This is a genomic window from Streptomyces sp. NPDC107522 (assembly GCF_055657525.1).
The window spans coordinates 112,083-158,743 of the sequence record NZ_JBVKAU010000020.1 but is presented as its reverse complement, the minus strand read 5'-3'; the positions used below and the strand labels follow the sequence as shown (position 1 = coordinate 158,743).

Here is a 46,661-nt window from a genome sequence, read left to right as displayed (position 1 = left end):
GGGGTATCAACATATCTGGCGTTGACTTTTGGCACGCTGTTGAGTTCTCAAGGAACGGTCGCTTCCTTTGTACTCACCCTCTCGGGCTTTCCTCCAGGCGCTTCCCTTCGGTCTTGCGTTTCCGACTCTATCAGATCTTTTTCGGATCCGATTCCCTGTCGGCGGGATGTCGGGAGGCTCTGGGCTTTCGCCCGTCGGCCTTTCGACATTCACTACGTTAGCCGATTCCCCCGCCCGATTCATAATCGGGATCGGCGGGCTCGAATTCAGGCATGCGAGCACACCAGAATTGACCCCGCTGAGGGGTTCTCGTAGGTAGTGGGTTCGCCGCTCCGGCTGCTGACTAGCGCAGTACCCGGTTCAGCGGCTCGGGCTACGTTACGCGCCTCGCAAGGGCGCGTCAACTTCGGCGGCGCCTCGGGACGTGGGCCCGATAGGGGCTCACCGTGGGGTCGTTGGCGATCCAGAAGCGCCAGGGGTGAATGTCCCCGTTGCCGCCGTCGCCCGCCACGCCGGTGCGGGGGCCGTTGCGTACCTGGTCGGAGGGCACTGGGGTGCCGGTGAGGATCCTCAAGGGTGTCTCGCCGGAGGCGCAGGCGTCCGTGCCGTCCAGGGCCCGGTCCACGCCCAGGGCGGTGGCCAGGCGGGCCGGGCCTTTGGCCAGTTCCTTGTCGTTCCGGGCCGAGAGTCGACGCTTGCGGGCGAGCTCGGCGCCCTCGACGATCTCGCCGGCCCGGAGGAGGACCGCGCTCGCCTGACCGTCGGGGCCGCACACCAGGTTCATGCAGTGCCACATGCCGTAGGTGAAGTAGACGTAGACATGTCCGGGGGGACCGAACATCACGTCATTGCGGGGCGTGCGGCCGCGATAGGCATGGGAGCCGGGGTCGTTCGGGCCGTCGTAGGCCTCGACCTCCGTGAGGCGGAGGGCGATCGGACCGTCCGGTGTCGTGCGTACGAGGATGCGGCCCAGGAGGTCGGGTGCGACCTCCAGGACGGGCCGGTCGAAGAAATTTCTGGGGAGGGGCGTACGGTCGGGGGTCACGATCATGCCGTCCGAGGGTAGTGCAGACGGGTGGTCGCAACGGGGTGGTCAGAGGGCCTGCGCCTTGCCAGTGTGGGGCGCGGAACCGGCCACGGCCGGATCGCGTTTGTAGGGATCAGGGATCCACTCTGAGAAGAGGAGAGTCATGGCGTTCAAGAAGCTGCTCGCGAGCCTGGGGGCCGGCGGTGCTTCGGTCGAGACGGTGCTGACTGAGGTCAACGTCGTTCCGGGCGGTGTCGTCCAGGGTGAGGTGCGGATTCAGGGCGGGTCCGTGAACCAGGACATCGAGGGACTGGCCGTCGGCCTTCAGGCACGTGTCGAGGTCGAGAGCCAGGACTCGGAGTACAAGCAGGACATCGAGTTCACGAAGGTGCAGCTCGGTGGTGCCTTCGAGCTCCAGGCCCAGGCCGTGCACGGGGTGCCCTTCACGCTGGACATTCCGTGGGAGACGCCGATCACCATGATCGACGGGCAGGCGCTGCGCGGGATGAACATCGGTGTGACGACGGAGCTGGCGATCGCTCGGGCCGTGGACTCCACCGACCTGGACCCGATCAACGTGCACCCGCTGCCCGCGCAGAAGGCGATCCTCGACGCCTTCATCCAGCTGGGCTTCCGCTTCAAGAACGCGGACATGGAGCGCGGCCACATCCGCGGTACGCGGCAGAAGCTGCCGTTCTACCAGGAGATCGAGTTCTTCCCGCCACAGCAGTACCGCGGTATCAACCAGGTCGAGTTGAGCTTCGTCGCGGATGAGCACGCGATGGACGTCGTCCTCGAAATGGACAAGAAGCCGGGGCTGTTCAGCGAGGGAAGCGACACCTTCCGGTCGTTCCAGGTGGGTCTGAACGACTTCCAGGGGACCGACTGGGCGGCGTACCTCAACCAGTGGCTGTCCGAGGTCGGCAGCAAGCGCAACTGGTTCTAGGCTCGGAACTGCTGATTCCACTGTTCGTCAGGAGGTATCGAAGTGACCGAGCTCAAGAGGCGGCCGCTGCCCCACGACTTCCATCCGCCCGTGCCGTCCTTCACGGTCGTGAGCGAGGACGTCGAGCACGGCGGGACCCTCAAGGACGCTCAGGTCTACGCGGCCGGCAACACCTCGCCGCACCTGCGCTGGGAGGGCTTCCCGCCCGAGACCAAGAGCTTCGCCGTGACCTGCTACGACCCGGACGCCCCTACGGGGAGCGGGTTCTGGCACTGGGTCGTGTTCGACATCCCCGCCTCGGTGACCGAGTTGCCGACGGGTGCGGGCAGCGGCAAGTTCGAGGGACTGCCGGAAGGTGCGGTCCAGGCTCGTAACGACTACGGGTCGAAGGACTTCGGCGGTGCCGCGCCGCCGGCCGGGGACGGGCCGCACCGCTATGTGTTCACGGTGTACGCCGTGGACCAGGAGAAGCTCGGTCCGGACGCGGACGCCAGCCCGGCCGTCGTCGGGTTCAACCTGCGGTTCCACGCCATCGCGCGTGCCCATGTGATCGGTGAGTACGAGGTGCCCGCCGAAGCCTGACGTTCATGGAACGTTTGCCCGCCCCTGGTCTTGGAAGTGATCAGGGGCGGGCATTTTTTATTTCGTTGTCCATCTCGGCGTGCCCGGCCAGAGTTGATCCCAGCCCGCCAGGGGGTGGGCAGGTGCACACGGGAGGTGGGCTGGTCATGCGGGACACGCTGGTACTGAATGCGAGCTTCGAGCCGCTGTCGACGGTGACGTTGAACCGAGCCGTCGTTCTGGTGCTTCAGGACAAGGCCGTCGTCGAGCAGGCCCACCCCGAACTGCGGATGCGTGGAGCCGCCGTCGACATACCGGCGCCCCGGGTGATTCGGCTCTGCAGGTACGTACGGGTGCCGTTCCGAAGACAAGCGCCGTGGTCGAGGCGGGGTGTTCTGGTGCGGGACCGGCACCGGTGCGCGTACTGCGGGCGCCGGGCCACGACCGTGGACCATGTGGTGCCGCGGTCGCAGGGTGGGCAGGACACGTGGCTGAATACGGTGGCCTCTTGTGCGGAGGACAACCACCGGAAGGCCGACAGGACGCCTGAGGAGGCCGGTATGCCGCTGTTGCGGGAGCCGTTCGAGCCGACGCCTGCGGATGCGATGTTGCTGGCGCTGGGGGCCGACGATCTTGCTGCGCTGCCGGATTGGCTTGCACTGGACGCGGCCTGACCAGTCGCCGTAGGGCCATGTGTGGTTCGTGGGCTGCGGGTTCGTGGTCGCCCCTGAGGCACGTCTGGGCCCGCCTTCCTGAGAAGGCGGGCCCGTTGTCGTACGGCAATCCTGTGTCAGTCGATCGACGGCTTCTCTCGGCGTTCCGTGCCCGTGCCGCCGTTGCCGGAGGCTCCGTTGCCTGAACCGCCGCCCAGGCCGCCCAGGTTGCCCATCGCGCCCGACAGGCCCTTGAGGGCGTCGCCGATTTCGCTGGGGACGATCCAGAGCTTGTTGGCGTCGCCCTCGGCGATCTTCGGGAGCATCTGGAGGTACTGGTAGGACAGGAGCTTCTGGTCGGGGTCGCCTGCGTGGATCGCTTCGAAGACCGTGCGGACCGCCTGGGCCTCGCCCTCGGCGCGCAGGGCGGCCGCCTTGGCCTCACCCTCGGCGCGGAGGATCTGGGACTGCTTCTCACCTTCTGCGGTGAGGATCGCGGCCTGGCGCGTACCTTCGGCGGTGAGGATCGCGGCGCGCTTGTCACGGTCGGCGCGCATCTGCTTCTCCATCGAGTCCTGGATGGAGGTGGGGGGTTCGATCGCCTTCAACTCGACGCGGTTGACTCGGATGCCCCACTTGCCCGTCGCCTCGTCGAGGACGCCGCGCAGGGCCGCGTTGATCTCCTCGCGGGAGGTCAGGGTCCGTTCGAGGTCCATGCCGCCGATGATGTTGCGGAGCGTGGTGACCGTGAGCTGCTCGATGGCCTGGATGTAGCTGGCGACCTCGTAGGTCGCGGCCCGGGCGTCGGTCACCTGGTAGTAGATGACCGTGTCGATGTTCACGACCAGGTTGTCCTGGGTGATCACCGGCTGGGGCGGGAAAGGCACGACCTGTTCACGCAGGTCGATGCGGTTGCGGATGGTGTCGATGAACGGCACCACGATGTTGAGGCCCGCGTTGAGTGTCCGCGTGTAGCGACCGAAGCGCTCGACGATGGCCGCGCTCGCCTGCGGGATGACCTGGATCGTCTTGATCAGGGCGATGAAGACCAACACCACCAGAATGATCAAAACGATGATGACCGGTTCCATCGTCGTTCCCCGTACCCTTCTCCGCCGCGGCGTCTTCGGCAGATCTTATGGTTGTTGAAGATCTTGCTGGTCGAGTCTGACAGACCGTCGTGTGGCTCGTGTGCTGTTCGCGCCACTTACGTCGTGCGAGGTCACATGACGATCGCCGTGGCCCCCTCGATGTCCACGACGTCCACTTCCTGGCCTACTTCGTAGGCGCGGTCGGTGTCGAGGGAGCGGGCCGACCAGACCTCTCCGGCGAGCTTGATACGGCCGCCGGAGGCGTCGACGCGCTCCAGTACGACGGCCTGTTTGCCCTTCAGTGCCTCGATGCCGGTGGCGAGTTGGGGTCGCTGCGCGCGATGCCGGTTGGCGATGGGCCGTACGACGGCGATGAGTGCGGTCGAGACGACGACGAAGGCCACGACCTGGACGACGGCGTCACCGCCGAAGATGCCGGCGATCACCGCGGCCGCGACGGCGCCCACCGCCAGCATGCCGAGTTCGGGCATCGCGGTGATCACGAGCCCGATGCCGAGCGCTGCCGCGCCGATCAACCACCAAACCCACGCGTCGATTTCCACATGGTCATGGTAGGGCTGCGGGCCCTGTCGCGGACAGGGCGCCGATCAGTTTGAAGGGCCTTCTTACCGGGGATTCGCCGAGGTTTCGCGGGGTGAAGGGCGGGGTCAGGAGAGGGGGAGGCCCTGTGCGGTCCAGCGTTCGCCGACCTGTTCGACGACGAGGGGGAGGCCGAAGCAGAGGGAGAGGTTGCGGGAGGTGAGTTCGAGCTCCAGCGGGCCTGCGGCGAGGACCTTGCCCTGACGGATCATCAGGACGTGGGTGAAGCCCGGGGGGATCTCCTCGACGTGGTGGGTGACCATGAGCATCGAGGGGGCGATCGGGTCGCGGGCGAGGCGGCCGAGGCGGCGGACGAGGTCCTCGCGGCCGCCGAGGTCGAGGCCGGCGGCGGGCTCGTCGAGGAGGAGCAGCTCGGGGTCGGCCATCAGGGCGCGGGAGATCAGGGTGCGCTTGCGCTCGCCCTCGGAGAGGGTGCCGAACTTCCGGTCGAGGTAGTCGCTCATGCCGAGGCGGTCGAGGAAGGCGCGGGCGCGCTGCTCGTCGATCTCCTCGTAGTCCTCGTGCCAGGTGGCGGTCATGCCGTACGCCGCGGTCAGCACGGTCTGCAGGACGGTCTGGCGCTTGGGCAGCTTCTCGGTCATGGCGATGCCGGCCACGCCGATGCGGGGGCGCAGCTCGAAGACGTCGGTACCGGGCTTGCCGAGGGTCTCGCCGAGGATGGTGGCGGTGCCCGTGGTCGGGTAGAGGTAGCTGGACGCGACGTTCAGGAGGGTGGTCTTGCCGGCTCCGTTGGGGCCGAGGATGACCCAGCGCTCGCCCTCCTTGACCGACCAGGAGACCTGGTCCACCAGAGCCCGGCCCTCACGGACCACGGATACGTCCTGAAGCTCCAGAACATCGCTCATGAGCGCGTTGTCTCCCCTTGCAGTGTGACCGGTCTCGGCGTCTCGGCGGCTAGGCGTCTCGGTGGTCGCGTGCGCCTGTGGGCGCAGCCCTCAACGAAATCTACGCCACCGGTCCAGCGGTTCATTCCATCGGTCCGGTCCTTAGGGTGGGGGCATGCTCTCGGAACCACGTTCAGGACGCCTTGCGGCTTGGGGAAATGCCCTTTTGGCCGGACTTGTCTCGCCGGATGACGCTGTGCTCGAGATCGTCGGGGACGACGCCGTGCACCGGGTGGAGGGGCTGCCGGGTGAGTCGGCGCCCGTCGGGCTCACGCTGGCGCTGGGGCGGTTGCGGGCGCTCGGGGTGAGCGGGCTGCGGGTCGCGCTGCCGGCGCCGGGGCATCCGCTGGGGCTGAGCGGGCCGCCGGAGTTCAACGCGCGGGCGTTGGATGCCGAGGAGGCGGTGATCTGTCACGGCGCCGCGTTCGGGCTGGTGCCGGAGGTGTACGAGGCCGGGCCCGACGGTGATGTGCATGTCGAGGTCGTGTGGCATGTGCTGGGTGTGCGGGAGGCGCCGCCTGCGGATGTGCCGTCGTTGGGTGAGGCCGAGCGGGAGCTGGCGGAGGCGCTGCGGGAGGCCACCGAGGTGTTGTCGCGGCTGGATGTGGCCGGGTCGGGGCCGGTGGCGGAGGCGGCGATCGATGCGTATCGGGCGCGGGCCGAGCGGGGGCGGGAGGTGTTGGCGCCGGGGTATCCGCCGCGGGCGGTGCGGGTGCTGGAGCTGGCGCAGCGGGTGGGGTTGTTGATCTCCCTTGCCTACGGGAACTGGCACGGCGGGGCCACGAGCGCGTCCGAGATGGCGGCACGGTCCGAGGCGTTGCGGCCGGTTGAGCGGACTGCTCGGCGGGCGCAGGTCGCTGCGTACAACGCGTATGTGGAGGAGCGGGAGAGGGGCGTGCGGTGAGCGGCGGCTGAGCTGGTGCCGGCGTGGGCGGGGTGGGTCGCGCGGCCCGGCGCTGACGGGGTGCCGCCTCTCTTTGGGACGGGAGCCGCCCAAGCGGCACGACTGCCCGCAGGCTGCGCCGACTGCCGGCACCGAGGGGCTGCGGGCGCGCAGGTCTCCGCGGAGCTACCTGAGGGGCACCCAGTAGCACCACCGGCCGCAGGCTGCGCCGGCTGCGGGCGCCGAGAGGCTGCCTAGGCTGCGCATGCCGAGAGGCCGCGGGCGCCGCGAGGTTGCAAAGGGGCGCGCAGGTCTCCGGGGTGGCCTGAGAGGCGCCGTCTCAGCGGCGCGGGCGGCTGCTGGCGGCGCGGGCTGTGGCGCCGAGAGGTTGCGCGCGGTGTGTCGCTGCTTCGTGGCCGACCGGGTGGGTGTCGCTCCAGCGGCGTGGGGCTCGCGGACCGCGTCAGCTGTGGCGGAGAGGACCCCGAGAAACTGACCGGCCTCCCGGAGGCGCCCGGGAGGCCGGAGGTCACTGCTTGCGGGGTGGTCGTCAGTGGTTGACGGCCAGGTTGTCGTGGGCCGGGTTCAGCAGGCCGATGACGTTCACGGTGTTGCCGGAGACGTTGACCGGCACGTCCACGGGGACCTGGACGAGGTTGCCCGAGGCGACGCCCGGGGAGCCCACGGCCTTGCCGTTGGCGTGCGCACCGTCGGTGGCGGAGGCCATTCCGGCACCGGCGGCCAGCAGGCCACCGGCCACCATCGTCACAGCCGCTGCCTTCTTCAGGTTCTTCACTTCTAAGCCCTCCTTGCGATTGCCGCGGCAGTCGCCGCAGCACGCACTGGAGAACGGTGGAGATCCACGGAGGATGCGCCATCCGGGGGACATTCCCACGACGGTATGAATCTCAGCCCGGAGGGGAACCCTCCGAATTGCCGTGAGTCATGTCCTGCGCAGAGCGTTTCAGCCGGTCACGCCATGGCGTACGGCCCACAGCGCGGCCTGCGTGCGGTCCGCCAGGTCGAGCTTCATCAGGATGTTCGAGACGTGGGTCTTGACGGTCTTCTCCGACAGGACCAGGGCTCTGGCTATCTCGCGGTTCGAGCGGCCGTCCGCGATCAGGCCGAGGACCTCGCGCTCCCGCTCGGTCAGCGAGCCGCCTCTCCCCTGCCCCGAGTTGGCTTCCTCCTGGGACAACAGGGCGCCCGCGACCTCGGGTTGGAGCAGGATGTGGCCGGCGTGGACCGAGCGGATGGCTCCGGCGAGCGCGTCCGGGTCCACGTCCTTGTAGACGTACCCGGCGGCGCCCGCGCGCAGGGCCGGGATCACCGTGCGCTGTTCGGTGAAGCTGGTGACGATCAGCACGCGCGCGGTGTTGTTCAGTTCGCGGAGCTTGCGCAGGGCGTCGACGCCGTCCATACCCGGCATCTTGACGTCCATGAGGACGACGTCCGGCTTCAGTTCCTCGGCGCGGGCCACTCCCTCGGCGCCGTCCGCGGCCTCGCCCACGACCTCGATGTCGTCCTGCACTTCCAGGAACGTGCGCAGGCCCCGGCGGACCACCTGGTGGTCGTCGACGAGCAGCACCTTGATTGCGTCAGCCACCGGGGACCTCCATCTCGATCGTGGTGCCCTTGCCGGGCGCCGATTCCACGGTCAGCGTGCCGCCGACCCCGCTCGTCCGGTCCCGCATGGAGACCAGGCCGAGGTGGCGTCCTGCGCGGCGTATCGCCTTCGGGTCGAAGCCGCTGCCGTCGTCCGTGACCCGCAGGACCGCTCCGCCGCCGCGCCGGTCCAGCGTCACGTCGACGTGCTCGGCTCCGGAGTGCCGCAGGGCGTTGTGCAGAGCCTCCTGGGCGACGCGCAGCACGGCCTCCTCCTGGGCGGAGGGCAGGGCCTTCACTCCGCGGCCGGCGAAGCTCACGCGCGCGGTGTGGGCGCGGTCGAGGACCTGGATCTGGGTGCGCAGGGTGGCGACGAGGCCGTCCTCGTCGAGGGCGGCGGGGCGCAACTCGACGACGGCGGCGCGCAGTTCGTCGGCGGCCTCGGCGGCGAGCGCGGCCACTTGGTGCAGCTCGCCCTTGGCCCGGGCCGGGTCGCGGTCGATCAGGGCAGCAGCGGCCTGGGCCGTCAGGCGCAGGGAGAACAGCTTCTGGCTGACCGCGTCGTGCAGTTCGTGGGCGAGGCGTGAGCGCTCCTCGGCGATCGTCAGCTCGCGGCTGCGCTCGTAGAGGCGGGCGTTGGTGAGGGCGATCGCGGCGTGCTGGGCGAGGATGCCGAGGAGTTCCTCGTCCTCCTGCGTGAAGCCGCAGCTCCCTTCTGGCTTCGGGCAGTTCTTGTTCGCGAGGAACAGTGCTCCGATGACCTCGTCGCCGTCGCGGATCGGCAGGCCCAGGAAGTCGGCCATGTCGGGGTGTGCCGACGGCCAGCCCTCGAAGCGGGGGTCCTTGCGGACGTCCGCGAGGCGCTCGACCTTGGCCTCCTGGAGCATCGCGGCGAGGATGCCGTGCTGGCGGGGCAGGGGGCCGATAGCCTTCCACTGGGCGTCACTGACCCCGTCGACCACGAACTGGGCGAAGCCGCCGTGGTCGTCCGGAACGCCGAGCGCGGCGTACTGCGCGTCGAGCAGCTCGCGGGCGGAGGCGACGATCGTCTTGAGGACGTCGCGCACCTCGAGATGCCTGCTCATGGCCAGCAATGCGGAGCTCACCGCCGCTAGGCCGGACCTGGGGCCTTGACTCATGCCCTCACGGTACCGGCGGGGTGTGACAGCCGGATCGGACCTGTGGCGGCGGCCGGCTGCGGCGAGGGACCTAGGTCTGCGGTCCCGGCCTCGGCGGCCTAGGACGAAAGGCCCACGGTGCGCGGCGTAGGACGAAGGGCCCCGCGGCTTTGCGGCCCGCGTCCGAGGCGTGGCGGGTGGCCCGGTTCCTACGTTGAGGGCACCGCCGATCGGAGGCGGGCTGGAACGAGGGGACGGTTGTCATGCCGGTAGCGATCATCACGGGGGCCTCGAAGGGGCTGGGGCGGGCGCTCGCCGAGGCGCTGGCCGCGCGCGGCTGGGATCTGGTGCTGGACGCCAGGACGGCGGAGGTCCTGCAGGAGACGGCGGCCGGGCTCCAGACGCCCGGCACGCGCGTGACGGCGGTGCCGGGGGACGTCACGGACGCCGGGCACCGGTCCGAGCTGGTGGCGGCCGCCTGGAAGCTGGGCGGCGTCGACCTGCTGGTGAACAACGCCAGCGCGCTGGGCGCCGAGCCGCTGGTACGGCTGGACACACTGCCGCTGGAGGGGTTGCGCCGCGCCCTGGAAGTGAACGTGGTCGCCGCGCTGGGCCTGGTCCAGGAGGCGTTGCCGCTGCTGCGGGCGTCCGGGACGGGCGCGGTGATCACGGTCAGCTCGGACGCGGCCGCCGAGGCGTACGAGACGTGGGGCGGGTACGGGGCGTCGAAGGCCGCCCTCGACCATCTCGCGGCGGTGCTCGGGGAGGAGGAGCCCGGGCTTCGGGTGTGGGCGGTCGACCCCGGGGACATGGGCACGGACCTGTACGCGGCCGCCGTACCGGACGACGACGATCCACGGCCGACGCCGGCCAGTGTGGTGCCGGCCTTTCTGCGGCTGCTGGACGAGCGGCCGGCCAGCGGTCGCTACGGGGCTCCGGCCCTGCTGGAGGGGCGGCGATGACCCTGGTGGTGAGGGTGCCGGAGGAGTTGTCGGCGCGGATCCCGGCCGAGCAGCGCGGGCCGGGGCTGGACCGGGATGCCGTACGGCTGCTGGTGTCGCGGGGCAGCGAGGTGTCGCATCACACGTTCCGCGAGCTGCCGCTGCTGCTGCGGGCCGGGGATCTCCTGGTCGTCAACACGTCGGAGACGCTGGCCGCCGCCGTGGACGGGCGGATCGGGCACGCGCGCGTGGTGGTGCACTTCTCCACGCGCGGGGACGACGGGCGGTGGGCGGTCGAGCTGCGGGATCCGGATGAGCGGGGCACCACGCGCGCGCGTGCGGGCGGGCCTGCGGGGACTGAGGTGCGGCTTCCCGGGGGTGTGCGGCTGGTGCTTGAGGAGCCGCTGAGCGAGGAGGGCGAGCGGCTGTGGTGGGCGCGGGTGGCCGGGGCCCTTGAAGGCAGGGGAGAGATCCAGGCGGCCGGGGTTCTCAGGCTGATGCGTGAGCACGGGCGGCCGATTCGTTACTCCTATACGGAGCGGGACCAGCCGTTGTCCGTGTACCAGACGGTGTTCGCGTTGCCGTCGGCCGACGGGACGGGCAGCGCGGAGATGCCGAGCGCGGCGCGGCCCTTCACGGTGCGGATGGTGACGGAGCTGGTGAGCCGGGGTGTGCAGTTCGCGCCGATCACGCTGCACACCGGGGTGGCGTCGGCGGAGGCGCACGAGCCGCCGTATCCGGAGCGGTTCGCGGTGCCGGAGGCGTCGGCTCGGCTGATCAATGCGGCCAAGGCGGGCGACGGCCGGGTGATCGCCGTCGGGACGACCGCCGTGCGGGCCGTGGAGTCGGCGGTGGACGCCGACGGGGTCGTACGCGCGCGTGAAGGGTGGACGGATCTCGTCGTCACCCCGGAGCGCGGGGTACGGGTGGTGGACGGGCTGCTGACCGGGCTGCACGAGCCGGAGGCCTCGCATCTGCTGATGCTGGAGGCGGTCGCGGGACGGGCCGCCATCGACCGCAGCTATGACGAGGCGCTGCGCGGGCTCTACCTGTGGCACGAGTTCGGCGACGTCCATCTCATCCTCCCGGCGGAGGGCCCTCACGCAGAGCATTGCTCCAGCAACTGCCGGTGAGACCGTTACCCGGGCGATGTGAGGCCGCCAATAGGGCTCAGATCACATACGAAAGGGAGTAGGAGATAAAGCGCCCCTTTTGACCGGGGCGCACATTCCCATCTGTCCCGTTTTGCGCCTCCCCGATCCACTATCGAGGATCGTACGTCACACCTTTGCCTGGCGATTTTGCGGCCGCTAAGAATGGCTCACGTCGCTCAGCGCCGCGGGTTTCGTCCGCGGCGCTTGTGCCGGAAGCACCCGTGTCCCACGCAGGACAGCGAGCGACCTCCGCGCTATTCGAAGAGGTCCATCTGCCATGCTCAAAAACACCTTCAACCGCGGTCACAGTCGTGCGCTGACCAAGCGTCACAAGATCGCGATCGCCGGTGTCGCCACCCTCGGCGCCGCCGCCCTCGCCTTCACCGCCGTCCCCGGCGACGCACAGACGACCACGGCCGAGGCCCCCACGGGCCGGGTGGCGTACAGCAGTGAGCAGATCAAGGATGTCAAGGCCAGCGTCACCGACCAGCTCGCCTCCGACAGCGTGAAGGCCGAGGAGATGTCGGCCAAGCACAAGGCCGCCGTGGCTGCCGCCAAGCACAGGGCCGCCGTGGCCCACGACAAGCACGTGGCTGCCGAAGCCGCCGCCAAGAAGAGGGCCGCCGAGGCCGCCGCCAAGAAGAAGGCCGAGGCCGCGCGCAAGTCGAAGGAGGCCGCCAGCCGGTCCGCCGAGCGTGTCCAGGTCAAGCCGGTCGCCGCGAAGACCTACGCCAACAACCTCGACGGCTGGATCCGTGAGGCCCTGGACATCATGAAGAAGCACGACATCCCGGGCACCTACAACGGCCTGTACCGCAACATCATGCGGGAGTCCTCGGGCAACCCGAACGCGATCAACAACTGGGACATCAACGCCCAGAACGGTGTCCCGTCCATCGGTCTGCTGCAGGTCATCAAGCCGACCTTCGACGCCTACCACGTCGCCGGCACCGCCTGGAGCCAGTACGACCCGGTCGCCAACCTCACCGCCGCCGCCAACTACGCGGCCGACCGGTACGGCTCGATCGACAACGTCAACAGCGCGTACTGAGGCAGGCACGGGCCTCCGGTCGCGTACGCCGAAGGGCGGCACCCTCCTGACGGGGTGCCGCCCTTCGGGCGTCGTACGACAGGGATCAGTTGCGCATGACCTCGGGCTCGTGGCGGCGCAGGAAGCGGGCCACGAAGAAGCCGCAGATCACGCCGAGGGCGATCAGGGCGAGCATGTCCATGGTCCAGGCGCCGACGGTGTGCTCCCACAACGGGTCATTGCTCTCGCCCTTGGCGGGCGGGCTGATCCTGTTGAAGTCCAGCGTGGCGCCCGCGGCGCCCACCGCCCAGCGCGACGGCATCAGGTACGAGAACTGGTTGACGCCGATCGAGCCGTTCAGGGCGAACAGGCAGCCGGTGAACACGACCTGGATGATCGCGAACATGACCAGCAGGGGCATCGTCTTCTCGGCCGTCTTCACCAGCGCCGAGATGATCAGGCCGAACATCATCGAGGTGAAGCCCAGCGCCATGATCGGCAGCGACAGCTCCAGGAGCGTGAGGTGGCCGAGGACCAGCCCCTCGTCGGGGATCACGCGGCTGGAGAAGCCGATGACGCCGACCATCAGGCCCTGCAGCACGGTGATCACGCCGAGCACGAACACCTTGGACATCAGGTACGCGGACCGGGACAGGCCGGTCGCGCGCTCCCGCTCGTAGATGACCCGTTCCTTGATCAGCTCACGTACGGAGTTGGCGGCACCGGCGAAGCAGGCGCCCACCGCGAGGATCAGCAGGACGGTCGTGGCCGTGCCGTTCGGGACGGGCAGGCCGGTCTTCGGGTTCACCTCCGTGTTCACCAGCAGGTCCTTGTCCGCGTCGATGAGCAGGCTCACCGCGCCCAGGACGGCCGGCAGGATCACCATCAGGGCCAGGAAGCCCTTGTCGGAGGCGATCACCGAGACATAGCGGCGCACCAGGGTCAGGAACTGGGACATCCAGCCCTGTGGCTTCGGCGGCTTCATCGCCTGCATCGGAGGCATCTGTACGGACTGCGGAGCTATCGCGTCGATGTCCGCGGCGTACATCTGGTAGTGCTGCGAGCCCTTCCAGCGTCCCGCCCAGTCGTAGTCGCGGTAGTTCTCGAAGGCGGAGAAGACGTCGGCCCAGGTGTCGTAGCCGAAGAAGTTCAGCGCCTCCTCGGGCGGGCCGAAGTACGCCACCGCGCCGCCCGGGGCCATCACCAGGAGCTTGTCGCACAGCGCCAGCTCGGCCACGGAGTGGGTGACGACGAGGACCGTACGGCCGTCGTCGGCGAGGCCGCGCAGCAGCTGCATGACGTCGCGGTCCATGCCCGGGTCGAGGCCCGAGGTGGGCTCGTCGAGGAAGATGAGCGACGGCTTGGTGAGCAGCTCCAGGGCCACCGAGACGCGCTTGCGCTGGCCGCCGGAGAGGGAGGTGACCTTCTTCTCCTTGTGGATGTCCAGCTTGAGCTCGCGCAGGACCTCGTCGATGCGCTCCTCGCGCTCGCGGGCCGTGGTGTCGGCGGGGAAGCGGAGCTTGGCCGCGTACTTGAGGGCCTTCTTGACGGTCAGCTCCTTGTGCAGGATGTCGTCCTGCGGGACCAGACCGATGCGCTGGCGCAGCTCGGCGAACTGCTTGTAGAGGTTGCGGTTGTCGTAGAGGACGTCGCCCTGGTTGGCGGGGCGGTAGCCGGTGAGCGCCTTGAGCAGGGTCGACTTGCCCGAGCCGGACGGGCCGATGACCGCGATGAGGGACTTCTCCGGGACGCCGAAGGAGACGTCCTTGAGGATCTGCTTGCCGCCGTCGACCGTGACGGTCAGGTGGCGGGCGGAGAAGGAGATCTCACCGGTGTCGACGAACTCCTCGAGGCGGTCGCCGACGATGCGGAACGTGGAGTGGCCGACGCCCACGATGTCGGTGGGGCCCAGCATCGCCGAGCCGCCCTTGGGGATCGGCTGACCGTTGACGTACGTCCCGTTGTGGGAGCCGAGGTCGCGGATCTCCATGCGGCCGTCGGGCGTCGAGTGGAACTCGGCGTGGTGCCGGGAGACCTGCAGGTCGGAGACGACCAGTTCGTTCTCCAGGGCACGGCCGATGCGCATGACGCGGCCGATCGAGAACTGGTGGAACGTGGTCGGGCTGCGGTCGCCGTAGACCGGCGGCGCCCCCGCGCCACCACCGGGGCCCTGCTGCGCCGGGATGTGCGGGGCGGCCTGCTGCGGCTGCTGCCAGCCGGCCTGCGGGGCCTGCTGCTGCGGAACCTGCTGGGCCGGTGTCTTCTGCACCGGTACCTGCTGGGCCGGTGCCTGCTGGGCCCAGCCGGCCTGCGCGCCCTGCGCGGCGTACGGCTGCTGCTGCGGCTGGGCCTGCGGCGAGGCGACGGCGGCCGCGGTGCCGGAGAGGTTCAGGTGCGGTCCGTCGGTCGCGTTGCCCAGGTGCACGGCCATGCCCGGGCCGATCTCCACGTGATGGACCCGTTGGCCCTGCACGAACGTGCCGTTGGTGCTGCCGTGGTCCTCGAGGACCCAACTACGGCCGCTCCAGCTGACCGTGGCGTGCCGCCAGGACACCCTGGCGTCGTCGAACACGATGTCGCCCTGCGGATCGCGTCCGAGGGTGTAGGACCTGGACGGATCGAGCGTCCAGGTCCGTCCGTTCAATTCCAGTACGAGTTCCGGCACTCCATGCCCCACTGAGTAGTCCCCCGAGTTACCCCCATCAGAGGGAGTCTAGGGATGTCGAACATCGTCGGGAACTATTTCAGGCTCCGCCCCCTGACTGAAAGTCGGGCCTTATGACTAGCACGCGCGCGTGCTTCGACCGGTTCCGTTGACGGGGTTGAAACCAGCCCGGAGAGTGGTAATCCACGCGAGGGGGACATGCGCGGCGAGCCGGCCGCGCCGCGGATCGGGGGGTCTGCATGAGCGCGTCCACGAACATCGAGACCGCGAGGCACGGCACGCGGCTGCCGTGGGGGGACATCCTGCTGTCCGCGATCGCCTCTGTGAGCTGGGCGTTGATCGGGATGGCGGGCACTGCGGCGCTCGGACTGCATCTGCTGGAGGCGGACACCGCGAGCTCTCTGGGCCCGATGACCGCGGCGGTGGTGGCCCTCGGGGCGGGTGGTTCGATCACACCGTCCGGTGATGTGTCCGCTTTCGGGTTGACGGGCGCGGAGGCTGCGACGGCCATCGAGATCACGCCACTGGGAGTGAGCCTGGTCGGCGCGCTACTGCTGTCGTGGTTCTTCCTACGGTCCTTGCGGGGCGCGGGAGTTGTGATCGCGCCGACCGAACTCCTCGCGCGCGCGGGCGCGGTGGTCGCGCTGTTCGTGGCGATGCTGGGCGGACTCGCCTGGGCGGGTCACGACGTCATCACGATCGACGGCGGCTCGCTGGGGCTCGACGACCTGCCGGGCGGAGGCGGGGGCGGTGGTCTCGAGATCCCCGGCGTGGGCGACATCGGGGACATCGGCGGGCTGCTGCCCGACCAGATCGGCGACCTCGTCGACGCGAAGGCGGCGGTCGGCTTCACGGTGGACACGGCGCCGACACTGCTCGGTGGCATGGGCTGGTCCGCCGGCATCCTCCTGATCGCCCTGCTGGCCTCGCGCCGCACGCCGCTGCCGCGCGGCTGGGAGGCCGTGCACCGCGTCGTACGCCCCGCCGTGTCCGCCCTCGTCACGGTGCTGCTGGTCGCGGTCGCGGCCGGGCTCGCGGCGGCGGCCTACGCGGCGATCGGCGACGCCCACCCCAAGCGCATCGCGGGCGCCGCCCTGCTCGGCGCCCCGAACGGCGTGTGGCTCGGCGTCCCCATCGGCCTCTTCGTGCCGTTCGACGGCAGGGCGACCGGGGTCCTGGCGAGCCTGTTGCCGGATCCTCTGGACGACCTGCTGAACAGCGACTCCGACCAGACCGTGACGCTGAGCAGGCTGGCGGAGCTGGACGGACGGGTGTGGCTGCTCGGGGTCGCGACGGTGGTGATGATGCTGCTCGCGGGGGTGCTGACTGCGGTGCGGACGCCGGTGGAGGAGAGCGCCCATGCCGGTGGCCGGGGCGGGGGACGGGGCGGAGAGGCCGGTGAGGCTCCGGGGGCGCGAGGCAGGACAGCTTGGGGGGCCGGGGCTGGGCCGGGGGCGGGGGCCGGACCGCTTCCCGGCGGGGTGGGCTCGGATGCGAGGCCGGTGGGTGGATCGGGGGGTTCCTGGGGCGTACGGGCGTCGGGTGCCGGTGGCGTCGAAGGGCTGGATGCGGGTGTCGTACGGCAACCCGGGGACCCCGCCGCAGGAGGGCCAGGCACCTGGGGCTTACGGGACCCGGGGCCCCTCCGTTTCGCCGGGCGGTGTGCGCTGCGGCTCGGTGTCGCCACGGCGTTGGCGCTGCCCCTGCTCGGGTGGCTGACCGAGGTGTCGGTGGACGCCTCGCTGTCGGTGTTGGGCTTCGACGCGTTCGGCGCGGGGGTGCAGCTGACGGGAAACCTCGGCATGGCGTTGGTCCTGGGGGCGGCGTGGGGCGCGGGAGCGGGTGCCGTGGGCGCGCTACTCGCCCGGGCGACCGGGGCCGCGGGGCGGCGGGCGACTGCGGCGGCACGGGGCGAGGTGGCGGTGGGTACGAGGCCGGGTGCTGCGGGAGCGGCGGGAGGTGCCGGTACGGCGGGCACGGTGGCGGAGGGTGCCAGTGGGGCGGGCACGCCGACGGAGGGTGCCGGGCCCTCGCCGTACGGGAGCCGGTCCGGGCCGTACGCGCCCGGCACGCCGTATCGGCCACCGAACCCGGCGACGAACCCCTACCTGCGCGTGCCCGAGGAAATGCGTGAGCCGGAGGACGCCCGGCCGCCGGACGTGGCCCCGCCTTCCGGAGGCGCACGACCGTCCGACGGGGCGCGCGGAACCGACGCGGGGTGGAGGCGCGACGCACAGTCGGGGTCAGGACACGGGTCGGGGTACGGGTCGGGGTCGGGGTACGGGACGGGACCATCACAGGGGCCAGGACCAGGGGGCGACCCAGAGGCCGAGCATCCGGCAGGGCCAGGACGCGACGCGCGGTCGGGGCCCGGATACGGGCCGGAGTCCGGACACAGGCTGGGACCATCACAGAGGCCAGGGCCAGGGGACGACCGGGGGGCGGAGCCTCCGGCAGGGCCAGGACGCGACGCGCGGTCGGGGCCCGGATACGGGCCGGGACCTGGCTACGGGCCAACGTCCGGATACGGGCCGGAGTCCGGACATAGGCCGGGACCAGAACGCGGCCCACGGGCGGAGCACGCGGCAGGGCAAGGACGCGACGCGCGGTCCCAGCGGAACGTGGGGTCGGGGTCCGACGAGGTACGGCGGCCCGGTGACCCGCAGTCCACTGAGCCGCCGTCCGGTCGGGCGCCCGGTGAGCCGCCGCGCGCCGGGGATGACGACATGTACGGCGCGCCCACGGTCATTCGGCCGATCGGGCCGCCCCCCAGGCCGCCCCGGCCTCCTCGGCGGCGTGGCAACCGGTCGTCGTCCGGAGCGGACGAAGGGCCACCGCCTCCGCCACCGCCACCCCCTCCCCCGCCGCCGCCGGGGAAGCCGAAGGGGCGTTCGTGATCCCGTGATCCACCGGGCCCGCCAGGACAGACCCGCCGTACGGCTGCGGAGGTGGCCGGGCGACACCATCGGGCGCCCATGGGGACGCGGCGCCCATGACACCGTCTGTTCGTCTGGCGCCGAGGATGTCGCGCAAGCGCGACCACTGCAGGACGGCCTCCTCGACGGAGACCGGCGCGTCTGGCGGGAGCTCACCGTCGTCGACATTCACCGGAGGGGCGCCTGCGCCCGCAGCTCGGCGACGATCGCGCCCAGCCGGATCTGGACGGTGGCCTTCGAGCGCACCGCGGTCGCCTTCGCGCTTGCACCGCGGCCGCCCTCAAGCCGGCATCACGGTCGCCCCCGGCCTGGCACCACCACCACCCCGATCTGCCACCACGGTCGCCCCCGGACTGGCACCACCACCCCGATCTGGCACCACGGTCGCCCCCGAGCCGGCACCGCAGCCGCCCTCGAGCGGCCAGGGAGCCCACGGGACGCGAGTCGGTGAGCCCGGCCCGCAGGTGCCCCTGTGGCGGCTCACAAGTACTGGTGCAGCCGTGGCCGGAATGTAAGACCCGGGCCATCCGACCGACACCCACTGTTCCGTGTCCGCTAGACGGACCTCAGGGGCGCCAGGCACTGAGTGCCGGATACGGTGGAAGCACCATGAGCGCTTCGCAGACCTCCGACATCCCCACCCTTCTCGTCAAGATCTTCGGGAAGGACAGGCCGGGCATCACGGCCGGCCTCTTCGACACGCTGGCCGCCTACTCCGTCGACGTGGTCGACATCGAGCAGGTCGTCACCCGTGGCCGGATCACGCTGTGCGCGCTCGTGACGCAGCCTCCGGCCGGGCTGGAGGGTGATCTGCGCGCGACCGTCCACAGCTGGGCGGAGTCGATGAAGATGCAGGCGGAGATCATCTCCGGCCGCGGCGACAACCGGCCCCGCGGGCTCGGACGCTCCCTGGTGACCGTGCTCGGGCACCCGCTCACCGCGGAGGCGACGGCCGCGATCGCCGCCCGGATCACCAAGTCCGGCGGCAACATCGACCGTATCTTCCGGCTCGCCAAGTACCCCGTCACCGCGGTGGAGTTCGCTGTGTCGGGCGTGGAGACCGAGCCGCTGCGCACCGCGCTGGTGACGGAGGCCGCGGCACTGGGTGTCGATGTCGCCGTCGTCGCCGCCGGACTGCACCGGCGCGCCCAGCGGCTCGTCGTGATGGACGTGGACTCCACGCTCATCCAGGACGAGGTGATCGAGCTCTTCGCCGCGCACGCCGGCTGCGAGGACAAGGTGGCCGAGGTGACGGCGGCCGCGATGCGCGGGGAGCTGGACTTCGAGCAGTCGCTGCACGCGCGCGTGGCGCTGTTGGAGGGGCTGGACGCCTCGGTGGTGGAGAAGGTGCGCAGCGAGGTGCGGCTGACGCCGGGCGCGCGCACGCTGATCCGTACGCTGAAGCGGCTCGGCTATCAAGTCGGTGTCGTCTCGGGTGGGTTCACCCAGGTCACCGACGATCTGAAGGAGCGGCTCGGGCTCGACTTCGCCCAGGCGAACACGCTGGAGATCGTCGACGGCAGGCTGACGGGCAAGGTCACCGGCGAGATCGTGGACCGGGCGGGCAAGGCGCGGCTGCTGCGCCGGTTCGCCGCCGAGGCGGGGGTGCCGCTGTCGCAGACGGTGGCGATCGGTGACGGCGCCAACGACCTGGACATGCTCAACGCGGCCGGGCTGGGCGTCGCCTTCAACGCCAAGCCGGTGGTGCGGGAGGCCGCGCACACGGCGGTGAACGTGCCGTTCCTGGACACGGTCCTGTATCTGCTGGGCGTCACCCGCGAAGAGGTCGAGGCGGCGGACATGCACGACGATGCCTGATGAGCGGCATCTGATGACCCGGAGCTGACGGCGGCCCGCACACCCGCGTCCGCCGGCTGCACGCCTAGGGCCCGGCACCACCACGGTGCCGGGCCCTACGCGTGGGTCGGTCACTCCGAGGGCGCCCAGTAGTCCAGCAACGTGGCCACGCCGGGCTCCAGCGTCTTCCAGGTGCCGCTGAAGGAGAGGACGGCGAAGGCGGCGGCCGGGAAGCCGCGGCGGCTCATCCGCTCGCGCGCCTCGTCCTCGGCCGAGCCGGACAGGATCTCGGCGAGGCCTTGCACGCCCGGGTTGTGGCCGATCAGCAGGACGTTCTGCACGTCGTCGGGTGTTTCGTTGAGCACGGCGATCAGCTCGCCGGGCGAGGCCTCGTAGACCCGCTCTTCGTAGATGGTTTTCGGCCGGTGCGGGAACTCGTGGACGGCGAGCTTCCAGGTCTCCCGGGTCCGGGTCGCGGTGGAGCACAGGGCCAGGTCGAAGGGGATGTCGGTGTCGGCCAGCCTGCGTCCGGCCTCTGCCGCGTCCATTCGGCCCCGGTCGGCGAGCGGCCGCTCGTGATCGGTCACCTGTGGCCAGTCGGCTTTCGCATGCCGGAAGAGGACAATCCTGCGGGATTCTGCGACGCTCATGAGACCCAGCTTCGCATGAAACAGGCCATGGGGCGCAGGGAGTTGACGGGCGGCTCCGCCCGTGCTCAGCGCATGATCAGCTGCTGTATGCGCTCGAAGAGCTGGGTGATCGCCGGCTCGGCGGTCGCCGCCTGCGCGTCGGACGGGTTGAGTATCAGCGTCAGCAGAGTGACGAAGGCGAGCGTCGGCAGGGCGAGGGCCCACCAGGGCAGCCGGATGTCGGCACGGCCCGTGGACGCCGGGTGGGGCGGGGTGTGCGTGCGGGCCGACATGATGCCTCCGGGAGTCCTCGAGCGGTCCGTGTCCGCCTCTCGCGGTCACACTTCGAAGCTACGGAACTCCGGGCCCTCAACCCATCCGGTGATCCACCCAGTTGACCCTGACACTCGCCCCCTAGGGGATGGTGGGGCCAGCCCCACCATCGGCATGCCGACGTGCGTCAGTGGGTCGACGTCAGTGCGTCCCCCGTCAGGGAGAGGCGATCGTCGCGATGACGGCGATGATCACGAAGATGGCGAAGAACGCGCCGAAGACGAGCAGCATCTTCTTCTGGCCGTTCTGGGGGTTCGGGTCGAGCACTGGCGACATACGGCAAGTCTCGCACCCTTCGCCCCGGCGCGGCCCTCCGGGGTACGGCTCAGCGGGCCGCCTCGTCCTCCACCGTGCGGTTGCGTCCCGCCAGGACACCCACCGCCATCTGCGGGATCATCAGGCCGGCCATCAGCGCGATCGGCAGCCCCCAGCCGCCGCTGTGCTGGTAGAGCACGCCCACCAGGAGCGGGCCGGGGATGGAGAGCAGATAGCCGGTGCTCTGCGCGAACCCCGACAGCTGGGCCACTCCCGCGCTGGTCCTGGCCCGCATGCCGACCATCGTGAGGGCCAGCGGGAACGAGCAGTTGGAGACGCCGAGCAGCAGGGCCCAGGCCCAGGAACCGGCGGCCGGCGCGAGGTACAGGCCGGCGTAACCGACGAGGCCGCAGGCACCCAGCACGAGCACGATCGGCCCCTGGTGCGGCAGCCTGGTGGCGACGCGCGGGATGACGAAGGCCAGCGGCACGCCCATCACCATCGTGACGGCGAGCAGCAGCCCCGCCGTGCCGGCGGGCACTCCGGCATCGCGGAAGATCTGCGCCATCCAGCCCATCGTGATGTAGGCGCCGGTGGCCTGGAGCCCGAAGTAGACGGCGAGGGCCCAGGAGGTGCGGCTCCGGGTGATCCGCAGCGGGGGCGCGTCCACGCGCGCGTGGTTCTCTTTCGCGGAGGCGGAGGGCGCCTGCGCGGAGGCGGCGGGCGCCCTCCCACGGTCCCGCACGGCCGCCCCCCGGTCCCGCACGAAGGGAATCCAGGGCACTACGGCCGCCGCCGCGAGCGCCGCCCACACCGCGAGTCCGGTGTGCCAACTCCCGCCCAGCGCCTCGGTCATGGGCACCGTCACCGCCGCCGCGGACGCGGTGCCGAGCGCGAGGGCCATCGAGTACAGGCCGGTCATGGAGCCGACCCGGTCGGGGAACCAACGCTTGACGATGACCGGCATCAGGACGTTGCTGACGGCGATGCCCATGAGGGCGAGCGCGCTGGCGGCCAGGAAGCCGGCCGTGCCTCCCGCGTACGGCCGTATGAGCAGGCCCGCGGTGATGGCGAGCATGCCCGCGCACACCACCGCACCCGGGCCGAAGCGGCGCGCCAGACGCGGGGCCGCGACGCCGAAGACGGCGAAGCACAGTGGGGGCACGGAGGTGAGCAGCCCGGCCACGCTGCCGCTCATGCCGAGCCCGTCGCGGACCTCCTCCAGGAGGGCGCCGAGGCTGGTGATGGCGGGGCGGAGGTTCACCGCGGTGAGCACGATGCCGAGCACGAGCAGCCGCATCGTCCACGCGCGTGTGGCGGGCTCGGAGGTGGTGTGTGTCTCAGGTGTGCCTATCCGCATGGACGTCACCGTCCGGGTTTCCTCGCTTGCCATGAGGCCCATCATAGAATCATGGGATGATTGACTGTCCACCCCGGGGCTTCGCCGTCCCGGCCTCCCCGTGCGAAGGTGTGCCATGCCCCTGAGCCACCCCCGCCGCTCGGCACTGTCCGAACAGGTCATCGCGGCGTTGCGGAACCAGATCACGTCGGGCGAATGGCCGGTCGGCTCGCGTATCCCGACGGAGCCCGAGCTGGTCGAGCAGCTCGGCGTGGCCCGCAACACGGTCCGCGAGGCGGTCCGCGCCCTCGCGCACAACGGCCTGCTGGACATCCGCCAGGGCTCCGGCACCTATGTGGTGGCGACCAGCGAGCTGGCGGGCGTCATGCACCGCCGCTTCGCCGACGCCGACCCCCGGCACATCGCCGAGCTGCGCTCCACGCTGGAGTCGGCCGCCGCGAAGCTGGCCGCCGAGCGGCGCACGGAGAAGGACCTCAAGCAGCTGGACACACTGCTGGTGCGGCGCGAGGAGGCCTGGGAGTCGGGTGACGCGGAGGCGTTCGTGACGGCCGACACGACCTTCCATCTGGCCGTGGTGGCGGCCTCCCACAACGACGTGATGACCGCGATGTACGCCGACCTGGGCGAGGTGCTGCGGGACTGGCTGCGCGAGGACGTCGGCGAGGAGCTGACGCCGGAGACGCACATGGACCACGGACGGCTGGTCGACGCGATCCGCGCCGGCGACGCGGCCGCGGCCGCCGCAGAGGCGGCGAGCTATCCGTTCCTGTGCCGTCCGGGGCGTTTCAGCGCTCCCGCCGGTGACTGATCCACACCGAGCCGACCTCTTTCCAGCAGCGCCCGGTCAGCCGCACGGTCTGTGCGGGCCCGGCCTCCACCGGAGAGCTGTCACTGTCGAGGTCCCACCAGCGGGCGCACTCGACGTGCAGAGTCACCCGGTCGATGCCCGGATAGGGATTGTGGCAGTACGCGGTCACGTGGGAGCCGGTGACGCGGATCCGGCACGCGGCGCCGAAGGGCTCGTCGGACTCCACTTCCGCGGCATGCACGCGCGCGTGGGGTATCGCCTCGTACGAGACGAGCAGCAGGAGAGCGACGGCGACGGTCGTTGAGGCCAGGCTGTGGGACAAGCGCACAAGGGGACCTCCTCGGCCGTGCTGGGGAGGGGCTCGCGTAGTGAACGCGTAATCCAGAGTGCGCAGTTGTGGGTCTCCCCCGCCCGGCCGGGTAGGCCGAACGGGTGACGCCCCGCTCCCCGCGCGCTGCGGGAAACGGGGCGTCGACGACGTACCGGAGGATCAGGCGCCGATGGCGTGCAGGCCGCCGTCCACGTGGATGATCTCGCCGGTGGTCTTCGGGAACCAGTCCGACAGCAGCGCGACGATGCCCTTGCCCGCCGGCTCCGGGTCCTCCAGCTTCCACTCCAGCGGGGAGCGGCTGTCCCACACCGACGCCAGCTCGGCGAAGCCGGGGATGGACTTCGCGGCCATGGAGCCGATCGGACCCGCCGAGATCAGGTTGCAGCGGATGTCGTGCTTGCCGAGGTCACGCGCCATGTAGCGGTTCGTCGCCTCCAGGGCGGCCTTGGCGGGGCCCATCCAGTCGTACTGCGGCCAGGCGAACTGGGCGTCGAAGGTGAGGCCGACGACGGAGCCGCCCTCGGTCATCAGCGGCAGCAGCGCCATGGTCAGCGACTTCAGGGAGAAGGCGGAGACATGCATGGCGGTGGCCACGGACTCGAACGGCGTGTTGAGGAAGTTGCCGCCGAGCGCGTCCTGCGGCGCGAAGCCGATGGAGTGCACGACGCCGTCGAGCCGGTCGCCCAGGTGCTCCCGGACCTGGCCCTCCAGGCGGGCGAGGTGCTGGTCGTTGGAGACGTCGAGCTCCAGGACGGTGACCGGCTTGGGCAGCTTCTTGGCGATGCGCTCGGTCAGCGTGGGCCGGGGCCAGGCGGTCAGGATGACCTCCGCGCCCTGCTCCTGGGCCAGCTTGGCGGCGTGGAACGCGATGGAGGACTCCATCAGCACACCGGTGATGAGGATCTTCTTGCCCTCGAGGATTCCAGCCATGGTGATCAGTGACCCATTCCCAGTCCGCCGTCAACGGGGATGACGGCTCCAGTGATGTACGAGGCGTCGTCCGAGGCGAGGAACCGCACCGTCGCGGCGATCTCCTCCGGCTGCGCGTAACGACCGAGCGGCACCTGCTTCACGATGTTCTCGCGCTGCTCGTCGGTGAGGACCTTGGTCATGTCGGTGTCCACGAAGCCGGGCGCGACGACGTTGAAGGTGATGTTGCGCGAACCCAGCTCACGGGCGAGGGAGCGCGCGAAGCCGACCAGGCCGGCCTTGGAGGCGGCGTAGTTGGCCTGGCCCGGACCGCCGTACAGACCGACGACCGAGGAGATGAGAACGACGCGGCCCTTCTTGGCCCGCAGCATCCCGCGGTTGGCGCGCTTGACGACGCGGAAGGTGCCGGTGAGGTTGGTGTCGATGACCGAGGTGAAGTCCTCCTCGGACATGCGCATCAGGAGCTGGTCCTTGGTGACGCCGGCGTTGGCGATCAGGACCTCGACCGGGCCGTGCTCGGCCTCGATCTCCTTGTAGGCCTGCTCCACCTGCTCGGGGTCGGTGATGTCGCACTTCACCGCGAGGAAGCCGGCCGGCGGCTCACCCGAGCGGTAGGTGATGGCGACCTTGTCGCCGGCGTCGGCGAAAGCACGGGCGATGGCGAGGCCGATGCCCCGGTTGCCTCCGGTGACGAGAACCGAGCGGCTCAACGGATCACCCTTTCGATAGGGGTCTGACACACCCGCCCGAACACGTGGATGGCAGGCGGCTTCCCCGAAAACCTATCGGTCCGGTCCCGGCCTCGGACATTCGGGCACCGACAGTGGCGTAGGGGTGTCACTGTCGGATCCCTACAGAAAGGCGCGGACTCCCGCCGGAAACGTGTGGTCCACGGCCCCGCCCGCGCGACATGATCGGAGCCGACAGGCCACGACAGCAGGGAGACCTCCGTGCCTCATACGATCGACGAAGCCTTTACGGCGCTTCCGCTACGCGCCCTGGCCGACGCCGCGCTGGCACGCGCGCGTGCGCTGGGTGCCGAGCACGCGGACTTCCGGTTCGAGCGGGTGCGCAGCGCGTCCTGGCGCCTGCGGGACGCCAGGCTCGCCGGGTCGTCGGACACCACCGACCTCGGGTACGCGGTGCGCGTGGTGCACGGCGGGACCTGGGGGTTCGCGTCCGGGGTGGATCTGACGCTGGACGCCGCCGCCAAGGTCGCCTCGCAGGCGGTGGCGATGGCGAAGCTGTCCGCCCAGGTGATCAAGGCCGCCGGGTCGGACGAGCGCGTGGAACTCGCCGACGAGCCGGTGCACGCCGAGAAGACGTGGATCTCGTCGTACGAGATCGATCCGTTCACCGTTCCCGACGAGGAGAAGTCGGGACTGCTGGCGGAGTGGAGCGCGCGGCTGCTGGCGGCGGGCGGGGTCAATCACGTCGACGCCTCCCTGCTCACCGTCCATGAGAACAAGTTCTACGCCGACACCGCCGGGACCGTGACCACCCAGCAGCGGGTACGGCTGCACCCGCAGCTGACCGCCGTGTCGGTCGACGAGTCGAGCGGCGAGTTCGACTCCATGCGCACCATCGCGCCGCCCGTGGGACGCGGCTGGGAGTACCTGACGGGAACGGGGTGGGACTGGGAGTCCGAACTGGCGCAGATCCCCGAGCTGCTCGCCGAGAAGATGCGGGCACCGAGCGTCGAGGCGGGGCCGTACGACCTCGTCGTCGACCCCTCGAACCTGTGGCTGACCATCCACGAGTCCATCGGCCACGCCACCGAGCTGGACCGCGCCCTCGGCTACGAGGCCGCCTATGCCGGCACCTCCTTCGCCACCTTCGACCAGCTCGGCAAGCTCAGGTACGGCTCCGAGCTGATGAACGTCACCGGTGACCGCACCGCCGAACACGGCCTGGCGACCATCGGGTACGACGACGAGGGCGTCGAGGGCCAGTCCTGGGACCTGGTGAGGAACGGCACCCTCGTCGGCTACCAGCTGGACCGGCGGATCGCGAAGCTGACCGGCTTCGAGCGCTCCAACGGCTGCGCCTTCGCCGACTCCCCCGGCCATGTGCCCGTGCAGCGCATGGCCAACGTGTCGCTGCAGCCGGATCCGGCGGGGATGTCGACCGAGGATCTGATCGGGAGCGTGGACCGCGGGATCTACGTCGTCGGCGACCGGTCCTGGTCGATCGACATGCAGCGCTACAACTTCCAGTTCACCGGGCAGCGGTTCTTCAAGATCGAGAACGGTCGGATCACGGGCCAGCTGCGGGACGTGGCCTATCAGGCGACGACCACGGACTTCTGGGGCTCGATGGCCGCGGTGGGCGGTCCGCAGACGTACGTTTTGGGCGGTGCCTTCAACTGCGGCAAGGCCCAGCCCGGGCAGGTCGCCGCGGTCTCGCACGGCTGCCCGTCGGCCCTCTTCAAGGGCGTCAACATCCTTAACACCACCCAGGAGGCCGGTCGATGAGCGCTCACTCCAGCAAGGCGCACAAGCCGCACGAGATCGTCGAGCGGGCCCTGGAGCTGTCGCGGGCGGACGGGTGCGTCGTCATCGCCGACGAGCAGTCGACCGCCAACCTGCGCTGGGCGGGCAACGCGCTGACCACGAACGGCGTCACGCGCGGGCGGACGCTCACCGTCGTCGCGACCGTCGACGGCAAGGAGGGCACGGCCTCCGGGGTGGTGTCGCGGTCGGCGGTGACCGTGGACGAGCTGGAGCCCTTGGTGCGGGCCGCCGAGGCCGCCGCGCGCGGTGCCGGGCCCGCCGAGGACGCACAGCCGCTGGTGACGGACGTACCGGCGTCGCCGGACTTCATGGACGCCCCGGCCGAGACGTCGTCGGCTGTGTTCGCCGACTTCGCTCCGGCGCTCGGCGAGGCGTTCGCACGCGCGCGTGCGGGCGGACGGGAGCTGTACGGCTTCGCCAACCACGAGCTGGTGTCGACGTACGTGGGCACGTCCACGGGGCTGCGGCGGCGGCACGACCAGCCCAACGGGACGCTGGAGCTGAACGCCAAGTCACCGGACCGTACGCGCTCGGCGTGGGCGGGGCGCTCCACGCGGGACTTCAAGGACGTGGACCCGACGGCGCTCGACGCCGAGCTGGCCGTACGCCTCGGCTGGGCCGAGCGGCGCCTGGAGCTGCCGGCGGGCCGGTACGAGACGCTGCTGCCGCCGACCGCCGTGGCCGACCTGCTGATCTACCAGATGTGGTCGGCGTCGGGGCGGGACGCGGTCGAGGGCCGGACGGTGTTCTCCAAGCCCGGCGGCAGGACACGCGTCGGCGAGAAGCTGAGCGACCTGCCGCTGACGTTGCGCAGCGACCCGAACGAGCCGGGCCTGGAGTCCGCGCCCTTCGTGATCGCGCACTCCTCCGGGGGCGACCAGTCGGTGTTCGACAACGGACTGCCGCTCGCGGCCACGGAGTGGATGCGCGAGGGCGAGCTGAAGCACCTCATGACCAGCCGGCACAGCGCGGGGCTGACCGCTCTGCCCGTGGCGCCCGGGATCGACAACCTGATCCTGGACGGCGGTCAGGACCGGTCGATCGAGGAGATGGTCGCGAACACCGAGCGCGGACTGCTGCTGACGTGCCTGTGGTACATCCGCGAGGTCGACCCCGCGACGCTGCTGCTGACGGGCCTGACCCGGGACGGGGTGTACCTCGTCGAGAACGGTGAGGTGACCGGCGAGGTCAACAACTTCCGGTTCAACGAGTCGCCGGTCGGCCTGCTGGGGCGGGCCACGGAGGCGGGGCGTACGGAGAAGACGCTGCCCAGGGAGTGGAGCGACTGGTTCACCAGGGCGGCGATGCCCACGCTGCGCGTCCCCGATTTCAACATGAGCTCTGTCAGTCAGGGCGTATAACCTCGTAGTCGGCTGTCACCCGACTGCCCGAAGATCATCAAGGAGACACGAGAACCGTGACGGACATCGTCGACGAGCTGAAGTGGCGCGGCGTGATCGCCCTGTCCACTGACGAGGACGCATTGCGCAAGGCGCTCGCGGACGGTCCCGTCACGTTCTATTGCGGTTTCGACCCGACCGCGGCCAGCCTGCACGTCGGCCACCTGGTCCAGGTCCTCACCATGCGCCGCCTCCAGCAGGCGGGCCTGCGCCCGCTGGCGCTGGTGGGCGGCGCCACGGGCCAGATCGGCGACCCGCGCCCGACGGCGGAGCGCACGCTGAACGACCCGGAGACGGTCGCGAACTGGGTGAACCGCCTGCGCGCGCAGATCGAGCCGTTCCTGTCCTTCGAGGGTGAGAACGCCGCGGTGATGGTGAACAACCTGGACTGGACGGCCGGCATGTCGGCCATCGAGTTCCTGCGGGACATCGGCAAGCACTTCCGTGTCAACAAGATGCTGACCAAGGACTCGGTCGCCCGTCGGCTGCAGTCCGAGGAGGGCATCAGCTACACGGAGTTCAGCTACCAGCTGCTGCAGGGCATGGACTTCCTGGAGCTGTACCGGCGGCACGGCTGCACGCTCCAGCAGGGCGGCAGCGACCAGTGGGGCAACCTCACGGCGGGTCTGGACCTGATCCACAAGCTGGAGCCGCATGCCAACGTGCACGCTCTGGCGACGCCGCTGATGACCAAGGCCGACGGCACCAAGTTCGGCAAGACCGAGGGCGGCGCCATCTGGCTCGACCCGGAGATGACGACGCCGTACGCCTTCTACCAGTTCTGGCTGAACGCGGACGACCGGGACATCTCCACCTACATGCGCATCCTCTCCTTCAAGTCCCGTGCGGAGCTCGAGGAGCTGGAGAAGCAGACCGAGGAGCGCCCCCAGGCCCGTGCCGCTCAGCGCGCGCTCGCCGAGGAGCTGACGACGCTGGTGCACGGTGCCGAGCAGACGGCCGCTGTGATCGCCGCGTCCAAGGCCCTCTTCGGCCAGGGCGAGCTGACGGATCTGGACGACAGGACGCTGGCGGCGGCCCTCTCCGAGGTGCCGCACATCCAGGTCGACCGGCTCGGCCCGGTCGTCGACCTCTTCGCCGAGGTCGGCCTCGTGGCCAGCAAGTCCGCCGCACGGCGCACCGTGAAGGAGGGCGGGGCCTACGTGAACAACGTGAAGGTCGCCTCCGAGGACGCGGTGCCCGCGAAGGAGGACCTGTTGCACGGGCGGTGGCTGGTGCTGCGGCGCGGGAAGAAGAACCTGGCGGCGGTCGAGGTGACCAGCGGCTGAGCGGACATATGAACGGGGCGGCTCCGGTGCCGGAGGCCGTCCCGTTCGCCGTATGCACCGTCAGGCTCTCCGCCTGCTGCCCCGGGCCGCCGTGTATGCCCTGTCGCCGAGGCCGACGAGGATGACCGCGGCCACGAGCTGGAAGGCGTGGCGCCACCAGTCGATCCCGTCAGTCGCGTCGACACCGGCCGCCCGTGCGATCGCGTTGCCCCCGATGGCCCCGATCATGCCCAGAATGGTGGTCAGCCACAGAGGGATGTGTTGCCTCCCCGGAATGACGGCCTTGGCGATCAGGCCGAGCACGAGTCCCACGATGATCGCCCACAACCAGCCCATGGTGGCCTCCTCGTACGGCTCGACGTGAGCACTAAGGCCAGTGTCGGTCCAGGCGCCTTACGCCGCATGCCGGGTATGGCTGTACGCGTTACGGCTGAGAGCGTTCGCCCAGGTGGCAGGGGCCCCGGTCTCGTAGGCGGCGCAGGCGAGGCGTACCGTGGGAGGTGTCCTGGCCCGGGCTCCCGACCGGGGGCGGACGGGTACGGGCAGGGGGAGAGTCCGATGCGGGCGGATGGTGGAATGTGATGCGGAAGCTGCACGCGGGCAACACCGAGGTCTTCCGGATCACCGGGGCCAGGGCGGGTCTCCAGGACGATGTGCGCGCCCGGCAGCGCCGGTACGTCATCTCGATGTCGGTCCGTACGGTGTCGGTGATCCTCGCGGCATCGCTGTGGAACGTCGAACGGCACGTCGCGATCGTGGCGTTGGTGCTCGGGGCGGTCCTTCCGTACATCGCGGTGGTGATCGCCAACGCGGGGCGGGAGAATGCGCCGTCCCTGCCGTCGACGTTCGTGACGGCGCCGATACGGCCGATGATCGCGCCGCCGCGGACGAACGACGGTTTCGCGGAACCTGTCGCGGAAGATGTGGCGGGTGACTCCGCGCCGGGCGCACAAAGCAAACCGGGCGACGGGGTGTGATCCTTCGGAGCGTCGTCCTCCGGAACTCTCCGGGAGTCGAGTCCGCGCCAAGCTCAGGAAAAGCTCAGATCAATAGTGTTGTTCCGGTGCCGGGGGACGGGTTACCCGTGACATACTTCGTGGACGCTCCGCATCCCCCGTCGGAGCGATGGACCGACGCCGGGCAGCTCCCCCCGTGGCTGCTCGGCGTCGCCTTTTTGTGCGCGAACTGTGAGACGAAGCTGTGAGTGACGAGACGCCGATCTGCTCCGCCAAGGGCTGCCGTGCCGACGCCGTGTGGGTGCTGGCGTGGAACAACCCGAAGATTCATACGCCGGAGCGGCGCAAGACGTGGCTCGCCTGTGAGGAGCACCGCGAGCATCTTTCGCAGTTTCTCGGGGTGCGGGGGTTCTTGAAGGACGTGGTCCTGCTGAAGGAGTGGGAAGAGCCCTCTTCAGCCACCGATCGCTGACATGGGCCTGTCCGGCTGGACGAAGCTCGGGTCGTCCAGGCCCGCCCCCGCCTTCTTGCCCCACATCGCCAGCTTCCAGATGCGGGCTATCTCCTCGTCGGGGGCGCCCGAGCGCAGGGCCGCGCGCAGGTCCGTCTCCTCCGTGGCGAACAGGCAGGTGCGGACCTGACCGTCGGCCGTCAGGCGGGTGCGGTCGCAGGCCGAGCAGAAGGGGCGGGTGACGGAGGCGATGACGCCGACCACGTGGGGGCCGCCGTCGACCAGCCAGCGCTCCGCCGGGGCCGAGCCACGCTTCTCCGCGCCTTCCTCGGTGAGCTCGAAGCGGGTGCGCAGGGAGGTCAGGATGTCCCCGGCGGTGATCATGCCGTCGCGCTTCCAGCCGTGCTGTGCGTCCAGGGGCATCTGCTCGATGAAGCGCAGTTCGTAGTCGTGCTCCACCGCCCAGGCGAGCAGGTCCGGGGCCTCGTCGTCGTTGAGGCCCGGCATCAGGACCGAGTTGACCTTGACCGGGGTCAGGCCGGCGTCGCGGGCGGCGTGCAGGCCCTCGATGACGTCCTTGTGGCGGTCGCGGCGAGTGAGGGTCTTGAAGACGTCCGGGCGGAGGGTGTCAAGGGAGACGTTGACCCGGTCCAGGCCCGCGGCCTTCAGGGCGGCCGCCGTGCGCTTGAGGCCGATGCCGTTCGTCGTCAGGGACATCTGGGGGCGGGGGTCGAGGGCGGCGACGCGCTCGACTATGCCGACCAGGCCGGGGCGCAGCAGGGGCTCGCCGCCGGTGAAGCGGACCTCCTCGATGCCGAGGGAGGTGACGGCGATGTCGATCAGGCGGACGATCTCGTCGTCCGTGAGCAGGTCGGGCTTGGCCAGCCACTGCAGGCCCTCTTCGGGCATGCAGTAGGTGCACCGCAGGTTGCAGCGGTCGGTCAGCGAGACCCTCAGGTCGGTGGCCACCCGGCCGTAGGTGTCGATGAGCACGTGGGCCCCCTCCCTCGTCACGGACCAGAATCTTCTTCCGTCACCTGTGAGCCTACGTGACGGCACTGACAGCGACACCAGCCCGATCCCACGACGTAAGACACGGCCGCGTCGTAGAGACCTACGACGCGGCCGCTCAGGGGGCGTGCTCAGTGGGCGTGCTCAGTGGGCGCCGGTGCCGGTCAGGGACCGGACCTCCAGCTCCGCGTACTTGCCGGCGTCGGGCTCTTCCTTGGACAGGACCGTGCCGAGCCAGCCCATGAAGAAGCCGAACGGGATCGAGATGATGCCCGGGTTCTTCAGCGGGAACCAGGCGAAGTCGACGTCGGGGAACATCGCCTTGGGGTCGCCGGAGACGACGGGCGAGAACAGCACCAGGCCGACGGCGACGATGAGACCGCCGTAGATCGACCACAGCGCGCCCTGGGTGGTGAACCGCTTCCAGAACAGGCTGTAGAGGATCGTCGGCAGGTTGGCGGAGGCCGCCACGGCGAAGGCCAGGGCGACCAGGCCGGCGACGTTGAGGTCGCGGGCGAGGGCGCCGAGGAGGATGGAGACGGCGCCGATGCCGATGGTGGCGAGGCGGGCCGCCCTGACCTCCTGCTTCTCCGTGGCCTGACCCTTCTTGATGACGTTCGCGTAGATGTCGTGGGCGAACGACGAGGACGAGGCCAGGGTGAGGCCGGCGACGACCGCGAGGATCGTCGCGAAGGCGACCGCCGAGATGGTGGCGAGCAGGATCGCGCCCCACGCCGAGTCGACGCCGCCCAGGTGCAGGGCGAGCAGCGGGGCGGCCGTGTTGCCGGACGGGTTGGACGCGATGATCTCGTCCTGGGAGATCAGCGCGGCAGCACCGAAGCCGAGGGCGATGGTCATCAGGTAGAAGCCGCCGATGATGCCGATCGCCCAGTTCACGGACTTACGGGCGGCCTTGGCGTTGGGCACCGTGTAGAAGCGGATCAGGATGTGCGGCAGGCCGGCGGTGCCTAGGACCAGGGCGATGCCGAGGGAGATGAAGTCCAGCTTGGAGGTGCCGGTCGCGCCGTACTGCAGGCCGGGCTCCAGGAAGGCGGCGCCCTTGCCGCTGTTCTCGGCGGCCTTGCCGAGCAGGTCGGAGATGTTGAAGTTGAACTTCAGCAGCACCAGGAAGGTGATCAGGATGGTGCCGCCGATGAGCAGGACGGCCTTGACCATCTGGACCCAGGTGGTGCCCTTCATGCCGCCGATGGAGACGTACACGATCATCAGGACGCCGACGAGGGCGACGATGAGGATCTTGCCCGCGTCGGAGGTGATGCCGAGCAGCAGCGAGACCAGGACGCCGGCACCGGCCATCTGGGCGAGCAGATAGAAGATCGACACGACGATCGTGGACGTACCGGCCGCCGTGCGCACCGGGCGCTGGCGCATGCGGTACGCGAGGACGTCACCCATCGTGTAGCGGCCGGAGTTCCTCAGCGGCTCGGCCACCAGGAGCAGGGCGACCAGCCAGGCGACCAGGAAGCCGATGGAGTACAGGAAGCCGTCGTATCCGAAGAGGGCGATGGCGCCCGCGATGCCGAGGAAGGACGCGGCGGACATGTAGTCGCCGGAGACGGCGAGGCCGTTCTGGAAGGCGCTGAACGACCGGCCGCCCGCGTAGAAGTCGGCGGCGTCCTTGGTCTGCCGGCCCGCCCAGACGGTGATGAAAAGGGTCGCGACCACGAAGAGCGCGAACAGGGTGATGATCAGCGGCCGGTGCTCGCTGGCCTCGTTGGCGGCGAGTTGGACCTGGGTCATCGCGGGGCTCATGCGCCGCCCTCCATACGGGTCTTGATGGCCTCGGCCTTGGGGTCGAGCTTGGCGCCGGCGTGGCGCGAGTACCACCAGGCGATGAGGAACGTGGTGACGAACTGGGCGATACCGAAGACGAACGCGACGTTGATGTTGCCGAACAGCTTGGTGCCCATGAAGTCGCCCGCGTAGTTGGAGAGCAGGACGTACAGCAGGTACCAGGTGATGAAGGCGACGGTCAGCGGGAAGGCGAAGGAGCGGTAGGAGCGGCGCAGTTCACCGAACTCCGCACTCTGCTGCACCTCGGCGAACTCCTCGGTGGAGGGGAGTTTGTGCTGCTCTTTCGAGGGGGGCGGTGCGTCGGTAGCCACGGAGTCTCCTCGCGTTGCGGGCGCTGTTGCGACAATGGACGGGGATGGATGGGGGGTTGGGGACGGATCAGGTGGGGACGAATCGGGTACGGGCATGGCGGCTCTGTTCCTCGCAGTGACGTGGATCACGTGAGCCGGGTGGCGATGTTAGGGCCACAGCGCGTGATCCGACAGGGGGCTCGATCCTGCTCGCGCCTCCTTCCCAAGGTCACGGCGCCACGCGAGGACCGGTTCAACTCCAAGGGCTTCTTTCCGAAGTCGCTCGGATCAGTGATTGCTGGCCAGGAAGATCAGGGATAGCTTCGCTCCTGCACCACTGGCATGTACCTGCCTGCGTCCCATCCACGCCTCGGGCAGTTTCCCGTTCCGGATGATGTGGAGAACCCATGGTTCATCTGCGGTCCAGACGCCGACTCGGCGTCGCCGTACCCCTCGTTCTTTCGCTGACCGCCTCGCTCGGCTTCCTGCCGGCGGCGGCCTCGGCCGCACCGCTCGCGGAGCCCGCCGCACAGACCGCGGACGCCCCCAGCCTTGCGTATGTCGTCAACACCAAGACGGACCACCGCACGATCGAGTCGGTGAAGAAGGCGATCGCCGCGGCCGGCGGCACCGTCGTCGCCACGTACGCGAAGATCGGCGTGATCGTCGTCCACTCGGCGAACCCGTCCTTCGGCGCCCAGATACGCGCGGTGCGCGGGGTCCAGTCGGCGGGCGCCACCCGTACGGCTCCCCTGAGCGCCGCGGGGTCGACGGACGAGGGCCCGGCGCAGAAGCTGTCGCACGCACAGGGCGCGAAGCTCGCGAAGGCGTCCGCCGCGACCGAGGGCAGCGAGCCGCTCGAGGCCGACCAGTGGGACCTGCGGGCGATCGGCGCCGACAAGGCGGCCAAGATCAACCCGGGCAGCTCGAAGGTCACCGTCGCCGTCATCGACACCGGCGTCGACGACACCCACCCGGACCTGGCCCCGAACTTCTCCGCGTCCCAGTCGGCGAACTGCGTCGGCGGTGTCGCGGACACCAGCGAGGGCGCCTGGCGGCCGTACACCGCGGAGGACTACCACGGGACGCACGTCGCGGGTGAGATAGCCGCGGCCCGCAACGGCATCGGCGTCGCGGGCGTTGCGCCGGGTGTGAAGGTCGCCGGCATCAAGGTGAGCGACCCCAAGAACGGCCTGTTCTACCCGGAGAACGTCGTCTGCGCCTTCGTGTTCGCTGCCGACCACGGCGTGGAGATCACGAACAACAGCTACTACGTCGACCCGTGGCTGTACAACTGCATGGACGACCCCGACCAGAAGGCCATCGTCGACGCGGTCAACCGGGCCCAGCTCTACGCCCAGAAGAAGGGCACGCTGCACCTGGCCTCGGCGGGCAACTCCAACCACGACCTGGACACCGACTCCATCGTGGACGACACCAGCCCCGACGACTCCACGCCGGTGCCCCGTACGATCGACCCGCACACGTGCTTCGACGTGCCGACCCAGCTGCCGGGCGTGGTGACGGTGACCGCGACGGGCGTCAAGAACGTCAAGTCGTACTACTCGTCCTACGGTTACGGCGTGGCCGACGTCGCGGCCCCGGGCGGCGACCGGAAGTTCCAGATCCCGACGGACACCCCGTCGGCGAACGGCCGCATCCTGTCCACCATGCCGAACGGCGAGTACGGCTGGCTGCAGGGCACCTCAATGGCCTCCCCGCACGCCGCCGGCGTCGCCGCGCTGCTGAAGTCGAAGTACCCGTACGCGACTCCGGCCCAGCTGCAGGCGCTGCTGAAGGCCCAGGCGGACAACCCGGGCTGCCCCGAGTCGTACGACCAGGACGGCGACGGCACGCAGGACGCGGTGTGCAAGGGCGGCAAGCGGTACAACGGCTTCTACGGGTTCGGGATCGTCGACGCGCTGGATGCCGTCGACTGAGTTGACCGAAGTGGATTGATCGGGGGGTCACATGTAGCCCGGCCACTGGTCAGGCGACCCTCCGGTCAACATGTTGATCGAGTCAACACTGCATAGTGCAGTCATGACTGGAATCAACTCCGCTTGGTCCGCGGTGGGCGGCGATCACTCCCTTCTCCCGCGGGTGTCGGCCGTAAGGCGGGAGGGCGCGCTTCATGCGCGCCTTCCCGTACGGGAGTTGGCGCGCGCGTGCGTGGGCGCGTGCGCGTTGGCGGCAGCCGAGCTCGGGGCGCGGAGAGGCGGGCTCGCCCAGGTGCCGAGGGTGCGGCTGGACGACGGGGCGATCGCCACGGCGTTCGTCAGCGAGCGGCATCTGCTGGTCGACGGGCGCGCACCGGTCACCTTCGCGCCGCTGTCGCGGTTCTGGCGGACGGCGGACGGCTGGGTGCGCACGCATGCGAACTATCCGCATCACCGCGCCCGGCTGCTGGCCGCACTGGGTGTGGCGCAGGAGGATCCGGACGCCGTGGGGGCGGCCCTGGCCGAGCGGTCCGCGCGTGACGTGGAGGAGACCGTATACGCGGCCGGCGGACTGGCCGTGGCGCTGCGGACGCCCCAGGAGTGGGCGGCGCACGAGCAGGCGGCCGAGGCGGCCCGGCGACCGCTCGTCGAGCACGAACGGCTGGACACGGCACGCGCGCGTGCGCTCCCGCCTCTCGGCGGTTCTCCCCTGCTGCCCGCCGCCGGAGTACGCGTGCTGGACCTGACACGGGTCATCGCGGGACCGGTCGCCACGCGCACGCTCGCGCTGCTCGGCGCGGACGTCCTGCGCGTGGACGCGCCACAGCAGCCGGAACTGGCCGACCAGCACGCCGACACGGGCTTCGGGAAGCGGTCGGCGACACTGGACCTGATGACCGACCGGCGCGCCTTCGAGGACCTGCTCGCGGCGGCGGACGTCGTAGTCACCGGATACCGGCCGGGCGCCCTGGACCGGCTCGGGCTGTCGGCGCGGGAGCTGGCCGAGCGGCGGCCCGGGCTGATCGTGGCGCAGTTGTCGGCGTGGGGCTCGTACGGGCCGTGGGGTGAGCGGCGCGGGTTCGACAGCCTCGTACAGGCCGCCACCGGAATCGCCGTGATCGAGGGCCCGGCGGAGCGGCCCGGGGCGCTGCCCGCGCAGGCCCTCGACCACGGGACGGGGTATCTGCTGGCGGCGGCCGTGCTGCGGGCGCTGACCGAGCAGCGGGAGCAGGGGTACGGCCGGTGCGTACGGCTGTCGCTGGCGCGCACGGCGGAGTGGCTGCTGAACGGGATCGAGCCCGGCCCGGAAGGCAACCCGGCGGCTTACGACGCACCCGACACCTGGCTCACCGAACGGGACAGCACGCTCGGGCGCCTGCGGTACGCCCTGTCGCCGGTGTCCTTCGCGGGCGGTCCGGTCGACTGGGCACGGCCGCCGGGGGTTTGGGGGGCGGATGCGGCGCGGTGGGCCTGAGCGGCGGAGACCGGGGAGGGCGCGTGGGGGGGCTGAGCGGCTGGAGCCTGCACTCCGCGCATGGCAGGCTTCGACGGCAGAGGCGGCATGCCATGACCCGGCGGTTGGAGTCCGCGCGGTGAGTCTGAACGGCGGAGGTCGGCACTCCGTGTGGTGACGCTGAGCGCCGGGGTCACCCGAGCCGTACCCCTGGGCGGAATGCCGTAGCCCCACTTGTTTACCGGCACTTGCCCGGCTCTGAGATATTTTGTGAAGATCACGAGGTGACGTTGACGAAACCCTCCCCCGCCCCCTCCGACGGGACTGGGCCCAGACCCCGCCCCGGCGTGGGCCGGGCCGTCGCCGTTCTCGGCCTGGTGGGGCTGGCGGCGCTGATCCCGCTGCTCGGGCCGTCGGCCGCGCTGCACGGCACCGGGGAGGCCGCCGCGCCCGGCACCGGTGGGATCGCGCTGCTGCGTGCGGTGCTGTTCGCGGCGCTGTGCGTCCCGTTGGGCGAGGTGTTCGTGAACCGGCTGGCCCGTGCCGTGCCCGGCGCTCCCCCGGCCAGGCCCGGCAGTTGGGCACCGTACACGGCCGCCGTCGGTTTCATCGCCGCGCTCGGCCTCGCCTCGGTCGTGTCCACGGGCAATCTCGTGCCGCACAGCCCCGCCGACCTCGACATCGGCGGCCTCTACGACTCGCGCGACGGCAAGCTCGCGCTGCTGGAGGTCAACGCCTTCGCCGTGGCCGGGCTGTGCGCCCTCTCGCGTCGGCCCGCCACCCAGGTCTGGCCGCTGGCGGCGGTCGTGGTCGCCGAGGCGCTGCGGGCGCACCCGCCGACCGAGCACCATCCACTGCTGGGCTCCGGGCTGACGCTGGTGCACCTGATCTGCGCGTCGCTCTGGGCCGGCGGACTGCTGTACGCCCTGCGGACCCTGCGCGGATGGGGCGTCAGGGAGGCGGGCGCGGCCCTTCTGGGCCTCTACGCGCGCGTGGCGGCCGTACTGCTCGGCGCCATCACGGCGACGGGCGTGTGGAGTTCACTGCGCCGGATGCCGTCGGACACGGTCCTGGAGCAGCTGACCGGGACGGCGTACGGGCGTGCCCTGCTGGCGAAGGTGGTCCTGGTGGCGGCCGTGGCCGCGCTCGCCCTGTGGGCGCGGATCCGGCTGCGCCGGGCACCCGACCCGCTGACCGCCTGCTCCCCCGCACGGGCGGAGGTCGTCGCCCTGGGAGTGGTGGTCGCGCTGTCGGGGCTGCTGACGGCGCTGCCGGTGCCGATCCGCTGGTGAACGCCCGTCAACGGGCCGGCGAGCGTCAGTTGGTGACGAGCACCTTGAGCGCGGTGCGCTCGTCCATCGCCTTGTAGCCGGCGGGAACGTCCTCCAGACCGACGGTCAGGTCGAACACGGGCGACGGGTCGATCGTGCCGTCGAGGACGTCGGGCAGCAGCTCGGGGATGTACGCACGGACCGGTGCGACTCCCCCGCGCAAGGCGATGTTGCGGTCGAACATGACGCTCAGATCCAGTCCCGTACCGCTGCCGTGCGGTACCCCGACCCACCCGATGGTGCCGCCGTCGCGGGCGATCCCGACCGCCGTACGCATGGACTGTTCGGTGCCGACGGCCTCGACGACGGCGTGTGCGCCCTGCCCGCGCGTGAGTTCGCGTACGGCCTCCACGGCCGCGTCCCCGCGTTCGGCGACGACCTCGGTGGCGCCGAAGCGGCGCGCGATGTCGGTACGGACCTGGTGGCGGCCCAGCGCGATGATGCGCTCGGCGCCGAGGCGCTTGGCGGCGAGCACCGCGCACAGCCCGACGGCACCGTCCCCGACGACGGCGACCGTGGCCCCTGGGCGGGCTCCTGCGCCGAGGGCGGCGTGGTGGCCGGTGCCCATGACGTCGGACAGGGTCAGCAGGGCGGACAGCAGGTGGTCGTCGGAGGCGGCGTCCTTGGGCAGCTGGACGAGGGTGCCGTCGGCGTGGGGGACGCGCACGGCTTCGCCCTGGCCGCCGTCGGAGCCGACCGAGCCCCAGAAGCCGCCGTGCTCGCAGGAGGTGGTGAGGCCCTCGCGGCAGTAGTCGCAGACGCCGTCGGACCACATGAAGGGCGCGACGACGAGGTCGCCCCGCCGCACGCCGGTCACCTCGGAGCCGGTCTCCTCGACGACACCGAGGAACTCATGGCCGATCCGCTGCCCCGGCTGCCGGGCCGCCTCCCCCCGGTACGCCCACAGGTCGCTGCCGCAGATACAAGCGCGCAGCACCCGCACCACGGCGTCGGTGGGCTGCTGCACCACCGGATCGGGCACGTCCTCCACGCGCATGTCGAAGGGGGCGTGGATGGTGGTGGCGCGCATGGCGAGGGTCCTTCTCGTCTCTGGTCGTACGTGCGCTCGGGGGGTGGTCGAGCGCGCATCCCACCGTACGTCGCCGTCGGCGCCCGGCGCGCTTCGAGGGCTCCGAGTGTGCCAGCGGCCTAAGGGAACCGCGGGCAATATCGGCGCCCTCCTCTGCGGCCCGCCCCTACACGCCCGCCACGTCCAGCAGCGACCCGGCCGCGTAGGTGACCCCCATGGCCAGCGCGCCGCCCGCCATGTTCCGAAGCACCGCGCGAGCCGGGGCGGCGGCGCCCAGGCGGGCGCTGCTCCAGCCGGTCAGGGCGAGGGCGGCCAGCACGGAGGCGACGGTGACCGCCAGCCGCCAGTCCGCCGGGGGCAGCACCATCGCGAGCAGCGGCAGCAGCGCACCGGCCGTGAAGGCCAGGAAGCTCGCCCACGCCGCGTGCCACGGGTTGGTCAGCTCGTCCGGGTCGATACCGAGCTCCACGCGCGCGTGCGCCTTCAGGGCGTCCCGTTCCGTCAGCTGGACCGCAGCCTCCCGGGCCACGTCCCGGGACAGCCCGCGTCGCTCCAGCAACTCCGCCAGCTCCGCGAGCTCCTCCTCCGGCCGCTCCCGCAACTCCCGCTTCTCCACGGCCAACGCGGCCTTCTCCGAGTCGCGCTGTGTGGACACCGAGACGTACTCCCCGGCCGCCATCGACATCGACCCGGCGAGCAGTCCGGCCAGCCCGGCCGTGAGCAGGGCCGCGCGGTCGTCCATGGCGCCGGCCACGCCGACGACGAGTCCCGCGGTCGACACGATGCCGTCGTTCGCTCCGAGCACGGCCGCCCGCAGCCAGTTCAGCCGCTCGCCCAGGGCGCCGCCGTGGGCCTCGTCATGCGTGGGTTCGGTCACATGCGGAGAATCGCACCACGGGAGACATCAGGGACGTACCGACGCTCCCGGGCAGGCATCCGGCCGACCTGGGCACAGCAACCCCGCGTGTGCGCCGACGCGTTGACGTCCTTGTGTTCGGAGCGCCCGAACGGGCGGGCGGGGCAAGGCACCTGACGGACAGGACTGTCAGTCCCGGCCCGTATCCTCAGTGACCATGCTCGAAGACCATGTGACCGCAGCGTCCTCCGCCACGGCGTGGCCGGCCGCGTATCCGCAGGGATACGCGGTCGTTGACGTGGAGACCACCGGCCTGGCCCGGGACGACCGGATAATCTCCGCGGCCGTCTACCGGCTGGACGCGCGCGGCGAGGTCGAGGACCACTGGTACACGCTGGTCAACCCGGAGCGCGACCCGGGCCCGGTCTGGATCCACGGTCTGACGAGCGAGGCACTGGAGGGCGCTCCCCTCTTCCAGGACATCGCCGAGGAGTTCTCGGCCCGGCTGGACGGCCGCGTGCTCGTCGCGCACAACGCAGTCTTCGACTGGCAGATGATCGCGCGGGAGTACGCGCGCGCGGAGCGCCAGGCCCCGGTGCGGCAGCGGCTGTGCACCATCGCACTGTCCAAGGAGCTGGGGCTGCCGCTGCCCAACCACAAGCTGGAGTCGCTGGCCGCGCACTTCGGCGTCGTACAGCAGCGCGCGCACCACGCGCTGGACGACGCGCGCGTGCTGGCGGAGGCGTTCCGGCCGAGCCTGCGGGCCGCCGCCGCGGACAGCGTACGGCTGCCGCTGCAGGAGTGCCGGCCACTGACCGAGTGGCGGGACACGGCCGCACCGCGGATCGGACAGCAGGCGGGCGGAAGCGGGGGCTACGGCGGCTCCAGCAGCTATCGGCCGACCAGTTGGCGTCCGTCCCGGAAGAGGCCCGCCTGCCCGTACCCCAACCCGGGACGCTACGAAGAGGGCAAAAGACTCAAACAAGGCATGCGGGTCGCCTTCTCCGGAGACACGTCGATCGAGCGCGATCTGCTGGAGGACCGGGCGATCGAGGCCGGGCTGCATGTGTCGACGAGCCTGTCCCGGCTGACCAGCCTGCTCGTCACGAACGACCCGGACGCGGGTACCTCGAAGGTGGTCAAGGCCCGGCAGTACGGGACGCCGGTGGTGGACGAGGCGGCGTTCGGGCAACTCCTCAGGGACGTGGAACCGGCGTCGGAGCAGTGACCGTACGGACGGGTGATTGCCGCGCGACTCGCCCGGAGCCCCCTCGCCCGGGCCGCGGTGACGGCTCACCCTGTGGCGCATGGCGACATGTGAAGTGTGCGGAAACGACTACGGCATGACCTTCGAGGTGCACGCGCAGGGCGCGGTGCACGTCTTCGACTGCTTCTCCTGTGCGATCCACCGCATGGCACCCGTCTGCGAGCACTGCCGTGTCCAGATCATCGGGCAGGGCGTCGAGGTCGAGGGCCACTGGTACTGCGGTGCGCACTGCGCCCGCGAGGAGGGGAAGGTGGGGATCGTCGACAAAGTGTGAGCCCGGTCCGGACCCGGACCCGGACGCGGACCCGCCTGAGATCACCCCACGACCGAGTTGTACGGTCGTGGGGTGTACCGCTTCCTGTTGTCCCGGCAGTGGGTGATCCTCACGCTGGTCGCCCTCCTCCTCATCCCCACGATGATCAGGCTGGGCATCTGGCAGATGCACCGCTACGAGGAGCGCTCCGCACGCAACCAGCTGGTCGCCGACGCGCTGGGCGCGAAGCCGGTGCCCGTGGAGAGGCTGACCTCCCCGGGACACACCGTCACCTCCAAGGAGCGGTACCGCTCGGTGACCGCCGAGGGCCGCTTCGACACCGAGCGGGAAGTCGTCGTGAGGCGGCGCGTCAACGCCGACGAGGAAGTCGGCTTCCACGTCCTGACCCCCTTCGTCCTGACGGACGGCAAGGTGCTGCTGGTCAATCGCGGCTGGATCCCCGCCGACGGCCCGAGCCAGACGGCGTTTCCCAAGGTCCCCGCGCCGCCGAGCGGCCGGATCACCGTCACCGGTCGGCTGATGCCGGACGAGACGACCGAGGCGAGCGGCATCAAGGACCTCAAGGGCCTCCCCGACCGGCAGCTCATGCTGATCAACAGCGAGCAGGAGGCACAGCGCCTCGACGCCCGGGTGCTCGGCGGTTACATCGTGCAGACGGCACCCGAGCCCGAGGGCGACACGCCGGAGCTGATCGGCAAGCCCGGCAACGAGAACGCTCCGCTGAACTACGCGTACGCCATCCAGTGGTGGCTGTTCGCGGCGGGCGTTCCGATCGGCTGGTTCGTCCTGGCCCGCCGCGAGGCCCGGGAACGGGCGCAGGCGGCGGCACCGGAGGAGACGGAGACGACGCCGGCCCCGGTGTAACGGCACCGGTTCCACCGCTTTCAGCCGCGGCGGCGGCCGGTCAGCTGGTCGCGCCAGTAGACGAAGGTGCGTTCCGGCTCGGGCAGCAGGTCCCACGGGTGGCGGGTCATGTGGCGGCCGATGCGCTGGAAGACCCGGCCCGCGTCGTCCGGGCGGTGGGCGCGGGTCAGGGCGAAGGCGAGCAGGTTGAGGTCGGTGACGGCTTCGGCGTGCGGGGCCGCGGCGGTGTGGAACCAGCGGGAGAGGGCCGTGTCGATCTCCCGTACCGCCCTGGGTTCGTTCCAGTGACCGCTCGCGCCGAGCGCTGCGACGCCCGTCCGGTCCTGCTGGTGGGCGGCGAGTTCCACGCGGGCCGCCACCGGCAGCAGGGCGATCGGGGATCCGTGCGGTGCCTGGAAAGCGGTCTGCCAGGCGAAGTCCATCATGTCGGGGACCGCGCCGTGCCCGCGCGGCGACAGGTAGCGCAGCATCAGGTGGTAGGCCGTGCGATGCCAGGGCGCCCGGTTGACGGCCTGGGTCCACACCGGCACGGCGTCCCGCACCGGTACGGCACAGGCGTGCATCAGGGACAGCAGCGCCAGCCAGGGCGTGGGGTCCTCCGGGCAGGCCGCAGCGGCACGCAGACACGTCTGCTCGGCACGGCGTACCGCGGGGTGTCCCTCGGCCGGGGCTCTGGCCGACTGCACGAAGGCGCGCAGGACCAGGGCGTCTCCGTCGTCGGGGCGGTCGGTGGCCCATCTCTCGGAGACGGCGACGGGTAGCTCCTGGGCGAGGACGGAGACCCGGTGGGTACGGCGGTCCCAGTCGCGTCCGGTGGTGTGCAGCAGTTCCGCCACGGGTTCCCATGCGGGGCTGGAGCGGCCGGCACCGAGGCCGTGGAGCTGCTGGGTGGGGCGGAGGTCGCGCAGGGTTCTGTGGAGGGGGTCGTCGTCGAGTTCGGGGCGGATGAGGAGGGATGGTCGGCGTCTCAGCATGTGGGTCCATGTCTCGCCGTGGGGGTTCTGGGTTTCGGGCGGCTGCGGGTAGTCGGGGCTGGTCGCGCAGTTCCCCGCGCCCCTACAGGTGCGTCCACTGCACGCACTCAAGGGGCGCGGGGCTGTGTCGCCATGCGGCTCCGCCGCGCGGGCGCGAGCGACCACGAACCACCCGCAGCCGCCCTCCGGCATCAGCAGCAGCGGCCCTCCGGCTGGTCCTCCCGGTGCAGCAGGCTCAGTACGTCCATCAGCTCACGCACATACCACCGCACCCACCGCACCGCCCTCATGACCGGACCCCCACCAGCGGCTCACCGGCCTGCTCCGGCACGTCGATGCGGGACTCGACGTACGGTGCCTCGGTCGTCGGCAACGGCTGAGGGGCGCGGACGGCGCGGACGCAGACCACGGCGCAGTTGACCAGGACCGTGAGGACGAGCAGGAGGAAGACGGCCATGATCACGCCGTCGACCGTGTTGTTGACGACGATGGTGTGCATGTCGTCCATGTTCGTGGCGCCCGGGAGGAGCTGACCGTCCTCGATGGCCTGGGCGTACTTGTCGCGCAGGGCGAAGAAGCCGATCGCCGGGTTCTCGGAGAAGATCTTCTGCCAGCCGGCGGTGAAGGTGACGGCCACGTCCCAGGCCAGCGGGATGCCGGTGACCCACGCCCAGCGCAGCTTGCCCGACTTGATCAGCACGGTGGTGGTGACGGCGAGGGCGACGGCGGCGAGCAGCTGGTTGGCGATGCCGAACAGCGGGAAGAGCTGCTTGATACCGCCGAGGGGGTCGGTGACACCGGCGTAGAGGAAGTATCCCCAGGCGCCGACGACCAGGGCGCTGGTGATCCAGATGCCGGGCTTCCAGGTGACGCGGCCGATCGGCTTCCAGACGTTGCCGAGCATGTCCTGGAGCATGAAGCGGCCGACGCGGGTGCCGGCGTCCACCGTGGTGAGGATGAACAGCGCCTCGAACATGATCGCGAAGTGGTACCAGAAGGCCTTCATCCCGGCGCCGCCGAACACCCCGGCGAAGATCTCCGACATGCCCACGGCCAGCGTCGGCGCGCCACCGGAGCGGCCCACCAGCGTCTCCTCCTCGACGGCCTTGGCCGCGGCGGTGAGCTGGTCCGGGGTGATGGTGAAGCCGAGGTTCTTCACCGCTTCGGAGGCGGTGTCGACGGTCGGGCCGAGCAGTGCGGCCGGGGAGTTCATGGCATAGAAGAGGCCCGGTTCGAGGACGCAGGCGGCGATCAGGGCCATGACGGCGACGAAGGACTCCGTGAGCATGGAGCCGTAGCCGATCAGCCGGACCTGGGACTCCTTCTGGATCAGCTTCGGCGTGGTGCCGGAGGAGACCAGGGCGTGGAAGCCGGACAGGGCGCCGCAGGCGATGGTGATGAAGAGGAAGGGGAAGAGGGAACCGGCGAAGACCGGTCCGGCGCCGGTGGAGGCGAAGTCGGTCACCGACTCGGCCTTGAGGTTCGGGGCGGCGATCACCACGCCGACGGCCATCAGGGCGATGGTGCCGACCTTCATGAAGGTCGAGAGGTAGTCACGGGGCGCCAGCAGCATCCACACCGGCAGCACCGAGGCGAAGAAGCCGTAGCCGACCAGGCAGAAGACCAGGGTCTCGGGGCTCCAGACGAAGTACTCGGCGAGCGAGGAGTCCTGGATCCAGCCGCCGCCGAGGATGGCGAGCAGCAGCAGGGCCACGCCGATGAGGCTCGTTTCCACGACCCGGCCGGGGCGCAGGTAGCGCATGTAGAAGCCCATGAAGAGGGCGATCGGGATGGTCATGGAGACCGAGAAGGTGCCCCACGCGGACTCCGCCAGCGCGTTGACGACGACCATCGCGAGGACCGCCAGCAGGATGATCATGATGGCGAAGACGCCGATCAGCGCGGCCGCACCGCCCACCTTGCCGATCTCGTCCCGGGCCATCTGGCCCAGGCTCTTGCCGTCCCGGCGCATCGAGAGGAAGAGGACGATCATGTCCTGCACCGCACCGGCGAAGATCACGCCCGCGATGATCCAGATCGTGCCGGGGAGGTATCCCATCTGCGCGGCCAGGACCGGGCCGACCAGCGGGCCGGCGCCGGCGATCGCCGCGAAGTGGTGGCCGAACAGCACCCGCTTGTCGGTGGGGTGGTAGTCGACGCCGTCCTCAAGACGTTCGGCGGGAGTGGCCCGGGTGTCGTCGACCTGGAGGACCCGGCGGGCGATGAACCGCGAGTAGAAGCGGTAGGCGATCGCATACGAGCCGAGGGCCGCCACGACCAGCCAGACGGCCGAGATCTCCTCGCCCCGCGACAGGGCGAGCACGGCCCAGCCGAGGGCCCCGGCCAGGGCGACGGCACTCCAGATCGCGACCGACTTCGGCGCCATTCGTGA

General features: G+C 70.5%; 44 protein-coding genes and 1 pseudogene (1 of these 45 only partly in view). 21 read left to right on the top strand and 24 right to left on the bottom strand.

What is annotated here, in order from left to right; all coding sequences use genetic code 11:
- Nucleotides 1–400 precede the first annotated feature (400 nt).
- Nucleotides 401–1,051 carry a DNA-3-methyladenine glycosylase gene (locus ACZ7L6_RS38435; protein WP_471932284.1) on the bottom strand — a complete coding sequence of 217 codons (651 nt, stop codon included), beginning with the start codon at nt 1,049–1,051 and terminating at the stop codon, nt 401–403.
- Between the two features lie 139 nt (nt 1,052–1,190).
- On the opposite strand from ACZ7L6_RS38435, the gene ACZ7L6_RS38430 reads away from it, so the two are divergent.
- The 3 genes from ACZ7L6_RS38430 (at nt 1,191) to ACZ7L6_RS38420 (ending at nt 3,208) form a co-directional block, all read left to right on the top strand.
- The gene (locus ACZ7L6_RS38430) at nt 1,191–1,973 is read left to right on the top strand and encodes a sporulation protein (RefSeq protein WP_471932282.1); all 783 of its coding nucleotides are present in this window, start codon (nt 1,191–1,193) and stop codon (nt 1,971–1,973) included.
- A gap of 42 nt (nt 1,974–2,015) precedes the next feature.
- Nucleotides 2,016–2,555 (top strand): YbhB/YbcL family Raf kinase inhibitor-like protein, encoded by a 540-nt coding sequence (locus tag ACZ7L6_RS38425; RefSeq protein ID WP_471932280.1) that lies wholly within the window; start codon nt 2,016–2,018, stop codon nt 2,553–2,555.
- A gap of 146 nt (nt 2,556–2,701) precedes the next feature.
- Nucleotides 2,702–3,208, top strand: a complete 507-nt coding sequence (locus ACZ7L6_RS38420; protein ID WP_471932278.1) for an HNH endonuclease — start codon at nt 2,702–2,704, stop codon at nt 3,206–3,208.
- Nucleotides 3,209–3,324: 116 nt separating this feature from the next.
- Here ACZ7L6_RS38420 and ACZ7L6_RS38415 read toward each other — a convergent pair whose 3' ends face one another.
- From ACZ7L6_RS38415 to ACZ7L6_RS38405, 3 genes are all read right to left on the bottom strand, one after another.
- On the bottom strand, nt 3,325–4,278 hold the full coding sequence (locus ACZ7L6_RS38415; RefSeq protein WP_471932276.1) for an SPFH domain-containing protein: 954 nt from the start codon (nt 4,276–4,278) through the stop codon (nt 3,325–3,327).
- A gap of 131 nt (nt 4,279–4,409) precedes the next feature.
- Nucleotides 4,410–4,841 (bottom strand): NfeD family protein, encoded by a 432-nt coding sequence (locus ACZ7L6_RS38410; protein WP_471932274.1) that lies wholly within the window; start codon nt 4,839–4,841, stop codon nt 4,410–4,412.
- A gap of 105 nt (nt 4,842–4,946) precedes the next feature.
- Nucleotides 4,947–5,744, bottom strand: coding sequence for an ABC transporter ATP-binding protein (locus ACZ7L6_RS38405; RefSeq protein ID WP_398820879.1), 798 nt, complete (start codon nt 5,742–5,744; stop codon nt 4,947–4,949).
- 154 nt (nt 5,745–5,898) lie between these two features.
- On the opposite strand from ACZ7L6_RS38405, the gene ACZ7L6_RS38400 reads away from it, so the two are divergent.
- Nucleotides 5,899–6,687, top strand: a complete 789-nt coding sequence (locus ACZ7L6_RS38400; protein WP_471932272.1) for a hypothetical protein — start codon at nt 5,899–5,901, stop codon at nt 6,685–6,687.
- 529 nt (nt 6,688–7,216) lie between these two features.
- Here ACZ7L6_RS38400 and ACZ7L6_RS38395 read toward each other — a convergent pair.
- The 3 genes from ACZ7L6_RS38395 to ACZ7L6_RS38385 form a co-directional block, all read right to left on the bottom strand.
- A complete protein-coding gene (locus ACZ7L6_RS38395) occupies nt 7,217–7,462 on the bottom strand; it encodes a chaplin (protein ID WP_471932270.1) in 246 nt (81 codons plus the stop codon).
- 168 nt (nt 7,463–7,630) lie between these two features.
- Complete coding sequence (locus tag ACZ7L6_RS38390; RefSeq protein ID WP_471932268.1) at nt 7,631–8,272, bottom strand: response regulator; 642 nt, start codon at nt 8,270–8,272, stop codon at nt 7,631–7,633.
- On the bottom strand, nt 8,265–9,410 hold the full coding sequence (locus ACZ7L6_RS38385) for a GAF domain-containing sensor histidine kinase (RefSeq protein ID WP_471932266.1): 1,146 nt from the start codon (nt 9,408–9,410) through the stop codon (nt 8,265–8,267). The genes ACZ7L6_RS38390 and ACZ7L6_RS38385 overlap by 8 nt, the downstream gene beginning before the upstream one ends.
- Nucleotides 9,411–9,652: 242 nt before the next feature.
- On the opposite strand from ACZ7L6_RS38385, the gene ACZ7L6_RS38380 reads away from it, so the two are divergent.
- The 3 genes from ACZ7L6_RS38380 to ACZ7L6_RS38370 all read left to right on the top strand — a co-directional run bounded on the left by ACZ7L6_RS38380 (nt 9,653) and on the right by ACZ7L6_RS38370 (nt 12,535).
- Complete coding sequence (locus ACZ7L6_RS38380) at nt 9,653–10,351, top strand: SDR family NAD(P)-dependent oxidoreductase (protein WP_471932264.1); 699 nt, start codon at nt 9,653–9,655, stop codon at nt 10,349–10,351.
- Nucleotides 10,348–11,463 carry an S-adenosylmethionine:tRNA ribosyltransferase-isomerase gene (locus ACZ7L6_RS38375; RefSeq protein ID WP_471932262.1) on the top strand — a complete coding sequence of 372 codons (1,116 nt, stop codon included), beginning with the start codon at nt 10,348–10,350 and terminating at the stop codon, nt 11,461–11,463. The genes ACZ7L6_RS38380 and ACZ7L6_RS38375 overlap by 4 nt, the downstream gene beginning before the upstream one ends.
- Nucleotides 11,464–11,761: 298 nt before the next feature.
- Nucleotides 11,762–12,535 carry a transglycosylase SLT domain-containing protein gene (locus tag ACZ7L6_RS38370; RefSeq protein WP_471932260.1) on the top strand — a complete coding sequence of 258 codons (774 nt, stop codon included), beginning with the start codon at nt 11,762–11,764 and terminating at the stop codon, nt 12,533–12,535.
- Nucleotides 12,536–12,620: 85 nt separating this feature from the next.
- Here ACZ7L6_RS38370 and ACZ7L6_RS38365 read toward each other — a convergent pair whose 3' ends face one another.
- Entirely contained in the window at nt 12,621–15,179 is a 2,559-nt protein-coding gene (locus tag ACZ7L6_RS38365) for an ABC transporter ATP-binding protein/permease (protein WP_471932258.1), read from the bottom strand.
- Between the two features lie 239 nt (nt 15,180–15,418).
- Here ACZ7L6_RS38365 and ACZ7L6_RS38360 point away from each other — a divergent pair, with 239 nt between their 5' ends.
- A complete protein-coding gene (locus ACZ7L6_RS38360) occupies nt 15,419–18,076 on the top strand; it encodes a streptophobe family protein (RefSeq protein WP_471932256.1) in 2,658 nt (885 codons plus the stop codon).
- 91 nt (nt 18,077–18,167) lie between these two features.
- Here the strand turns inward: ACZ7L6_RS38360 and ACZ7L6_RS38355 are convergent.
- A pseudogene (locus tag ACZ7L6_RS38355) lies at nt 18,168–18,379 on the bottom strand (hypothetical protein); the annotation flags it as partial.
- 345 nt (nt 18,380–18,724) lie between these two features.
- On the opposite strand from ACZ7L6_RS38355, the gene serB reads away from it, so the two are divergent.
- Nucleotides 18,725–19,933, top strand: a complete 1,209-nt coding sequence (serB, locus tag ACZ7L6_RS38350; protein ID WP_471932254.1) for a phosphoserine phosphatase SerB — start codon at nt 18,725–18,727, stop codon at nt 19,931–19,933.
- A gap of 110 nt (nt 19,934–20,043) precedes the next feature.
- Here serB and ACZ7L6_RS38345 read toward each other — a convergent pair whose 3' ends face one another.
- The 4 genes from ACZ7L6_RS38345 to ACZ7L6_RS38330 form a co-directional block, all read right to left on the bottom strand.
- Nucleotides 20,044–20,562 (bottom strand): SixA phosphatase family protein, encoded by a 519-nt coding sequence (locus ACZ7L6_RS38345; protein ID WP_471932252.1) that lies wholly within the window; start codon nt 20,560–20,562, stop codon nt 20,044–20,046.
- Nucleotides 20,563–20,627: 65 nt separating this feature from the next.
- Entirely contained in the window at nt 20,628–20,834 is a 207-nt protein-coding gene (locus tag ACZ7L6_RS38340; protein WP_398820903.1) for a hypothetical protein, read from the bottom strand.
- A 196-nt stretch (nt 20,835–21,030) separates the two neighbouring features.
- Nucleotides 21,031–21,150 carry an SGM_5486 family transporter-associated protein gene (locus ACZ7L6_RS38335; protein WP_302001726.1) on the bottom strand — a complete coding sequence of 40 codons (120 nt, stop codon included), beginning with the start codon at nt 21,148–21,150 and terminating at the stop codon, nt 21,031–21,033.
- A 49-nt stretch (nt 21,151–21,199) separates the two neighbouring features.
- Nucleotides 21,200–22,534, bottom strand: coding sequence for a CynX/NimT family MFS transporter (locus tag ACZ7L6_RS38330; RefSeq protein WP_471932249.1), 1,335 nt, complete (start codon nt 22,532–22,534; stop codon nt 21,200–21,202).
- Nucleotides 22,535–22,604: 70 nt separating this feature from the next.
- Between ACZ7L6_RS38330 and ACZ7L6_RS38325 the strand changes: the two genes are divergently transcribed.
- Nucleotides 22,605–23,297, top strand: coding sequence for a FadR/GntR family transcriptional regulator (locus tag ACZ7L6_RS38325; protein WP_471932247.1), 693 nt, complete (start codon nt 22,605–22,607; stop codon nt 23,295–23,297).
- Here ACZ7L6_RS38325 and ACZ7L6_RS38320 read toward each other — a convergent pair.
- The 3 genes from ACZ7L6_RS38320 to fabG form a co-directional block, all read right to left on the bottom strand.
- Nucleotides 23,275–23,625 carry a hypothetical protein gene (locus tag ACZ7L6_RS38320; RefSeq protein WP_471932245.1) on the bottom strand — a complete coding sequence of 117 codons (351 nt, stop codon included), beginning with the start codon at nt 23,623–23,625 and terminating at the stop codon, nt 23,275–23,277. The genes ACZ7L6_RS38325 and ACZ7L6_RS38320 overlap by 23 nt on opposite strands.
- A 162-nt stretch (nt 23,626–23,787) precedes the next feature.
- On the bottom strand, nt 23,788–24,558 hold the full coding sequence (fabI, locus tag ACZ7L6_RS38315) for an enoyl-ACP reductase FabI (RefSeq protein ID WP_471932243.1): 771 nt from the start codon (nt 24,556–24,558) through the stop codon (nt 23,788–23,790).
- Between the two features lie 5 nt (nt 24,559–24,563).
- Nucleotides 24,564–25,268 (bottom strand): 3-oxoacyl-[acyl-carrier-protein] reductase, encoded by a 705-nt coding sequence (fabG, locus tag ACZ7L6_RS38310; RefSeq protein ID WP_398820914.1) that lies wholly within the window; start codon nt 25,266–25,268, stop codon nt 24,564–24,566.
- A 240-nt stretch (nt 25,269–25,508) separates the two neighbouring features.
- Between fabG and ACZ7L6_RS38305 the strand changes: the two genes are divergently transcribed.
- Genes ACZ7L6_RS38305 through tyrS form a run of 3 tightly spaced genes read left to right on the top strand, consistent with a single transcriptional unit; the run spans nt 25,509 to nt 29,757 of the window.
- Nucleotides 25,509–27,032, top strand: a complete 1,524-nt coding sequence (locus tag ACZ7L6_RS38305) for a TldD/PmbA family protein (protein WP_471932241.1) — start codon at nt 25,509–25,511, stop codon at nt 27,030–27,032.
- Nucleotides 27,029–28,432, top strand: coding sequence for a metallopeptidase TldD-related protein (locus tag ACZ7L6_RS38300; RefSeq protein WP_471932239.1), 1,404 nt, complete (start codon nt 27,029–27,031; stop codon nt 28,430–28,432). The genes ACZ7L6_RS38305 and ACZ7L6_RS38300 overlap by 4 nt, the downstream gene beginning before the upstream one ends.
- Nucleotides 28,433–28,488: 56 nt before the next feature.
- On the top strand, nt 28,489–29,757 hold the full coding sequence (gene tyrS / locus ACZ7L6_RS38295) for a tyrosine--tRNA ligase (RefSeq protein WP_471932237.1): 1,269 nt from the start codon (nt 28,489–28,491) through the stop codon (nt 29,755–29,757).
- Nucleotides 29,758–29,817: 60 nt separating this feature from the next.
- Here tyrS and ACZ7L6_RS38290 read toward each other — a convergent pair whose 3' ends face one another.
- Nucleotides 29,818–30,093 (bottom strand): GlsB/YeaQ/YmgE family stress response membrane protein, encoded by a 276-nt coding sequence (locus ACZ7L6_RS38290; RefSeq protein ID WP_471932235.1) that lies wholly within the window; start codon nt 30,091–30,093, stop codon nt 29,818–29,820.
- A gap of 245 nt (nt 30,094–30,338) precedes the next feature.
- Between ACZ7L6_RS38290 and ACZ7L6_RS38285 the strand changes: the two genes are divergently transcribed.
- The gene (locus ACZ7L6_RS38285) at nt 30,339–30,734 is read left to right on the top strand and encodes a DUF3099 domain-containing protein (protein ID WP_471932233.1); all 396 of its coding nucleotides are present in this window, start codon (nt 30,339–30,341) and stop codon (nt 30,732–30,734) included.
- A 223-nt stretch (nt 30,735–30,957) separates the two neighbouring features.
- Nucleotides 30,958–31,185 (top strand): hypothetical protein, encoded by a 228-nt coding sequence (locus ACZ7L6_RS38280; protein ID WP_398820926.1) that lies wholly within the window; start codon nt 30,958–30,960, stop codon nt 31,183–31,185.
- Here the strand turns inward: ACZ7L6_RS38280 and moaA are convergent.
- From moaA to ACZ7L6_RS38265, 3 genes are all read right to left on the bottom strand, one after another.
- Nucleotides 31,168–32,157 (bottom strand): GTP 3',8-cyclase MoaA, encoded by a 990-nt coding sequence (gene moaA / locus ACZ7L6_RS38275; RefSeq protein WP_471932292.1) that lies wholly within the window; start codon nt 32,155–32,157, stop codon nt 31,168–31,170. The genes ACZ7L6_RS38280 and moaA overlap by 18 nt on opposite strands.
- Nucleotides 32,158–32,319: 162 nt before the next feature.
- Nucleotides 32,320–33,948, bottom strand: coding sequence for a solute symporter family protein (locus ACZ7L6_RS38270; RefSeq protein ID WP_471932231.1), 1,629 nt, complete (start codon nt 33,946–33,948; stop codon nt 32,320–32,322).
- Nucleotides 33,945–34,301 carry a DUF485 domain-containing protein gene (locus ACZ7L6_RS38265; protein WP_471932229.1) on the bottom strand — a complete coding sequence of 119 codons (357 nt, stop codon included), beginning with the start codon at nt 34,299–34,301 and terminating at the stop codon, nt 33,945–33,947. Before ACZ7L6_RS38265 ends, ACZ7L6_RS38270 begins: the two co-directional genes overlap by 4 nt.
- Nucleotides 34,302–34,687: 386 nt before the next feature.
- Here ACZ7L6_RS38265 and ACZ7L6_RS38260 point away from each other — a divergent pair, with 386 nt between their 5' ends.
- From ACZ7L6_RS38260 to ACZ7L6_RS38250, 3 genes are all read left to right on the top strand, one after another.
- Nucleotides 34,688–36,220 carry a S8 family peptidase gene (locus ACZ7L6_RS38260; RefSeq protein WP_471932227.1) on the top strand — a complete coding sequence of 511 codons (1,533 nt, stop codon included), beginning with the start codon at nt 34,688–34,690 and terminating at the stop codon, nt 36,218–36,220.
- Between the two features lie 103 nt (nt 36,221–36,323).
- On the top strand, nt 36,324–37,694 hold the full coding sequence (locus tag ACZ7L6_RS38255) for a CoA transferase (protein WP_471932225.1): 1,371 nt from the start codon (nt 36,324–36,326) through the stop codon (nt 37,692–37,694).
- 263 nt (nt 37,695–37,957) lie between these two features.
- Nucleotides 37,958–38,965, top strand: coding sequence for a CopD family protein (locus ACZ7L6_RS38250; RefSeq protein WP_471932223.1), 1,008 nt, complete (start codon nt 37,958–37,960; stop codon nt 38,963–38,965).
- Nucleotides 38,966–38,990: 25 nt separating this feature from the next.
- Here the strand turns inward: ACZ7L6_RS38250 and ACZ7L6_RS38245 are convergent, their stop codons facing one another.
- Both ACZ7L6_RS38245 and ACZ7L6_RS38240 read right to left on the bottom strand, forming a co-directional pair.
- On the bottom strand, nt 38,991–40,034 hold the full coding sequence (locus ACZ7L6_RS38245; protein WP_471932221.1) for a zinc-dependent alcohol dehydrogenase family protein: 1,044 nt from the start codon (nt 40,032–40,034) through the stop codon (nt 38,991–38,993).
- Nucleotides 40,035–40,200: 166 nt separating this feature from the next.
- Nucleotides 40,201–40,911 (bottom strand): VIT1/CCC1 transporter family protein, encoded by a 711-nt coding sequence (locus ACZ7L6_RS38240; RefSeq protein ID WP_471932219.1) that lies wholly within the window; start codon nt 40,909–40,911, stop codon nt 40,201–40,203.
- A gap of 196 nt (nt 40,912–41,107) precedes the next feature.
- Between ACZ7L6_RS38240 and ACZ7L6_RS38235 the strand changes: the two genes are divergently transcribed.
- From ACZ7L6_RS38235 to ACZ7L6_RS38225, 3 genes are all read left to right on the top strand, one after another.
- Nucleotides 41,108–42,118, top strand: coding sequence for a DEDDh family exonuclease (locus ACZ7L6_RS38235; protein WP_471932217.1), 1,011 nt, complete (start codon nt 41,108–41,110; stop codon nt 42,116–42,118).
- A gap of 79 nt (nt 42,119–42,197) precedes the next feature.
- The gene (locus ACZ7L6_RS38230) at nt 42,198–42,431 is read left to right on the top strand and encodes a hypothetical protein (RefSeq protein WP_079051088.1); all 234 of its coding nucleotides are present in this window, start codon (nt 42,198–42,200) and stop codon (nt 42,429–42,431) included.
- 72 nt (nt 42,432–42,503) lie between these two features.
- On the top strand, nt 42,504–43,295 hold the full coding sequence (locus tag ACZ7L6_RS38225; protein ID WP_471932215.1) for an SURF1 family cytochrome oxidase biogenesis protein: 792 nt from the start codon (nt 42,504–42,506) through the stop codon (nt 43,293–43,295).
- A gap of 20 nt (nt 43,296–43,315) precedes the next feature.
- On the opposite strand, the gene ACZ7L6_RS38220 is transcribed toward ACZ7L6_RS38225, so the two are convergent.
- Together ACZ7L6_RS38220 and ACZ7L6_RS38215 are read right to left on the bottom strand one after the other, a co-directional pair.
- Nucleotides 43,316–44,269, bottom strand: coding sequence for a hypothetical protein (locus tag ACZ7L6_RS38220; RefSeq protein WP_471932213.1), 954 nt, complete (start codon nt 44,267–44,269; stop codon nt 43,316–43,318).
- A gap of 286 nt (nt 44,270–44,555) precedes the next feature.
- On the bottom strand, nt 44,556–46,661 hold the 3' portion of the coding sequence (locus ACZ7L6_RS38215) for a carbon starvation CstA family protein (RefSeq protein WP_471932211.1). 48 nt of this gene lie beyond the right edge of the window; only the last 2,106 of its 2,154 coding nucleotides appear in the window; its start codon lies off the right edge, out of view; its stop codon occupies nt 44,556–44,558.

Bases quoted from the DNA above. Each gene is read 5' to 3' on its own strand.
- ACZ7L6_RS38435 (WP_471932284.1), bottom strand. From the start codon at position 1,051: ATGATCGTGACCCCCGACCGTACGCCCCTCCCCAGAAATTTCTTCGAC.
- ACZ7L6_RS38430 (WP_471932282.1), top strand. From the start codon at position 1,191: ATGGCGTTCAAGAAGCTGCTCGCGAGCCTGGGGGCCGGCGGTGCTTCG.
- ACZ7L6_RS38420 (WP_471932278.1), top strand. From the start codon at position 2,702: ATGCGGGACACGCTGGTACTGAATGCGAGCTTCGAGCCGCTGTCGACG.
- ACZ7L6_RS38415 (WP_471932276.1), bottom strand. From the start codon at position 4,278: ATGGAACCGGTCATCATCGTTTTGATCATTCTGGTGGTGTTGGTCTTC.
- ACZ7L6_RS38405 (WP_398820879.1), bottom strand. From the start codon at position 5,744: ATGAGCGATGTTCTGGAGCTTCAGGACGTATCCGTGGTCCGTGAGGGC.
- ACZ7L6_RS38400 (WP_471932272.1), top strand. From the start codon at position 5,899: ATGCTCTCGGAACCACGTTCAGGACGCCTTGCGGCTTGGGGAAATGCC.
- ACZ7L6_RS38385 (WP_471932266.1), bottom strand. From the start codon at position 9,410: ATGAGTCAAGGCCCCAGGTCCGGCCTAGCGGCGGTGAGCTCCGCATTG.
- ACZ7L6_RS38380 (WP_471932264.1), top strand. From the start codon at position 9,653: ATGCCGGTAGCGATCATCACGGGGGCCTCGAAGGGGCTGGGGCGGGCG.
- ACZ7L6_RS38375 (WP_471932262.1), top strand. From the start codon at position 10,348: ATGACCCTGGTGGTGAGGGTGCCGGAGGAGTTGTCGGCGCGGATCCCG.
- ACZ7L6_RS38370 (WP_471932260.1), top strand. From the start codon at position 11,762: ATGCTCAAAAACACCTTCAACCGCGGTCACAGTCGTGCGCTGACCAAG.
- ACZ7L6_RS38360 (WP_471932256.1), top strand. From the start codon at position 15,419: ATGAGCGCGTCCACGAACATCGAGACCGCGAGGCACGGCACGCGGCTG.
- serB (WP_471932254.1), top strand. From the start codon at position 18,725: ATGAGCGCTTCGCAGACCTCCGACATCCCCACCCTTCTCGTCAAGATC.
- ACZ7L6_RS38345 (WP_471932252.1), bottom strand. From the start codon at position 20,562: ATGAGCGTCGCAGAATCCCGCAGGATTGTCCTCTTCCGGCATGCGAAA.
- ACZ7L6_RS38340 (WP_398820903.1), bottom strand. From the start codon at position 20,834: ATGTCGGCCCGCACGCACACCCCGCCCCACCCGGCGTCCACGGGCCGT.
- ACZ7L6_RS38335 (WP_302001726.1), bottom strand. From the start codon at position 21,150: ATGTCGCCAGTGCTCGACCCGAACCCCCAGAACGGCCAGAAGAAGATG.
- ACZ7L6_RS38330 (WP_471932249.1), bottom strand. From the start codon at position 22,534: ATGATGGGCCTCATGGCAAGCGAGGAAACCCGGACGGTGACGTCCATG.
- ACZ7L6_RS38325 (WP_471932247.1), top strand. From the start codon at position 22,605: ATGCCCCTGAGCCACCCCCGCCGCTCGGCACTGTCCGAACAGGTCATC.
- fabI (WP_471932243.1), bottom strand. From the start codon at position 24,558: ATGGCTGGAATCCTCGAGGGCAAGAAGATCCTCATCACCGGTGTGCTG.
- ACZ7L6_RS38300 (WP_471932239.1), top strand. From the start codon at position 27,029: ATGAGCGCTCACTCCAGCAAGGCGCACAAGCCGCACGAGATCGTCGAG.
- ACZ7L6_RS38290 (WP_471932235.1), bottom strand. From the start codon at position 30,093: ATGGGCTGGTTGTGGGCGATCATCGTGGGACTCGTGCTCGGCCTGATC.
- ACZ7L6_RS38285 (WP_471932233.1), top strand. From the start codon at position 30,339: ATGCGGAAGCTGCACGCGGGCAACACCGAGGTCTTCCGGATCACCGGG.
- ACZ7L6_RS38270 (WP_471932231.1), bottom strand. From the start codon at position 33,948: ATGAGCCCCGCGATGACCCAGGTCCAACTCGCCGCCAACGAGGCCAGC.
- ACZ7L6_RS38260 (WP_471932227.1), top strand. From the start codon at position 34,688: ATGGTTCATCTGCGGTCCAGACGCCGACTCGGCGTCGCCGTACCCCTC.
- ACZ7L6_RS38255 (WP_471932225.1), top strand. From the start codon at position 36,324: ATGACTGGAATCAACTCCGCTTGGTCCGCGGTGGGCGGCGATCACTCC.
- ACZ7L6_RS38245 (WP_471932221.1), bottom strand. From the start codon at position 40,034: ATGCGCGCCACCACCATCCACGCCCCCTTCGACATGCGCGTGGAGGAC.
- ACZ7L6_RS38235 (WP_471932217.1), top strand. From the start codon at position 41,108: ATGCTCGAAGACCATGTGACCGCAGCGTCCTCCGCCACGGCGTGGCCG.
- ACZ7L6_RS38230 (WP_079051088.1), top strand. From the start codon at position 42,198: ATGGCGACATGTGAAGTGTGCGGAAACGACTACGGCATGACCTTCGAG.
- ACZ7L6_RS38220 (WP_471932213.1), bottom strand. From the start codon at position 44,269: ATGCTGAGACGCCGACCATCCCTCCTCATCCGCCCCGAACTCGACGAC.